This window comes from Ferrimicrobium sp., from assembly GCF_027319265.1.
Lineage (GTDB): Bacteria > Actinomycetota > Acidimicrobiia > Acidimicrobiales > Acidimicrobiaceae > Ferrimicrobium.
The window spans coordinates 1-57,671 of sequence record NZ_DAHVNP010000059.1 but is presented as its reverse complement, the minus strand read 5'-3'; the positions used below and the strand labels follow the sequence as shown (position 1 = coordinate 57,671).

53 protein-coding genes (1 of these 53 running past the window's edge) are annotated in these 57,671 nt (G+C 58.7%); 10 read left to right on the top strand and 43 right to left on the bottom strand.

The genetic code is table 11. The annotated features are described in order from the left end of the window. The 16 genes from M7439_RS08810 to M7439_RS08735 all read right to left on the bottom strand — a co-directional run. Positions 1 to 48, bottom strand: partial view of a KH domain-containing protein gene (locus M7439_RS08810; protein WP_298341534.1) — the 5' portion only. The gene continues 438 nt to the left of window position 1, outside the view; only the first 48 of its 486 coding nucleotides appear in the window; the start codon lies at positions 46 to 48; the stop codon falls past the left edge of the window. Next, positions 48 to 296, bottom strand: a complete 249-nt coding sequence (gene rpsP / locus M7439_RS08805; protein ID WP_298341531.1) for a 30S ribosomal protein S16 — start codon at positions 294 to 296, stop codon at positions 48 to 50. Before rpsP ends, M7439_RS08810 begins: the two co-directional genes overlap by 1 nt. 72 nt (positions 297 to 368) lie before the next feature. After that, positions 369 to 1,703 carry a signal recognition particle protein gene (gene ffh, locus M7439_RS08800; RefSeq protein WP_298341528.1) on the bottom strand — a complete coding sequence of 445 codons (1,335 nt, stop codon included), beginning with the start codon at positions 1,701 to 1,703 and terminating at the stop codon, positions 369 to 371. Then, complete coding sequence (gene ftsY / locus M7439_RS08795) at positions 1,696 to 2,898, bottom strand: signal recognition particle-docking protein FtsY (protein ID WP_298341524.1); 1,203 nt, start codon at positions 2,896 to 2,898, stop codon at positions 1,696 to 1,698. The genes ffh and ftsY overlap by 8 nt, the downstream gene beginning before the upstream one ends. Positions 2,899 to 3,112: 214 nt before the next feature. Continuing rightward, complete coding sequence (locus tag M7439_RS08790) at positions 3,113 to 6,481, bottom strand: AAA family ATPase (RefSeq protein WP_298341522.1); 3,369 nt, start codon at positions 6,479 to 6,481, stop codon at positions 3,113 to 3,115. Continuing rightward, a complete protein-coding gene (gene mutM, locus M7439_RS08785) occupies positions 6,481 to 7,317 on the bottom strand; it encodes a bifunctional DNA-formamidopyrimidine glycosylase/DNA-(apurinic or apyrimidinic site) lyase (RefSeq protein ID WP_298341520.1) in 837 nt (278 codons plus the stop codon). The genes M7439_RS08790 and mutM overlap by 1 nt, the downstream gene beginning before the upstream one ends. After that, positions 7,310 to 8,080, bottom strand: a complete 771-nt coding sequence (gene rnc / locus M7439_RS08780; protein WP_298341516.1) for a ribonuclease III — start codon at positions 8,078 to 8,080, stop codon at positions 7,310 to 7,312. The genes mutM and rnc overlap by 8 nt, the downstream gene beginning before the upstream one ends. A gap of 2 nt (positions 8,081 to 8,082) precedes the next feature. Beyond that, a complete protein-coding gene (locus M7439_RS08775) occupies positions 8,083 to 8,361 on the bottom strand; it encodes an acyl carrier protein (protein WP_298341513.1) in 279 nt (92 codons plus the stop codon). Next, the gene (gene plsX / locus M7439_RS08770; RefSeq protein WP_298341510.1) at positions 8,354 to 9,337 is read right to left on the bottom strand and encodes a phosphate acyltransferase PlsX; all 984 of its coding nucleotides are present in this window, start codon (positions 9,335 to 9,337) and stop codon (positions 8,354 to 8,356) included. The genes M7439_RS08775 and plsX overlap by 8 nt, the downstream gene beginning before the upstream one ends. A gap of 4 nt (positions 9,338 to 9,341) precedes the next feature. Beyond that, complete coding sequence (rpmF, locus tag M7439_RS08765) at positions 9,342 to 9,524, bottom strand: 50S ribosomal protein L32 (RefSeq protein ID WP_131493653.1); 183 nt, start codon at positions 9,522 to 9,524, stop codon at positions 9,342 to 9,344. 242 nt (positions 9,525 to 9,766) lie between these two features. Continuing rightward, positions 9,767 to 10,258, bottom strand: coding sequence for a DUF177 domain-containing protein (locus tag M7439_RS08760; RefSeq protein ID WP_298341507.1), 492 nt, complete (start codon positions 10,256 to 10,258; stop codon positions 9,767 to 9,769). After that, positions 10,251 to 10,835: a hypothetical protein gene (locus M7439_RS08755; RefSeq protein ID WP_298341504.1), complete on the bottom strand. Its 585-nt coding sequence runs from the start codon at positions 10,833 to 10,835 to the stop codon at positions 10,251 to 10,253. Before M7439_RS08755 ends, M7439_RS08760 begins: the two co-directional genes overlap by 8 nt. Continuing rightward, a complete protein-coding gene (gene coaD, locus M7439_RS08750; protein ID WP_298335531.1) occupies positions 10,832 to 11,314 on the bottom strand; it encodes a pantetheine-phosphate adenylyltransferase in 483 nt (160 codons plus the stop codon). Before coaD ends, M7439_RS08755 begins: the two co-directional genes overlap by 4 nt. 310 nt (positions 11,315 to 11,624) lie before the next feature. Then, complete coding sequence (locus tag M7439_RS08745) at positions 11,625 to 12,176, bottom strand: RsmD family RNA methyltransferase (protein WP_298341501.1); 552 nt, start codon at positions 12,174 to 12,176, stop codon at positions 11,625 to 11,627. A 663-nt stretch (positions 12,177 to 12,839) separates the two neighbouring features. Then, the gene (gene recG / locus M7439_RS08740) at positions 12,840 to 15,020 is read right to left on the bottom strand and encodes an ATP-dependent DNA helicase RecG (RefSeq protein ID WP_298341499.1); all 2,181 of its coding nucleotides are present in this window, start codon (positions 15,018 to 15,020) and stop codon (positions 12,840 to 12,842) included. Between the two features lie 252 nt (positions 15,021 to 15,272). Beyond that, positions 15,273 to 16,904, bottom strand: a complete 1,632-nt coding sequence (locus M7439_RS08735; protein ID WP_298341496.1) for a DAK2 domain-containing protein — start codon at positions 16,902 to 16,904, stop codon at positions 15,273 to 15,275. 73 nt (positions 16,905 to 16,977) lie between these two features. Here M7439_RS08735 and rpmB point away from each other — a divergent pair, with 73 nt between their 5' ends. Together rpmB and hemH are read left to right on the top strand one after the other, a co-directional pair. After that, positions 16,978 to 17,166 (top strand): 50S ribosomal protein L28, encoded by a 189-nt coding sequence (rpmB, locus tag M7439_RS08730; protein ID WP_308464465.1) that lies wholly within the window; start codon positions 16,978 to 16,980, stop codon positions 17,164 to 17,166. Between the two features lie 7 nt (positions 17,167 to 17,173). Beyond that, a complete protein-coding gene (gene hemH / locus M7439_RS08725; RefSeq protein ID WP_298341493.1) occupies positions 17,174 to 18,166 on the top strand; it encodes a ferrochelatase in 993 nt (330 codons plus the stop codon). Between the two features lie 332 nt (positions 18,167 to 18,498). Here hemH and M7439_RS08720 read toward each other — a convergent pair whose 3' ends face one another. Continuing rightward, positions 18,499 to 20,346, bottom strand: coding sequence for a phosphoenolpyruvate carboxykinase (GTP) (locus tag M7439_RS08720; RefSeq protein WP_298341490.1), 1,848 nt, complete (start codon positions 20,344 to 20,346; stop codon positions 18,499 to 18,501). Positions 20,347 to 20,433: 87 nt separating this feature from the next. Here M7439_RS08720 and thiL point away from each other — a divergent pair, with 87 nt between their 5' ends. The 3 genes from thiL to M7439_RS08705 all read left to right on the top strand — a co-directional run bounded on the left by thiL (position 20,434) and on the right by M7439_RS08705 (position 22,481). Then, positions 20,434 to 21,339 carry a thiamine-phosphate kinase gene (gene thiL, locus M7439_RS08715; protein ID WP_298341487.1) on the top strand — a complete coding sequence of 302 codons (906 nt, stop codon included), beginning with the start codon at positions 20,434 to 20,436 and terminating at the stop codon, positions 21,337 to 21,339. A 106-nt stretch (positions 21,340 to 21,445) separates the two neighbouring features. After that, positions 21,446 to 21,757 (top strand): hypothetical protein, encoded by a 312-nt coding sequence (locus M7439_RS08710; protein WP_298341484.1) that lies wholly within the window; start codon positions 21,446 to 21,448, stop codon positions 21,755 to 21,757. Between the two features lie 172 nt (positions 21,758 to 21,929). Continuing rightward, on the top strand, positions 21,930 to 22,481 hold the full coding sequence (locus tag M7439_RS08705; protein WP_298341481.1) for a hypothetical protein: 552 nt from the start codon (positions 21,930 to 21,932) through the stop codon (positions 22,479 to 22,481). Between the two features lie 129 nt (positions 22,482 to 22,610). Here the strand turns inward: M7439_RS08705 and M7439_RS08700 are convergent, their stop codons facing one another. From M7439_RS08700 to M7439_RS08670, 7 genes are all read right to left on the bottom strand, one after another. Next, positions 22,611 to 23,144, bottom strand: a complete 534-nt coding sequence (locus tag M7439_RS08700; protein WP_366525277.1) for an HNH endonuclease — start codon at positions 23,142 to 23,144, stop codon at positions 22,611 to 22,613. A gap of 201 nt (positions 23,145 to 23,345) precedes the next feature. Continuing rightward, positions 23,346 to 23,549: a hypothetical protein gene (locus tag M7439_RS08695; protein WP_298341478.1), complete on the bottom strand. Its 204-nt coding sequence runs from the start codon at positions 23,547 to 23,549 to the stop codon at positions 23,346 to 23,348. Continuing rightward, a complete protein-coding gene (locus tag M7439_RS08690) occupies positions 23,546 to 24,808 on the bottom strand; it encodes an acyl-CoA dehydrogenase family protein (protein WP_298341475.1) in 1,263 nt (420 codons plus the stop codon). Before M7439_RS08690 ends, M7439_RS08695 begins: the two co-directional genes overlap by 4 nt. Before the next feature lie 66 nt (positions 24,809 to 24,874). Further along, on the bottom strand, positions 24,875 to 25,231 hold the full coding sequence (locus tag M7439_RS08685; RefSeq protein WP_298341472.1) for a DUF3040 domain-containing protein: 357 nt from the start codon (positions 25,229 to 25,231) through the stop codon (positions 24,875 to 24,877). A gap of 138 nt (positions 25,232 to 25,369) precedes the next feature. Beyond that, complete coding sequence (locus tag M7439_RS08680; RefSeq protein WP_298341469.1) at positions 25,370 to 25,729, bottom strand: hypothetical protein; 360 nt, start codon at positions 25,727 to 25,729, stop codon at positions 25,370 to 25,372. Then, positions 25,730 to 26,434, bottom strand: a complete 705-nt coding sequence (locus M7439_RS08675; RefSeq protein WP_298341466.1) for a PIG-L deacetylase family protein — start codon at positions 26,432 to 26,434, stop codon at positions 25,730 to 25,732. A 14-nt stretch (positions 26,435 to 26,448) separates the two neighbouring features. Beyond that, the gene (locus tag M7439_RS08670) at positions 26,449 to 27,462 is read right to left on the bottom strand and encodes a low specificity L-threonine aldolase (RefSeq protein WP_298341461.1); all 1,014 of its coding nucleotides are present in this window, start codon (positions 27,460 to 27,462) and stop codon (positions 26,449 to 26,451) included. A 59-nt stretch (positions 27,463 to 27,521) separates the two neighbouring features. Between M7439_RS08670 and M7439_RS08665 the strand changes: the two genes are divergently transcribed. Then, positions 27,522 to 28,307, top strand: coding sequence for an inositol monophosphatase family protein (locus M7439_RS08665; protein WP_298341458.1), 786 nt, complete (start codon positions 27,522 to 27,524; stop codon positions 28,305 to 28,307). A gap of 240 nt (positions 28,308 to 28,547) precedes the next feature. Here the strand turns inward: M7439_RS08665 and M7439_RS08660 are convergent, their stop codons facing one another. After that, positions 28,548 to 28,991 (bottom strand): SRPBCC family protein, encoded by a 444-nt coding sequence (locus M7439_RS08660; protein ID WP_298341455.1) that lies wholly within the window; start codon positions 28,989 to 28,991, stop codon positions 28,548 to 28,550. Further along, positions 28,988 to 29,476 carry a transcriptional regulator NrdR gene (gene nrdR / locus M7439_RS08655; RefSeq protein WP_298341452.1) on the bottom strand — a complete coding sequence of 163 codons (489 nt, stop codon included), beginning with the start codon at positions 29,474 to 29,476 and terminating at the stop codon, positions 28,988 to 28,990. Before nrdR ends, M7439_RS08660 begins: the two co-directional genes overlap by 4 nt. 145 nt (positions 29,477 to 29,621) lie before the next feature. Here nrdR and lexA point away from each other — a divergent pair, with 145 nt between their 5' ends. Next, positions 29,622 to 30,215 carry a transcriptional repressor LexA gene (gene lexA, locus M7439_RS08650; RefSeq protein ID WP_298341447.1) on the top strand — a complete coding sequence of 198 codons (594 nt, stop codon included), beginning with the start codon at positions 29,622 to 29,624 and terminating at the stop codon, positions 30,213 to 30,215. A 153-nt stretch (positions 30,216 to 30,368) separates the two neighbouring features. Here lexA and dapE read toward each other — a convergent pair whose 3' ends face one another. The 5 genes from dapE to miaA are packed head-to-tail and all read right to left on the bottom strand — an operon-like array spanning position 30,369 to position 36,831. Then, positions 30,369 to 31,421, bottom strand: coding sequence for a succinyl-diaminopimelate desuccinylase (gene dapE / locus M7439_RS08645; protein ID WP_298341444.1), 1,053 nt, complete (start codon positions 31,419 to 31,421; stop codon positions 30,369 to 30,371). Continuing rightward, positions 31,418 to 32,242 (bottom strand): 2,3,4,5-tetrahydropyridine-2,6-dicarboxylate N-succinyltransferase, encoded by an 825-nt coding sequence (locus tag M7439_RS08640; protein WP_298341441.1) that lies wholly within the window; start codon positions 32,240 to 32,242, stop codon positions 31,418 to 31,420. The genes dapE and M7439_RS08640 overlap by 4 nt, the downstream gene beginning before the upstream one ends. Positions 32,243 to 32,262: 20 nt before the next feature. Continuing rightward, positions 32,263 to 33,366, bottom strand: coding sequence for an aminotransferase class I/II-fold pyridoxal phosphate-dependent enzyme (locus tag M7439_RS08635; RefSeq protein WP_298341439.1), 1,104 nt, complete (start codon positions 33,364 to 33,366; stop codon positions 32,263 to 32,265). A 58-nt stretch (positions 33,367 to 33,424) separates the two neighbouring features. Beyond that, positions 33,425 to 34,744: a GTPase HflX gene (gene hflX / locus M7439_RS08630; protein WP_298341434.1), complete on the bottom strand. Its 1,320-nt coding sequence runs from the start codon at positions 34,742 to 34,744 to the stop codon at positions 33,425 to 33,427. Continuing rightward, complete coding sequence (miaA, locus tag M7439_RS08625) at positions 34,741 to 36,831, bottom strand: tRNA (adenosine(37)-N6)-dimethylallyltransferase MiaA (RefSeq protein WP_298341431.1); 2,091 nt, start codon at positions 36,829 to 36,831, stop codon at positions 34,741 to 34,743. The genes hflX and miaA overlap by 4 nt, the downstream gene beginning before the upstream one ends. Positions 36,832 to 37,010: 179 nt before the next feature. On the opposite strand from miaA, the gene M7439_RS08620 reads away from it, so the two are divergent. Continuing rightward, complete coding sequence (locus M7439_RS08620; RefSeq protein ID WP_298341428.1) at positions 37,011 to 38,549, top strand: aldehyde dehydrogenase family protein; 1,539 nt, start codon at positions 37,011 to 37,013, stop codon at positions 38,547 to 38,549. Beyond that, positions 38,546 to 39,658 (top strand): o-succinylbenzoate synthase, encoded by a 1,113-nt coding sequence (menC, locus tag M7439_RS08615; RefSeq protein ID WP_298341424.1) that lies wholly within the window; start codon positions 38,546 to 38,548, stop codon positions 39,656 to 39,658. The genes M7439_RS08620 and menC overlap by 4 nt, the downstream gene beginning before the upstream one ends. A gap of 117 nt (positions 39,659 to 39,775) precedes the next feature. Here the strand turns inward: menC and M7439_RS08610 are convergent, their stop codons facing one another. Further along, positions 39,776 to 40,210 (bottom strand): 4a-hydroxytetrahydrobiopterin dehydratase, encoded by a 435-nt coding sequence (locus M7439_RS08610; protein WP_298341421.1) that lies wholly within the window; start codon positions 40,208 to 40,210, stop codon positions 39,776 to 39,778. A gap of 263 nt (positions 40,211 to 40,473) precedes the next feature. Here M7439_RS08610 and M7439_RS08605 point away from each other — a divergent pair, with 263 nt between their 5' ends. After that, positions 40,474 to 42,030 carry a methyl-accepting chemotaxis protein gene (locus tag M7439_RS08605; RefSeq protein ID WP_298341418.1) on the top strand — a complete coding sequence of 519 codons (1,557 nt, stop codon included), beginning with the start codon at positions 40,474 to 40,476 and terminating at the stop codon, positions 42,028 to 42,030. 60 nt (positions 42,031 to 42,090) lie between these two features. On the opposite strand, the gene M7439_RS08600 is transcribed toward M7439_RS08605, so the two are convergent. The 11 genes from M7439_RS08600 to M7439_RS08550 form a co-directional block, all read right to left on the bottom strand. Next, complete coding sequence (locus M7439_RS08600) at positions 42,091 to 43,509, bottom strand: MiaB/RimO family radical SAM methylthiotransferase (RefSeq protein WP_308464464.1); 1,419 nt, start codon at positions 43,507 to 43,509, stop codon at positions 42,091 to 42,093. A gap of 402 nt (positions 43,510 to 43,911) precedes the next feature. Further along, positions 43,912 to 44,964: a recombinase RecA gene (recA, locus tag M7439_RS08595; protein ID WP_298334808.1), complete on the bottom strand. Its 1,053-nt coding sequence runs from the start codon at positions 44,962 to 44,964 to the stop codon at positions 43,912 to 43,914. Positions 44,965 to 45,084: 120 nt separating this feature from the next. Beyond that, complete coding sequence (locus tag M7439_RS08590) at positions 45,085 to 46,356, bottom strand: competence/damage-inducible protein A (protein WP_298341413.1); 1,272 nt, start codon at positions 46,354 to 46,356, stop codon at positions 45,085 to 45,087. A gap of 6 nt (positions 46,357 to 46,362) precedes the next feature. Next, positions 46,363 to 46,923 carry a CDP-alcohol phosphatidyltransferase family protein gene (locus tag M7439_RS08585; protein ID WP_298334812.1) on the bottom strand — a complete coding sequence of 187 codons (561 nt, stop codon included), beginning with the start codon at positions 46,921 to 46,923 and terminating at the stop codon, positions 46,363 to 46,365. A gap of 50 nt (positions 46,924 to 46,973) precedes the next feature. Continuing rightward, positions 46,974 to 47,846 (bottom strand): homoserine kinase, encoded by an 873-nt coding sequence (locus tag M7439_RS08580; RefSeq protein WP_298341410.1) that lies wholly within the window; start codon positions 47,844 to 47,846, stop codon positions 46,974 to 46,976. Between the two features lie 18 nt (positions 47,847 to 47,864). Next, positions 47,865 to 49,130: a hypothetical protein gene (locus M7439_RS08575; protein WP_298341408.1), complete on the bottom strand. Its 1,266-nt coding sequence runs from the start codon at positions 49,128 to 49,130 to the stop codon at positions 47,865 to 47,867. A 168-nt stretch (positions 49,131 to 49,298) separates the two neighbouring features. Next, complete coding sequence (locus M7439_RS08570; protein WP_298341405.1) at positions 49,299 to 51,575, bottom strand: DNA translocase FtsK; 2,277 nt, start codon at positions 51,573 to 51,575, stop codon at positions 49,299 to 49,301. Further along, on the bottom strand, positions 51,576 to 53,243 hold the full coding sequence (locus tag M7439_RS08565; protein ID WP_298341402.1) for a ribonuclease J: 1,668 nt from the start codon (positions 53,241 to 53,243) through the stop codon (positions 51,576 to 51,578). It abuts the gene before it with no gap. Further along, on the bottom strand, positions 53,236 to 54,165 hold the full coding sequence (dapA, locus tag M7439_RS08560) for a 4-hydroxy-tetrahydrodipicolinate synthase (protein WP_374045751.1): 930 nt from the start codon (positions 54,163 to 54,165) through the stop codon (positions 53,236 to 53,238). Before dapA ends, M7439_RS08565 begins: the two co-directional genes overlap by 8 nt. 60 nt (positions 54,166 to 54,225) lie before the next feature. After that, positions 54,226 to 55,029: a 4-hydroxy-tetrahydrodipicolinate reductase gene (gene dapB, locus M7439_RS08555; RefSeq protein ID WP_298341395.1), complete on the bottom strand. Its 804-nt coding sequence runs from the start codon at positions 55,027 to 55,029 to the stop codon at positions 54,226 to 54,228. Between the two features lie 256 nt (positions 55,030 to 55,285). Then, positions 55,286 to 57,589 carry a polyribonucleotide nucleotidyltransferase gene (locus M7439_RS08550; protein WP_298341392.1) on the bottom strand — a complete coding sequence of 768 codons (2,304 nt, stop codon included), beginning with the start codon at positions 57,587 to 57,589 and terminating at the stop codon, positions 55,286 to 55,288. Between the last annotated feature and the right edge of the window lie 82 nt (positions 57,590 to 57,671).

Below are 57,671 nucleotides of genomic sequence, written 5' to 3'. Positions count from 1 at the left end.
GCTCGTCGCCATCGGTTCTTCATTCATGACCTCTTCATGCTCGGTCATTATTCACCCTCTTTGCTTGCTAGCGCTAGAATCTTCGAGACACGCTCGGTCGGAGTGGCACCCTTATCGATCCAGCGCTGTGCCGCATCGACGTCGACGTTGAACTTGGATGGCTCATTGCGCGGAGAGTACCAACCGATGATCTCGAGAAATCGGCCATCGCGAGCGACGCGCGAGTCGGCGACGACGATCCGATAGTGCGGTTGCTTCTTCTTACCGGTGCGAGCTAGGCGCAACTTGACTGCCACAGAACTTCTCCTCAACAAACTTAGTCAACGTTGGAAACGATCAACCTCTAAAGTGTAGGCGCTCGCCGACATCTACCTGCGCTTCTTGCGCTTGCTCTTGGCGCGGCTACGTGTCGCCGATGGTGGACCTACCCCCATCTGGCGCATCATCTTGTTCATATCACGAAACTGTTTGAGCAACGTGTTGACCTGCAATTGGGTCGTCCCAGAACCCGCCGCAATGCGCGCTCGGCGGGAGGTGTCGATCATCGCCGGGTTCTTACGCTCAGCCTTGGTCATCGAGGAGACGATGGCCTCGATGCGACTGATCTCACCCTCATCGATCTCCTGGTTCTTGAGCTCCTTTGGCACCCCTGGCAGCATAGAAAGCACTCCCTTTAGGGGGCCCATCCTCCGGACTTGGCGGAGTTGTTCGAGGAAGTCCTCGAGATCGAAGTTGCCAGAGCGAAGACGGTCGGCGCCCTTCTTGGCAACCTCCTCATCCATGGTGTCCTGAGCCCGTTCGATCAGGCTGAGTACGTCACCCATCCCAAGGATACGGGAGGCCATCCGGTCGGGATAGAAGGGCTCAAAATCCTCAAGCTTCTCTCCGACAGAGGCAAACGCAATCGGCTTACCCACGACCTCCTTGACTGAGAGGGCGGCACCACCACGTGCATCCCCATCGAGCTTGGTGAGTATGACCGCCGAGAGTTCAAGTCGCTCATCAAAGGCCCGCGCCGTCACTACCGCATCCTGGCCGATCATCGCATCAACTACCAGAAAGCGCAGATGCGCCTGGGTAGCCTTCTGAATCTCGCTCACCTCGTTCATCAGCGCATCGTCGATCGCGAGTCGACCAGCGGTGTCAATGATCACAACATCACGGGCGAGGCGCTTGGCCTCAGCGACACCCTTCGTAGCGACCTCCACAGGGGTGCTTGGTTCGCTAAAGACGGGGACACCCGCCTGCTCGCCGAGGATCTCCAACTGACGCACCGCACCAGGTCGAGCCAGGTCGGCGGCGATCAGGTAGGGAGAGCGTCCCTGGCGCCGGAGCAAGAGGGCTAGCTTGGCCGCAGCAGTGGTCTTTCCGGATCCCTGCAGACCCGCGAGAAGCAGAATCGTGGGGGGTGTCGAGGCGAAACGAATACGGTAGGTGTCCTGTCCGAGCACGTCGATCAACTCGTTATGTACGGCCTTGACCACCTGTTGACCAGGGGTTAACGAAGGCGAACTCATGGCACCAACGGCTGCCTGGCCGACCCGTTCGCTGATGCGGTTCACGACGCCGATGTTGACGTCAGCCTCGAGAAGGGCTCGGCGGATCTCGGCGAGCGCCTCGTCGACATCGGCTTGCGTGAGCCTGGTCTTCCCGCGAATACGCGATAACGCCCCCTCGAGGCGTTCTCCGAGTGTCTCAAACATCCGAATCTTCTCCTAGCAGCGCAGCAACAAAGGCCTTCGGGTCAAAGGGTGCGAGGTCCGCCAACCCCTCTCCAAGTCCCACCAGTTTAATTGGGAGGCCAAACTGGGACTCGATAGCGAGTGCTACTCCCCCTTTCGCACTCCCATCGAGCTTGGTCAGCACGATCCCAGTCACCTCGGCGGCACCGTGAAAAACTTCGGCCTGGCGTAAGCCATTCTGCCCAGTGGTAGCGTCGATCACCAACAGCACTTCAGTGACCTCGCCAGAGGACTTTGCCGCCACACGACGAATCTTCTTCAACTCCTCCATCAGATTGGTCTTTGTCTGTAGACGTCCGGCGGTATCGCACAGCACCACGTCGCTACCGACGGCCCTGGCATGCTCAATGGCATCGAAGATAACTGAGGCAGGGTCCGCTCCCGGCTGGCCCGAGACCACCTCGACACCGGTTAGGGCTGCCCATACACCGACCTGTTCGGTAGCCGCCGCTCGAAAGGTGTCACCTGCAGCGATCATGACCGAACGCCCCGCTACGGTCAACAAGCTCGCAATTTTGCCGATCGTGGTGGTCTTACCGGTACCGTTCACTCCCACCACCAGTATGACGCTCGGTTTTGTCTCCTTGGAGAACTCGAGCTCCCTCGTCGTTTCCAAGAACTTCGACTCCAGCAGTTCGGTCAGTGCTTGGCGGAGCACGCTTGGCGATGGGCTCTTCCCGAGCTGGGATCTCAACTCGGCGACGATCTCAGCGGCCAATGACGGTCCCATATCAGAGAGGATCAGCGTCTCCTCAAGACGGGTCCATTCGGCAGCATCGATGCCAGCATCACTTGAACGCAATCGGGAAAACAGCGAGGCGAACGGGCCGCGGGAACGAGTGAGTGAGGCGCTGATCGAGGCGGGTGCTGGTGGTGGCGGCATCGTGGAAGACGAACCGTCGCCTGTTTCAGCGTCATCAGGCGCTGCATCCTTCCCATCCGGGACGAGGGACTCCGGTGGGGCACCCCGAGAGGATACACGAGTGGGGTCCTGGTCATCGCCAGTCTGGCTATCGATCTCGGGAGTCTTGGTCTCAACCGCTGTTGCGGCAGTGCCATCAACCTGGCGCCGACCCGAATGCGAACGGGTCCGAACGAGCGCCAACCCGAACGCAAGGATGACAAAGAGTGAGACAAGGATAAGCAGTGATTCCATTGCTACTCATCGTAGACCCCAAGGCATGGCATCTTGGCCCTTTACCTTCGCCACACTCGTGAGCGCCGAAGCGAAACCGGCGTCCTCAGCTCGTTCAGCCGATTGACAAGGGCCGAGATGCCCATGGTGAGCGCACGCCGAGCAGTCATAGCTTCGACCTCGCAATGGTGAAATCCGTCAGTGTCGGACCGGCCATTGTCGGACGGGTCAACTCTCACCCAACGTCGGGAAACTCGCCCTCGATATAGTCTTGCGGAGCATCGGTGAGCACATGGCGAACGACCGTAGAGGACCCCCGAGGTGACATCGATATTCCAATCAACACCGCCGCGACCTCCATTGTCCTGCGTTGGTGGGTCACTACGATCACCTGGCAGTCGCGGCTCACATCCTCGATCAACGTTGCAAAGGCAGAGAGATTTTTGTCATCAAGCGCAGCCTCAACCTCATCGAGGACCACAAAAGGGACTGGCCGTACTTTGAGCACGGCAAAGAGGAACGCCAACGACACCAGCGATCGTTCCCCGCCTGAGAGCAGTCCGAGCCGACGCACTCGCTTGGCCGGTATCTTGATGTCGAGGCTGATCGGACTCGTCAAGGGGGCCCCTGGGTCATCGAGGAGCACCGCTCCGCTACCCCCGCGAAACAACCGCTCCATCAGTCGATCGAACTCGACCGTGACCTCAGCGATCATCGCGCCAATGCGAGCCGACATCTCACCTTCGAGCAAAACGAACGCCCGCTGTGCCTGCTCATGGGCCTCGCGTACGTCAGTGGTCTCCACACGAAACCGCTCCAACTCCTCCTCAAGTTCGGCTAGCTCCAACGCTGCCAATGGATTCACCTGGCCCACCTGGGTGATCTGACCCTCGAGCTCCACCAGCATCGCCTCAGCGACCGTTGGTGCGATACCCTCGGGCAAGACCGCTTGGCGGATATGTGCCAGTGGCATACCTGTCGCTCGCTGCGCCGCCTCCTCCTCAGTGAGGAGTCGGCTTCGCAACCGACTCTCCTCGGTGGCATAGTGCAGCCGTTGATTAGCGAGGTTTTCACGCTCGAGCGCCCTGGCTGCCTGCCGCTCCTTTACAAGCGCGTACTCTCGCTCCTCTTCGGCCCGCGCCGTGGTCACTCGATCCTCGAGCGGACGAAGAAGGTTGCCCTGCTCGTGGAGTTGGTCAGCGAGCGAACCGAGCTGGCTAAGGAGCGAGCGCACTCGCACTAATGGTGCCACCTGGTGCCGGCCAACACGCTCGACCCGCTGCTGGAGAGCCGTCTCTCGTGCTTCGAACTCCATGAGCCGCTCGCTTGCAGCCTTGGATTGGGCGGCGAGATCCGCTGCTTTGAGACGAATGCTCACATCGCGACGCTCAAGCTCTCCTCGCTTTTTCTCGTACTCTTGTGTTGCCTGTCGGCGTTCTTCGAGTTGCTCGGTGGCGGCTCCGAGTTGTGCATCGATTTGGGCGAGTTCTGCATCGACATCCAAGAACTCCTCTTCGGCAACCTGGGGGCTAGCCTGCAAGAACTCCAGTTCGACGGCGAGTGTTCCGGCCTCCGAAGCCAAGCTCGCCAGACGGCTCGCGATCTGCGCTTCCCGTCGGGCAAGCGTATCCACTTGGGCTTCAGCGGCCGCCAATGACTCCTGAAGTGTCTTGACTCGTGATCGGGTCGTGCTCACCTGTGCTACCATCGCTTGGCTCTCCTGCGTGAGCTCGGCAAGTTCGCGTTGATGGGTAGCCAGCTGCAACTGCGCAACTGCGCGCTGGGAGGCACCTACGCGGAGCAGACCCTCGCGATAGATGGTCCCACTCCGATCGACCATGGTCCCCTCGTAATCGCCCTGGCGAAGGTGCGCAAGCACGCTCTCCACCAGGCGAACCCCATGAAACCGCGGACCGAGCCAGCTCGGTGCCTGTTCGAGAAAGATCGACGCATCATCGGAACCGTCGCTCACGGGTACGTAACCCACGAAGGAATCCTTTTGCCCAGCGTCCAAGGCAGCGAGTAGCTCATCGATGGTGTCATACACATGAGCATCACTGAGCTCCCCAAGTACCCCCGCGACGGCCTGTGCGAGTCCATCGCGAGGCACGAGAGTCTGACCTAACGAGGTGGCCGCATCGCTCCCTGCAAGCTTGACCAACGAATTGACCTGGGATTCAAGCGCACGGAGCTGACCCTGTAATTCTCGTTCGCGACCACTCGCCTCTGTCAGCTCCTCTCGCGCTTTGGCGAGTTCGAGTCGTTGAGGATCCAAACCCGAGGCGAGATCTTGCCGCACAAGCGCTACCTTGGCGAGTTCAGCCTCCCGCTCCCTCCGTTCTGCCTCGATCGCATCGAAGCGGGCACTCGCTCGTGCCCAACGTTGTTGGCGCGACTCCTCTTCGGCACGACGGCGCTGCTCTTCTGCGGATCGTCGACGCTGCTCCGCCAGCAGATGCGATCGCCGACCACGCAAGTCGGCCACCTGGGCCTCAAGCTCAACGGGCCGGGTGGGGGCCTCGTCATCGAATTGATGTCGTTCAACTCCGAGCTTTACTCGTTGCGCTTGGAGCGCCTCGCCTTCCTGTTCAAGCTCATCGATTCGTCGGATCACTTCCCGTTTCGACGCCTCAATCCGACCGATCTCATCGCTCATCATGGTCAGTTCCGCATCGCTGCGAACGATCCTGGCCTCGAGCTCCGTGAGCGGCGACATCGCCGCGAGCACCTCCCCACGTAGGTCAGCCGCCTCCTGTCGGGTCGCCCGCAGGCGAAGGAGTAGCGGCTCCAGCATCGAAGGGCGCTCTTGGGCGTCACCTTGAGGCTCTTGGAGTTCGCTCAGGCGCGTGGTGACCTTGGCAAGCGCCTCCTCGGCCTGTTGTGCCTGTTCGCGATAGTCCTCGAGCCGTCGCCTTAGCACCCATAGTGCGACCGCATCCCGTCGTTTGGTCAGTTCGGCTCGTTGTTCATAGAGCGAGACCTGGGCACGTAGTGGCTTGATCCGACGACGCAACTCCCTCTCCTTGACCGACACCTCATGGAGACTCTGGGTCACACTCTCGACATGGCGCTGTGACTGGTTCAATCGCCGACGGAGCGTGGTCACCTGCGCCGCATCCTCAAGAACTCCGCGGAGCTCGTCCCCCTTTGCGTTAGCGAGTGACTCGATCTCCCCCTGAGAGATAATCACGTGCTGGGTCTTACCTAGATTCGCCTCGCTTAGCGTGTCAACCAGATCCACCAGACGGCACTGCGCGCCATTGAGCCGATATTGGGTGTCACCGGCGCGAGTGATTGCGCGGCCCATCGCGATCTCAGCCATCGGCAACGCTACCTGATGGTCCCCATTGTCAAATTCGATGGTGACCTCAGCACGTCCCAGCGGCTGGCGACCATCACCACCGGCGTAGATCAGCTCCTCCATCTTTGCTAGCCGCAACAATCGTGGGCTCTGCGCTCCAAGAACCCACGCCAATGCATCAACAACATTGGACTTGCCAGAACCATTCGGCCCCACAATCGCAGTCACCCCTGCATCAAACTCGATCGTGACCGAGTCAGCAAAGGATTTAAAACCCATCATCTTGAGTCGCTGTAGCCTCACTACAACCTCCGTTGGCACTTTGGGCAAAAATGCGAATACCTGCCTTGATATCGCAGACGTTCGATCACGGCGTAGCACAAGAGACAGCGCCGCTGCTGGCGCTGATAGACAAGAAGCGAGGGATAGTAGCGACCCACCCCCTCAAGGTTGCGATAGCTACGATCCATGAAGGTCGATCCCTCAGCGTCAATCGCCTCCTCGAACACCTGGTGAATCGCGCTGATCAACGACCACAATCGGTCGTCCCCCATCGGGGCGCAACGCTCTTCAGGGTGGATGCCCACTCGGTAGAGCACCTCGTCTGCGTACATATTGCCAAGTCCCGCCATCACCTTCTGGTCCATGATAAAGGTCTTCACCGCGCGTTGGGTGTGGTGGAAGCGATCTGTGACGTATTGGGCCACCCGATGGGGATCCTCGAGCAGATCGATTCCCAGCCCATTCAGCTCCGGAGCATACGGCCACTGTGGGAGCCACTCTTGAACCAGGAACACCTCACCAAAGGTTCTCGGGTCGACAAGAGCGAGCGTACGCCCACTCGCGAGCGTCAGCGCAAACTGGGTGTGGTGCCCTAGCTCACCGTCACAGGCGAGGCGCAGGTAACCCGACATGCCCAAATGAACCACGAGGGCGGATCCATTCTCCAGACAGATTGCGAGAAACTTTCCCGCTCGGTCGACTCGTGTCACCCGCTCGGGGGGCATCCGCGCTAGGCTCATCGCGTCCCCACGACGTAGGACCCTTGGTCCGAGGAGTGCAACCGTCTCGGCCACATCACCGACTATCCTGGCCGCGAGCTGGCGCCGGATAGTCTCGACCTCGGGCAGTTCAGGCACCGGGTGGTGACCCCTTTGCCTCATGGGATTGTACGCTCGCGGCCTCCGCCGCCTCCTCATCGACGCCTGCGCGAACGAAAGAGCCAACCACCTCCAGCTGCTCGAGCGCCGCTCGACAGGCAGCCTGTTCGGCCTCCTTGCGGGAGTGGCCGACCCCTTCGAAACTCCCCAGATCTGGGACAGATAGACGTACACGAAAGAGACGCTCGTGGTCTGGGCCACTCCAGTCAACGTCATAGTGCGGCGCGCTCCGTCGAAGTTGAGCCAGTAGTTCATGGAGATGCGACTTATAGTCGCCCAGAATCTCATCATCGCTGGCTAGAGCGACCAACGGTTCAAGAAGAGCTCCAACAAAACGACGCGCACTATCGAGTCCCTTGACCTCATAGACCGCCCCGACGATGGCCTCAAGGGCGTTCGAGAGGGCGTTGGCGCTCTTGGCATCCGTCTGACCGACGACTAAGAGTTCTCCAAGACCTAGCTCCTTGGCGCGCTCCCCAAGGGCGACCCGACTCACGAGTGCGGCTCGAAGTTTTGTCAACCTTCCCTCGGTGGCCACGGGGAAACGATGATAGAGCTGATCGGTGACCACCAGCTCTAAGACTGCATCGCCGAGCAACTCAAGTCGTTCATTCGAATCGAGCGTGTCGCTCGCTCCGGATCGGTGGGTGAGTGCCTGGGCAAAGAGCGGATGATCGACAAAATCAGCCGGTAACAGCGAAAGAATCCTCGCTTGAGGACCCCGAGCACGCCGGTCGGTCAACGTTACTGGCTTACTCCGAGTACCTGGACAACATAGTCGACCGCATCACGCATGGTTCGAAGATCCTCAAGATCATCGTCCTCGATGCGGAACTGATGTTCCCCTTTGGAGAACTCACCCTCAATCGCTTCGACTAGCTCAATCAAAGCGAGCGAGTCGGCATCGAGATCATCGACAAAAGACGAACCCTCGCTGATACGATCCTCATTGATCTCCAGTATCTCCGCTAGTTGATGACGAATGATTTGGAAAATATCTTCCCTCGTTGGCGGATTATTCACCTGCACTCCCCTCTAATCTTCGAATCGTCCCGACCACATCGGCCTGGGCGAGTTGACGTGCGTTACGGATACCACTGGCGACAGCACGGGCGTTGGAGGCGCCGTGACCGATCAAGAATAATCCATTCACCCCTAGCAATGCCGCAGCTCCCGTGTCATCAGGAGTCATCTGATTCCAAAGGGGCAACAACTTGGGCAGTGCGAGATCGAGCACGCCGTCATCGCCCAAGGAGAGCGCAGCCAGGATCGCTTGGGCGAAGAGGTGCGCAGCACCCTCTAACGACTTCAGCACAATATTTCCAGTAAATCCATCGGTGACGACGACATCGACCCGGTCACTCATGATATCCCGGCCCTCGACGTTACCCAGGAAGTTAATCGATGGTTCATCGACAAGGAGCTTATAGGTCTCCTTCACTAACGCGTTCCCCTTCCCTGGCTCCTCACCGATGGAGAGCAGTCCGACACGGGGTCGATCGATATTGAGGCGAGCTGCACAGAACACCGAACCCATGACCGCGAATTGATGGAGCCAGGCCGGTGTAACCTCGGTGTTTGCGCCAGCATCCAACATAATCGTGGAGGTAGTTCCTGGCACCGGGAGCTCGACCGTAATCGCTGGGCGGGCTACTCCGCGAATGCGGCCAACCTTGACGAGGGCGGTTGCCATTGCAGCCCCCGAGTTACCAAAGGTAATCAAGGCACTCACTTGTTGCTCCTTGAGCAGAGTCGCACCAACCACCATGGAAGCATCTCGCTTGCGCCGAGGTGCAGTAGCCGGGTCATCGCTCATGAGGATCTCCTCGCTAGCGTGGACCACACGCACACGAGCATCCCCTGCCAACGGGTGGCATGCCTCTTCAGTTCCGACGACGACGATCTCGCCACCAGTGGAGTCAAGCGCCTCAAGGACACCCTCAACGATCACTGCTGGGCCGCTATCGCCCCCCATGAGGTCGACGGCAACAGGATTCACGTGGTTACGCTTCTACCTCGAGCGCCTGGCGGCCCTTATAGTAACCACAGCTTGGGCAGACGTAGTGCGGTCGCTTAGGACTCGAGCAGGTTGGGCAAAGGCTGGCAGCTGGCGCCATCAGCTTCCACGAGGAAGCTCTACGACTCCTCGTCTTTGCCTTCGACGTAGATCGCTTAGGAACCGCCATGACCACTCACTCCTCTGTTGCTCTGATATGCACCGCCTGGGCAATTTCGCCCAATTGCGCGTACCCTCCGGAATTCAAATTGACCAAGTAACTCTAATCGCTCTGACTACGAACCATGTCAGCGACCCGGTCAACTGCGACGCGAGCGATCAGCGCCGTATCACCTCATCCGACCCACCTGCGCGCTGCGCACGAACAAAGCATCCTGACACTCTCGGCATCCATCAGAACGTCGCGCTCGACTAGAGCTGGTCGAGTGCAGCCCAGCGTGGGTCACCACTATCGCCAGAGCATCCACAGGGCCCCTCGTTCAGATCAGCTCCACAGAACTGGCACAGGCCCTTGCAATCGTCTCGACAGAGTGGGACCGGCGGCAAACCTAGTACACAGAGATCGCTCACCGCAGCCCGGAGATCAAGGGTCTCTCCTCGAAAGCCGTAGTGTTCTTCAGCATCATCACCCTCTACAAAGAGTTCTCGCGACTGACCAACCACCTCGCCAGTCACCCCTCCAAGACAGCGTACGCACTCTCCCACATATCTCGTATGGACCTCGAGGGAGACGAAGACGCCCTCTCCCACCGCCTCAGCGCGTCCATCGACGCGAATCAACGCATCATCGGGGATCCGTGATGAGGTAACAAAGAGATCGGGAATGCTTCCTTGCAGTACGAAATCGTAGACACGCTCACTGCCCTTGAGCAGATTCGAAACCGAGATCTCAAAATCATGCACCGTTCTCCTCGCCTCCCTCGCGCTTGTCGGGAGCAGATCCCGACTCAACAGGTTGGAAAAAATCACCAGCCGACTCGGACTCTGTGACCCTAGACTCGGTGGCCCTGGGTTCTGAGCTGTCCGCGAGTCGTTGCCGTCCACGTCGCGTCTGGTCCAAGAGGTCCGAGAGCACGATCTCAAAATTGGCCAGACGACGATCAATGTAGTCCTCAGTCTGGCGCTTCAGATGATTTGCCTGTTCACTTGCTTGTGTACGAATACTGTGCGCTCCGGCCTGCGCGGCCTGAATGAGCTCACTCTGTTCAATCATCGCCTCCGCTCGCCGACGTGCCTCGGCCAAGAGCTGCTCGGCCTCAAGCCTCGTTCTCTCCAGCACTTGGGTCCGCTCCGCAAGAACCTCGCGAGCCTCGGCGACCTCCCGAGGGGATGCATCGAGGCAACGATCGATGAGCTCAAGTGCCTGATCACGGGGGATCATGACCGACGCCGAAAGTGGCACCCCTTTCCCATCGGCCACCATTGCTCGTAGCTTCCGGAGCAGCTCAGTTATCGACTCTGGCTCGGCTGCTGCGGTCACGATCGTTGGTTCCGTTCGCGAAGAGCTGCATCAACCGGCTTTGGCACCAAGGACGCAACATTACCCCCATAGGCCGCCACCTCCCTGATCAGTTTCGATGAGAGGTACGAATACTCTGAGGAGGTTGGCACAAACAAGGTGTCGATGCCGGAGAGTTCCCGGTTCATCTGGGCCATCTGGAGCTCGATCTCGAAATCTGAGACGGCCCGCAATCCTCGGACAATCACCGTTGCTTCGACTTCCCGAGCAAGATTGACGACTAACGATGCCAGTGCAACAACGGTAACGTTCTCCATGCCCTCAACAGCGAGTCGCACGAGCTCCATCCGTTCTTCAAGCGAAAAAAGAGGACCCGCCTTCTGGGGGTTGCGCATCGCGGCCACCACCACCTCATCAAAGAGTCGGCTGGCCCGTTCGACGACCTCAAGATGACCGTTGTGGAAAGGGTCAAAGGACCCAGGAAACAGCGCGCGCCTCATGACGACGTCACCACCCTCTCTTCTCTACGTAGATTCTTAGCTGCTACCAAATTCAAAGGTCGCGCCCCGTTCTGAGCTTGCTCCCCGTTATGAGTTCGAGCGGGTTTATCGACAAATAGCTTGCCACTGGCTTGTCGCCCGGTCACGCTTTGCAAGACCTTCCCTGGGATCCAGGTAGCTTGAACCATCGTCACTTGCACCATCGTCACTTGCACGCCCCAGCCATGCACCTCTGCATCACGAGCACTCTGGCCAGCCCCGCACCCCGTCATTTTGTCCCCTTTGCGACTCGCGCACAACCATCCTGCGATCATCGGACCTCTTGCCCCTCATGCTCAACTGGCTCAAAGAGCCCCAGACGCGTGTCTCCGTAGCGACGCCACCAACACACCCTCCAACGTGGACCAAGCGTCACCTCGCTAGTAGACTCTACCACTACGAACCGAGCAGATGGCAACCTCCGGCCAAGCTCTTCAAACCCTGTGTAACGATAGGGTGGATCGAGGAAAACGATCGTAAACTCATCGTCGCGCAGACGATCGAGGCACCCGAGGGCCTCCACCGCATGCCATCGCATTCGATCAGTGATGCCCAGAACAAGCGCTTGTTTACGTACCTGGTCTGCCAGACTGGCATTGCAGTCGTTATAGACGACCGAGGAGGCACCCCGCGAGATGGCCTCAAAGCCAACGGCCCCTGATCCTCCGAAAAGGTCAAGCCAGCTCGTCCCCTCGAGGGCCATCATGCTCTCGAGGATGGAAAACAGTGCTTCTCGCAAGCGCTCCGTCGTTGGACGAACCCCCGCGGGAACACGCAGCTTCAATCTTCGCCCGCCTAGGGTACCTGCGACAATCCTCACCACACCATCACCTCTCACCTCTATCGACCATAGCCACCCACACGTGAGGGCAGCCAGGATCGACGCATCGCATCGCTTCGACGGCGATCATGATCACTTCGGTGTCGAACCCACCGCCAACACCGACCATTGTGATCGATGCCCTCCTGCACCGACGTGCTAGCACCAAACCCCACCCGACCTAGGCGCTCTGACCGAAGTGACACCACGCCATCTAAGGGGTTAATACCGTGCATTGATTCTTCAAGAAATGTCCTTCACCATACTTATTATGGTGAAGATGTTAACCATCCGTGAGACCGCACAAGCTCTTGGGGTAGCAATGCAGACGCTGCGATCACGAGGGGCTGTTGAAGCCCGCTGAAATCACCACCTGTGGTCACCGACGTTACGATCTTACTACAATCCAGGCTATGAGGTTTCGACCGGTTGGTCAACCAGACCGCAAACAGTTGCCCATGCGCGAGCAGCCCCCTAGGTCTCAGCCCCTAGGTCTCAGTATCAGCGTGTGTGCAGCAGTCGGTTGGGGTGCAGTTCACCTGCGCACTCCACCGTCTCACAGTCTCGGCACTACGACCGATCCTTTTGGCGAACTCCCCCGCGCTAAAGGTTTCGGCCATCGAGTATGCGTATAACAGGTCTTGGTCGATAACCTGTCTTCAGTTACTAGCTCCTGAGTAGAAAATCAGCCTCGTCCTCTCCAAAGAGCGCCTGCATCATCGCGCGTAGCCGTGGGTGTCTTTCAAGTGTTCGATCCTCGGCGATGATCGCCCGGGCATGCTGACGCGCCTCGAGCACCAGCTCCCGGTCCTGGCTTAGCGAGGCTACCTTCAGATCGGTCCGGCCGGCCTGTCGCCCACCCAACACCGTCCCCTCTCCTCGCAACGCAAGATCGACCTCCGCGAGGGCGAAGCCATCCTCGCTTGCCACCAACGCACCAATCCTTGCTCGTGCCACCTCACTATCGGCCTCCGACAAGAGACAACAATACGACTGCTCGGCTCCGCGTCCAACGCGACCTCGGAGCTGGTGAAGTTGGGCTATCCCAAACCGATCCGCATCCTCGATGATCATGACCGTAGCATTCGGGATATCCACACCTACCTCGATCACCGTTGTCGCCACCAACACATCGATCTCCTGGCCCCGGAAAGCGGTCATCACCTCCTCCTTGGCCTTGGAGGGCATCTTGCCGTGGATCAACCCCAGCCGTAGGCCTGCAAGTTCCGCCGCTTGGAGGCGTTCAAATTCGTCAGTTACGGCTCTGACCTGTAGCTTGGTACTCTCATCAACCACTGGACACACAACGTACCCCTGGTGACCGAGAGCCACCTGTTGTCGCAGGAGTGCGAAGGTCTCAGCCACCTCAAGCGGCGATCGCGCCCACTGTGTCTCGATCGGACGGCGCCCCGGAGGCAGTCCTTCGATGATGGAGACATCCAAGTCGCCATAGACGGTCATGGCGGCGGTACGAGGAATTGGTGTCGCCGTCATCACCAGGGTGTCGGGTGAGCTACCCTGTTGGGCGGTCACCCGATCAGTCAACGCTGAACGCTGCTCAACGCCGAAACGATGTTGTTCATCAACGACCACAAGCCCCAATGAAGCGAACTGGAGCTCATCGTTAAAAAGAGCGTGCGTGCCGATGACGATATCGAGGCTGCCATCACGAAGTTCACCAAGAAGTTTGCGACGACGAGCGGCAGGCGTGGATCCGGTCAACAAGTCAATCGAAACTGGCCGAGGCATCCCCGCAAAGAGGCGACCGGTCGAGGCGTCTGGAGTCTTGGTCTCGGCAATTAGCGACGTGATCGAACGGTAGTGTTGCTCAGCGAGCACCTCAGTCGGCGCAACGAGCACCGCCTGGTGGCCACTCTGGACCGCAAAGAGCATCGCCACCACTGAAACTAGTGTCTTTCCTGAACCCACATCTCCTTGCAACAGGCGGTGCATCGCCCGATCAGAGCTCATGTCCTTAGCAATCTCGCCAATAGCGCTCAACTGGCCCACGGTGAGCTCGTAGGGAAGACCGGCGAGGAACTCCTCAACGAGGCGAGCCTTGCCTGGCACCAATGGATGCGCATCATGCACCGTCGCAACCGCAGCCGCTTCACGCTCCGCACGCAACTGCGCTAACTTGAGCTGCAGCAGGAAGAGTTCGTCAAAAGCCACGCGTCGGCGTGCTGCTTGTCGGGCGGCCTCGTTGGCGGGAAAGTGCAACTGCCAAAAGGCTTGATAGACGTCATACATACCGAGGAAGCCACGCAACGAAGGAGGGAGCACATCCACGAACTCTGAATAGGTCGAGAATACCTGTGCTATGGCGCGGGCGATATCGGCCGAGGTCAGACCGGAGGCCTCTCGGAGCGAATACAGCCCAACAATCGCACCAGTCTTATCCCCGATAGGATCGACCAGCGGGTTTGTCATCTGTCGACGACGCCGAAACAGCTCAACCCGCCCAAATACGGCAACCTCACCGTCGATCGATGCAAGCTGTTTAGCACGGTAGGGTTGGCCAAAAAAGGTGAGGGTGACTTTGCCCGACGCATCCACCAACTGCGCCTCCACCAGCACGCGACCACCTCGTGTAGGAATCCGGCGGGCGTCCATAATACGCCCGACCAAAAGCACCTGTTCACCAGGGACTGCCTCACCAATCGCGACCTGGCGCGAGCGATCGATGTACCGGCGTGGAAAGTAGGTGACGAGATCATAGACGCTCTGGACCCCAAGCGCCTCCAAGGCGCGAGCACGGCTAGGACCGATGCCCGAGAGTTCCTGCACGCTTAGCCGAGTCAACTCATCTAGCCGAACTACCGCACTCACGAGGGACTTAACCTCCACTTCTCTCGTTGATCACAGGCTAGTACGGACACCATTCCAAAGAGAGAGCGGTCGCAGTCGCGCATCGGAGGGACGAATCACCTCACGCCACGCCCGAACGCGCTAGGAACTGAGCGTAGGCCAACGTCATGAGCCGCATCCCACCGTGGATCTATCCCGCCACGCCCTTGGTCCCACCATGGCTGTTACGAAACGTTGCTCCCACCGACCCGTGACTCACGGTCACCACGCAAGCTCAGTCATGTCCCCGCGTCACTCGACACCGACCAAAAAGGGGTACAGGGGTTGATCGCCATGGAGTACCTCCACCGTCAGTTCGTGATAGATCTCCTCAACCTTCCTCACGATCGTAGTAGCACGGCCAGAGTCCACACCCTCCCCGATCAGTACGGTAACGATCTCAGATCCTTCGTGCACCAGCGACGCAATCAACGCTAACACGACCTGCTCAAGGTCGTCAGCTGCGGCGACAATTCCCTCCGCGCTGAGAGCAATGAAGCAGCCCACCGAGAAGGTCCCATGTTCGTACGTTCCAGCTCTCACCGCGGTCGTGACCTCTCCCCACGAGACTCGGCGCGCGGCTTGGGTCATACGTTCGAGATTGACGGCACTCTCCGACTCAGGATCAAAGGCCATCAATGCGGCAAAGCCCTCGAGCACATTCACGGTAGGGATGATCAAGACCTCTTTTTTATCGACCAACGAAACCACCGACTGGGCCGCCGCCTGAATGTTGGAGTTGTTAGGGAGTAGCAACACCGAGTGCGAATTTGCTGATTGCACCGCGTCTAAGAGCTCCTTGATGGACGGATTCCTACCTTGCCCTCCCATCACCACCGACTGAACGCCGAACGACTTAAAGAGTCTCGCCACGCCAGCGCCAGCCGCAACCGCAACCACAGCGGTGCGTTGGTCAAGTTGAGCAGCGGCCGGTGCGGCGAGACCCTCGCGTACCCACGTGAGCTCATCAACTTGGTGGACAAGGTCGGTGACGCTGATATCGGAGACCGTACCTGCCTGGATGCCTGCCTCGATCGCAGGGCCAATCTCGTTGGTGTGTACGTGGCACCGATAGATGCCCTCGGCGCCAACCACCACAATAGAGTCACCAATCCCTGACCAAACCGTCTTCATGGCCGTAACTCGCTGATCGCTAGACTCGAGCGAGAACATCACTTCAAAGCGCATCTCAGATTCTCCAGCACTGTCGAGTTCAACCGACGAGAGGTCAGGCAGAACGGGAGCGGTGAGATCGGCGGCGTGTTCAAGCCACGGATAGGTCCCAGCATCGGCAACCTCGACACCGAGCGCATCGGCGAACGCCTCAAGAACCACGATCAGTCCCGCGCCGCCAGAGTCAACAACCCCAGCGCGCTTGAGCACCTCCAGCTGTTCGGGTGTCTTGATCAACGCTTCTCGCATGCGCACCAGACTCTCACCTATCGGCTCAATAGGCGACGCTGCGCCGGCAGCGATGACGCTCAAGATGGTACCCTGCTTCGGATTCAAGACCGCACTGGTGGCCGCCTCAGAACCTTCAACGAGCGCTGCATGCCAGGCCTCCGCAAGGGGAAGGTCATCCGGCAACCTCCGCAGCATCGCCTGGAGAATCTGGGAGAGAATCACCCCGGAGTTTCCGCGAGCGCCAAGCAGGCTCGCCTTGGCAACCACTCGATACCAGTCGGCATCCAGTTGATCTCCTAATTCATCGAGGGCTTTGACACCAGCGGCCAACGTAGCGAGCATATTCGAACCGGTATCGCCGTCAGGAACGGGGAACACATTCAACCGGTCAACAGCGGCGTAATGCCGTTGTAAACCGACACGCGCCGCGCGCAAACCCTCTGCAACCTGATTGGAACGCCGAAACTGCCCTGACTCCACTCAGGGCATGATAGCCTAGAGGGTCGACTCTTGAGTCCAGTTGTTTAAAACCGTTTCCGAAGGGAGCCCCATCGTGGCAAGCGTGTGCGAAATTTGTGGCAAGAAGCCCGGCTTTGGAATGAGTCTGTCGCACTCTCACAAGCGTAACAAGCGTCGTTTCAATCCGAACATCCAACGCATCCGCGTGCTCGAGAACGGAACCTCTCGACGGAGGAACGTCTGCACCTCTTGCATCCGGACAAACAGATTGGTAAAGCCCTAACTCGACGATGGCTACAGGCAAGCGAGCCATTCTCTGGCAATCCTTCGGATCACCCGAAGCACCTGATGACATCTGGCCCTTCCTGGAGAACGTCACTCGTGGACGCGGCGTACCAGAGGATCGCCTGCGGATCGTTGCCCAACAGTACCTCGAGACCGGCGGTTCAAGTCCGCTCAATGCACTGAATCGTGAGTTGATAGAACGTCTGGGTGCAGCGCTCAGCGAACGCGCAGTGGATCTCCCCATCTATTTTGGAAACCGGAACTGGCATCCGTACCTCGCTGATACCATCGAACAGATGGCGCAAGCCGGTGTCGATGAAGCGCTCATCATTCCGACCTCGGCCTACAGCTCGTATTCGGGCTGCCGCCAGTATCGCGAGGATCTCGAGGGTTGTGAGGTCGCATTTCAAACCCACACCATCAAGCCCTTCTCGCAACACCCGCTCTTCCTTGCCGCGGAGACCTCAATCCTGGCTGATTACTTAGCCACTCACCCGTTGCCGGAGCCCGGCGTGACCAAGATTTTTGCGACCGCCCATTCGATCCCGACCGCAATGGCGCAGACATGTGATTACCAACAGCAGCTCACCAACGTCTGTCAGCATCTCGAATCCCTCCTCCCGGATGCGATCACCATCGAACTCGCCTATCAGAGTCGGTCCGGTAGCCCCCGGACCCCCTGGCTAGTCCCCGATATCGGAGATGCCATTGCTGATGCCTACACCAACAACCCAAAGCTTCGCCAGATCATCGTCATCCCCATTGGATTCATAAGCGATCACCAAGAGGTGCTCTATGACCTTGACATCCTCGCTCGTGATGGGGCAGCTCGCCACGGTCTCAGCTTTGATCGGCTACCGACCGTTGGCACCGCGCCAGCATTCATCGAGATGCTGACCCAGCTGGTGATGGCTTGGCTCGATGGAGGCGACCCTAACGACGAGATCCCCGGTGCCGAACTCCTGTGCCACCAAACCTGCTGCCTCCCTGGAGTCTGACTGATCGGGTTCCCCAGCGCACTCCCACCGGAACGCTGGCTCACCATGCCGAACCGCAAGGGTAGCGACTGGGAACAACACCTCCAAATGTCATGTGGTAATGGCACGTCCCGATAGGCAACATCAGTTGACCCGAACGATTATCTCCCTCTGATATGAACGGTGCTGTGCGCTCACCGGACACAAGTGGCCTGTTGCACAGACCGGCACGACACCTGCCGCCTCACACGCCAGCATCACTTGGCATTCGAGGCTTAGCGTGCGAGGCTTAGCATCGGCGCCGGTCCGCAAGCTCGCCTCCGCCAGCAGCCCAGCTGATACGCGCTAGCCTCCTACCCCTTCGACTGAGCCTGGACGGCTTGGTCGAACTCCTCGAGTTGGATGGCGAGCTCCTTGGGCAAGTGATCCCCAAAGCGGGCGTAGTGCTCCCGGATCAGCTCCACCTCCATCTCCAACTCCTCCGCGTTCATCGCGAAGAGCTGATCGTAGCCTTCTGGTCCAAGTTCCAACCCTTCGACATCGAGGTCTCCCTCCGAAGGGATCGTGCCCAATGGGCTATCGACACCATCAACTCGTCCCTCGAGACGATCGATGATCCAGGCTAGAACACGAACATTGTCTCCATAACCCGGCCAGACAAAGCCTCCGTCAGCATCACGACGGAACCAGTTCACCAAGTAGATTTTTGGCAACGCCTGCGCATCCGTCTCGGCCATGCTGAGCCAGTGCCCAAAGTAATCACCCATGTGATAACCACAGAATGGCAGCATGGCAAACGGATCACGCCGAACCCTACCGACGGCCCCTTCAGCTGCCGCCGTCGTCTCGGAGGCCATAATGGAACCCAAGAACACCCCGTGCTCCCAGGTACGCGCCTCAGTCACGAGTGGGACCAGGCTGGAGCGTCGCCCCCCAAAGAGCATCGCCGATATCGGCACCCCATCACGCTCGCTCGCGAGGTTGGGTGCTTCGTGGATCGAGACCGTGAAGCGCGCATTCGGGTGGGCAGCGGGACCCTCACCGGTATAGGGTTTGCCCTGCCAGTCGATCAACCCCTCAGGTGGCTCCTTGGTCATGCCCTCCCACCACACATCGCCGTCTGCGGTACGAGCGCAGTTGGTGAAGATGGTGTTCTTGGACACCGTCTCCATTGCAACCGGATTGGTCTTCACCGAGGTACCTGGAGCGACACCAAAGAAGCCCATCTCAGGGTTGATCGCCCAGAGTCGCCCGTCCTCGCCACGGCGCAGCCAGGCGATATCATCGCCCACCGTCTCGGCTCGCCAGCCAGGCCGTGTCGGAACGAGCATCGCAAGATTGGTCTTGCCACACGCACTGGGAAAGGCTCCGGTTACATAATAAACTTCGTCCCTCGGCGATGTCAGCTTGAGGATCAGCATGTGTTCGGCCAGCCACCCCTCATCGCGCGCTGCCACAGAGGCGATCCGCAGCGCGAGACACTTCTTCCCGAGCAGAGCGTTGCCACCATAGCCTGAGCCATAGGACCAAATCTCTCGGGTCTCTGGGAAATGGGCGATATAGGTGTCTTCGGGGTTGCACGGCCAGGCGACGTCGTCCCGCCCCGCCAGCGGATAACCAACCGAGTGCACCGCAGGGACAAATGCGCCAGCGGCATCGATCGCAGACAAGACCCGATCATCAACGGTGGCCATCGTCATCATCGAAAGAGCAACATAGGCAGAGTCGGTAATCTCAATCCCATAGAGCGTGAAGGGTGAACCCACCTCACCCATGGAGAATGGGATGATATACATCGTTCGTCCTCGCATCGCTCCTGCGTAGAGGGTGCGCATCATCTCCTTCATCTCACCAGGCTCACGCCAGTTGTTGGTCGGACCAGCGTCCTCTTCGCGCTCCGAGCAGATGAGGGTTCGGCTCTCAAGACGAGCCACATCTCGGGGATCGGAGCGAGCCAGATAACTCCCAGGTCGCAGCTGCGGGTTAAGCGGCTCAATGGTACCAAGCTCTACCAGTGTAGAGACGAGCATCTCTTTCGTCTCGGGATCTGCGTTCAACACTACGCTGCGTTCGGGTTGCATCAATGCGATCCAATCGTCGAGCCAGTTCACCACCTTTGGATTCGTAAACTCCATCAGTTCCTCACTCCTCCCTCGTTGTACCTGACCGAGCCATCCACACGGGCAAGGCAAACGATGCACCAACTTTATAGTGTGCTCAACACAGTAGATTGATTATGCCAAATTTATTGCGTCCAGAACAAGTTTTCATTCAATGATCGGAGTACGGTGACGGGTCAAGAGTGGGATGAACTCGCTCTCATCGCGGGTATCGCCCAACGAGCCAAATGGGATCCGACCAAGGAAGTTCTCGGCGATGATGCGGCCGTTATGCCGGTTCAGGGTACCTCGCTTACCCTTTGTGCCGATGCTTTGGTCCAAGGAATCCATTTCGATCTCGCCTATTGGACTCCGGCCCAGATCGGGGCCAAAGCAGTGACGGTCAATATCTCTGATCTTGCAGCGATGGCTGCCGCGCCACTCTGGATCCTCTCAACCATCGCGGCACCCAAAAACTTTGATGTCGAGGCACTCCTGCTCGGCATCGAGAGTCGGGCCCAAAGCTACGGAGCGCAACTCATCGGAGGCGACCTCACGCGGTCCGACAACGTGGTGGTCTCAGTCACCGCCATCGGGGCCCAACTTCTACCACCGCTGCGCCGTGGAGGCGCGCATGCAGGGGACACAATTTTTGTCACTGGACCCCTTGGCCTGGCATCGGTCGCTCTCTCACACCTCTCACAGGCCAGCCACCTAGATGATCGCACCCGGAGGGCACTCCTAGATCCTAGCGCACGCATCGAGGAGGGCTTTGCCGCTGCTCGAGCTGGGGCAAACGCCGCCATCGACATCTCTGATGGGTTGGCCCTCGATCTTCACCGACTTGCCAACGCCTCAGGTGTTGGCTTCCACTTGCACACGGTGCCAATCGCCCCAGGCGCAGGTATCGCCGATGCTCTTGGCGGAGGTGAGGACTTTGAGTTGCTCTTCACGGCACCTCAGCCCAATCTCGTCTATGGCGAGTTTGCCAAGGCGCGACTCACACGGCCACTTGCCATTGGCACCATCGTCCCCAATTCCGCGGATCGTACGCTCCACGACGCCCCACTGGATCCGATGGGCTATCGACACTGAGTGGATACAACGCATCCGTACTATCGGCTCTACCGGCAATACAACTGGCAGGCTAGGCTGGATCTCGCTACACTGGAGAGATCCTACACTCATGAGGAGGAAGACGATGGGACTATTCGACAAGGTCAAGGAGCAGGCACAAACGCTCAGCCAAACCGCTACCGAAGCTGCCCAAAAAGGTCAGGTGAAGCTCGATCAGCTCCAAGTGAAGCGTCAACTCGATGCGTTGTATCGCGAACTCGGCACCATCACCTATCGTGGTGCGAACGAAGAGATCACCCCAGAAGTGCAAAAATCTGAGACCGAACGTCTCGTCAGTGCCATTCATGCACAGGAGGACCAGATCAAGCCGACAGCTGGTGACTCTGCAACTGGTGACTCTGCAACTGGTGAAGACCAGACTGCACCGGAGGCCTAAGCTGTCCCCTCGTTCCTCGGACGACCAACATGAGTCACGGGGTCGGCAATAGTCGTAGCACCGGCAACAAAAGTTCCCCCTCCGCCACTTCGGCACATCGGAGTTGCGTCGCGGCGGAGGAGATAATCCTGTTGAGCGAACCGAGTTCGCCTTCGGTCCAATGAGGAGTCACATGACGGCCTATCGCCCCCCCTATCGACGCGCATTCACTATCCCCGTCGTCTTAGCAGTACTGTTCATCCTCGTTGGGCTCGTACTCGGGCAGACACTCGGCAGTCACGAACGGCTCGTCAATCAACGCAACGAATGTCGCGCTCAACAGGTAAGTGTCACCGAAACGACCGTCGTCCCGGCCACTAGCCAACATGCATCCTTTGCAATCCTTACCATCACTCCCCGAAGGGGTGTCGCATGTACGCTGGCGGGCTACCCAACGCTCGTGACACCTCGCTTGAGTGACATCGTCGTGACACATCTCGGGCCACAATTTGGTCTGACCCCGGTCACGCTCACGGCAACGTCGAGCGCCCCCGACCGGATCCTGATATCCCCGGCGACGACACCGTACGGACTTCGACTCCCCAATACCGATGGTCTCGTCATCGTCGACCATCATGCCAAGCCCACGATCACGCACTACTCGATGACCCCTATCTTCGCGAGCAAGGACACGACAACCATCCGTGCACTCGCCACCACGGACCTCAAGCCATCCCACTCGTAGGCGACGCTGGATCCATCGGTTTGTGATGCGTCGGCATCGAAGGTCGGTCAACCCAACGACTCCACCAGACACCGTCCAAGCCACCAGACACCGTCCAAGCCACCAGCGTTCTCTCTCGTCGCGAATCCGCTAACCGCTGAGCTCCTGGAACGGGCGCTCAGCTGCGGCAAATTCGTAGTCGAGATAGGGAATCCACTCGTCTCGAACGAGGCCGAGCAGTATGATGGCCGAGGTGCGGCCGCGCGGAACCTGAGGCGGTCGGTGCAGCACGAAGTTTGTCTCAGACAACAGGCGATCACGTTTCCGCGAGTTGCAGGACCGGCATGAAGCCACCACGTTATCCCACCGGTGTGGTCCACCACGGCTGCGGGGAATCACGTGGTCGACGTTCTCGGCTGGTGCCCCGCAATACTGACACCGATACTGGTCACGGGCGAAGATAGCTCGTTTCGTGGGTGCGACTCTTCGCAGATGGGGAACACGCACAAAGTAGCGAAGCCGGATCACCGACGGCTCGGGGATCACCATACGAGCCGAATGCAAAAGCGTGGAGGTCCCTAGCTCCACATCGGCCTTACCAACGACGACCAAGCCAATAGCCCGATGGGTCGAAACAACACAGAGAGCCTCGTAGCTCGCATTCAGAACGAGGACCCCTGCCATGGCGTTACCTGACCAGCCTCGTCCCATCACCACAACAGCGATACTCAAAAGCGTATCCTCGGAGGGCGGGGGTCTTAGGCTCGAAGGAGACATAGCAACCATCAACGCGACACCGACCTAGCTTGTGGGGGAAGACGTCCCCAACCAAGCGGCTATCGGCACTCGACCGCCTATCACGCATGGACTCTACTCTCCATAGCGCTAGTCTAACCGCCTCCAACTGGCACGCTCCCTTGCAGACCAACGAAGAAAACGCAGCACCTCGCCATAGTCCATGGATCCTTCGGGACCAGCGTAGGTCTCCATCCGAAACTTCAACCAGAGAAGCTGTCGTTTCACCGACCACGGCCGACCACGCGAACCTACCGTCAATGCCCAAAGCTGACGAAACGCCTCAAGAATCATCCCCGTGGCTCCCGCGGAAGACCGAGCAGACGCTCTCCGATGATTGAGCGCTGGATCTCAGAGGTCCCCGCATAGATCGTGCCTGCTCGCGCATGGAGAAAGACTTCATCCCATGATCGTGTGGAGTTCGGAGCACCCACATCATCCGTCCGAAACGCGGAGGAGCTTGGACGCCCTGTGGGCAGGAGGGCCTCACCACCCAGCGCATCGACCGCGAGCTCGGTCACAAGTTGATGGTATTCGGACCAAAAGAGCTTAAAGACAGAGGATTGCGCCCCTTGCTCCGTTCCGGCAAGGACATTTGAGAGCCACCCGTAACCCATGCTCCGAAGCGCGAAGAGTCGGGTCTGGCAAAGGACAAACCGATCTAGGAGATCCGCATCATCGAACGCACCACGAGCCGCGAGTAACTCGCCCAGACGATCAAGCTCGGATTGGAATCGAATCGGTAGGGTTGCTGCAGCCTCACCCCGTTCGAACCCCAGAAGGGTCATGGCGACGCCCCAGCCCTGATGAAGTCCGCCAACTACATGATCGAGCTTTGCGCGCGACCCAGTGAAGAACACCTCGTTGAACTCAGACTTACCGGAGATCATCCGGATCGGGCGGACCTCGACTCCGTTGGCTTGGTGCCCTACCGAGTTTGGAAGATCCCCCGTTCCCCCATCGTCCTCGATCGGTACCAGCACAAAGGAGATACCGCGGTGTTTTGGTGCCTCGGGGTCGGTTCGAGCCAAGACAAACATCCAGTTAGCCAAGTGCGCCTCGGAGGTCCAGATCTTTTGACCATCAAGGATGACCTCATCTCCATCCACACGCCCACGCAGGGTAAGTGCGGCCAGATCTGACCCAGCGTTGGGTTCCGAATACCCCTGCGCAAAACGGTAACTGCCATCGATAATCCGAGGTAGAAAGTGCCTCCGTTGCTCCTCGGAACCATGAACGAGCAGCGTATTGCCCAACATCTGGATACCAAAGTGGTCGTTAGGCCCCCCAGTCGGAACCCCAACGGCGGCGCTCTCCTGAGCGATCACAATCTCGCTCTCCACCGTCAGTCCACGACCACCGTACTCTTTTGGCCACGATACGGCGAGAAAGCCTCCCTCGTACAGGCGGAGCCTCCACCACCTCACAAAGTCGGACACTGATGCAATGGCGAGTGCGCCAACACCAGCGAAACCGGCGGGGAGTTCCTCGGCGAGGAAGGAGCGAAACTGAAGACGAAACTCCTCCGCAACCTCAGAGAGGGAGAGATCCACCGCTACGCACCCGGAATCGCCAACTCATACCACAGCGGTCCTCGGTCGCGATGGTGAAGCAGCAATCTATTGATCCTCACCCCGAAGCTTCTTGCCCATCGATTTGAACCCACCCTGTTTGAATTGGCGCGACGAGAGATCTTGAAGCGAGGCTCTGCCAACCCTTCGAAGGTTGCGCTCGAAGTAGACCGCTGACCCCAACATCACAAGAAAGCCAACGGCACCAAGGATAACGGATATCGTGAACGTAAGGATGGTAAAGGCAAGGCCGACGACAAAACCAAGCGTTGCCCATTTAAGGTTTCTGCCCGAGTGCTTGTAGACCGTCTCCGAGCGAACCCGATCAGCGAACTCCGGGTCGTTCTCGTAGAAGGTCTTCTCAATCTCCTGGAGAATCCGCTGCTCGTCCTCATTTAGCGGCATGACTCCTCCTCTCCTAACATCCAACCTTCGTACGAAGTAGCGCTTATTATTGTAGTCGTTTGGACTCTCACGAACTCTAAAACCATCATCGCTTCACGAGAATTCCATTATCTGTCCGTCCATCATCTTGCCGATCCTTCAGGAAACTCCATCGACCAGTACTCCCTCACGTCGGAGCACATCCACCTCTCCGGTGGATAGCTCTCCGTAAGGGTCATACAGACCGAGGAGATCTCCAGTAGCGCGGAGCTCAAGCAGCACCGCCCCTTTAGGTACTTCGTTGTCGAAGTCCTCGCGGGATGCGATGCCATACATCCCCTCGCCAACGAGCAATACTCGCGACGCCCCCTCGTCGAGGACACCGGCGATATCAGCAGCGAGACGAGGCCGAAGATCCATGCGCACCCATACCTCGCGTCCTTGCGCCGACAAGACCCGTGCCACAAGGGCAGCGAGCTGACTCCGCTCATGATGACCCGGGCCCCGGATTTCGAGCATTCAAGCACCTCCCCGGACCATGCGAAATAGCTCCGCCTCCCCAGAGAAGCCGGCTTGCCGCGCCGCCTGCCGCGCCCGCTCCGCCACCACACGATCAAGCGCGTCCTGATATCTCGCCAACTGCGCTCGATGCGCCCTCATGGCTGCAACCTTCTTCTCCACCAGTCCATCGATCGAGACCGATGTGTTGGGCTCCAGCGACGCCGCCAGGAGCACCTCAAGCTCCTCGACCGGATCCCCCGCCTCAGGAAAGTAAGCGCGCTGACGAGCCGCCGGAAACACCGCATCGAGTACCGCCCAACCGAGTTGCCGATGATCACGATGGTTGTAGTAGAGATCCCCAAAAAAGACGGCAGTCGGATCTCCGGTGAGTACTACTTCCGGGCGGAAACTTCTGATGAGCGTCACCAATCGGCGGCGCAGCTCCAACGAGTTCTCAAGCTCTCCGTCCAAATAGGCAAGTTGAATGACATCGTTAACCCCGAGTAGTCTTCCTGCTTCGAGCAGTTCGCGCGTGCGTTCCTCAGAGAGTCGACCTGGATCACCGCCATCACCGCCTTTGTCTCCTTGGGTCGCTACCGCGAGGATAACGTGACAACGCTCAGCGGCCCATCGAGCAAGGGTGCCGCCACAGGCGATCTCTGCATCATCAGGATGGGCAAAGATAGCCAACGCCGTGTGGGGAATTTTTGTATAGGTGTGCATCGCGGATCTAGCGGCTACAGGCTCGCAACGATGCGACTCGCGGCGAGTTCAATCGCGCGATCGTCGAGATCGCGATGGGTGACAAGGCGTAGTTCGCCAGCGGGTAGAACGTTACAGAGGACGCCTTGGTCGGCCAAGCGCTGTTGGCTCTCCGTCGGATCCTTGACCTTCACAAGTACGATATTGGTAGCCACGGATTGAACATCGGCAGTCGTGGCTGGCAATTGAGTGCTGATCAACGAGGCTAGACGCTGGGCGCGTCGATGGTCCTCCGCGAGGCGGGTCATATGATGGTCTAGCGCGTAGAGGCCACCGGCCGCCATGATACCCGCTTGACGAAGACGTCCGCCGAGTCGTGCACGCTCCACTCGAGCACGGCTGATGAACTCAGTCGAACCGGACAGAACCGAGCCCATCGGAGCTGCCAACCCCTTTGACAGACAGGTACTCACCGCAACGGATCCCTGACAGAGAAGCGCTGGCGCGACATCGAGAGCAACCGCTGCATTCCACAGACGTGCTCCATCGATATACACAGGGGTGCCGTCAGCGGCTGCAAGGAGCGTCACGAGCGCATCGCGATCGATCGGCCTTCCACCACTTGGCATATGGGTGTTCTCGATGGCGATGAGACGAATCGGATTGTGCAGCCGACGATACTGGCGTACCAGATCAGCGACCTGTGATGGGTCAGGATAACCCAATCCATCGTCCACCGTAAGCAACTGAATACTCGCATTCTTGGCCGAGGCCCCCGCCTCAAACTGTAAGAGGTGTGCACGAGCTGCTACGATGACTGGATCACCCGGTTGGGCCAGCGTGCGCAGTGCGACCTGGTTGCCCATGGTACCGGAGGCGACAAAGAGGCCAGCTTCAAAGCCAGTCAGCTCAGCGACCCGACGCTCCAGTGCTGCAACGCTTGGATCCTCCCCATAGCCGTCATCACCCACCTCAGCCTCCATCATGAACGCTCGCATCGCCGTCGAAGGCTTGGTAACGGTATCAGAGCGGAGGTCGATCACTTCCATCTCTCTCACTTTAGGGCCTCCGGTCCCGACCAAGGTGACCTACACACTAACTTGGAGGGGTGAACCACGAACTCTTGCCCACTGCCCTCGATGCCCTTGCCAAGGCTCGCGCCTCCCTGCCGCAGCAATCTCGTCAGGTCATTGATACCAAATCCTCTGACACCGATCCCGTCACCGCGGCCGATCGAGCCCTCGAACGAGCCATCCGCGACACCATTGCCGAGCAACGGCCCAACGATACCTTTATCGGCGAGGAGTACGGCGCCACCGATCATGCGGCTGGCACCACTCGTTGGATTGTCGACCCAATCGATGGGACCGTCAACTACAGCTACTCGATCCCCTCCTATGCGATCTCCATCGCGGCGGAGATCAATGGCCGGGTTGAGGTTGGATTAGTCTTTGACGTCGGTCACAACGAACTCTTTCAAGCCGTCCGGGGCCAGGGAGCCACCTGCAACGGCGTACCCCTGCAGGCGAGCCAGGAGACTGAATTGGCCAGGGCGCTCTGTGGCACCGGCTTTGGCTACAGTGCCACCACTCGTAAACTCCAGGCGCAGGTCCTCCACGAAGTCATCGACGAGATACGCGACATTCGGCGCTTTGGAGCGGCAGCCATCGACATCTGTTGGACTGGTGCGGGTAGAGTCGATGGGTACTTCGAGACAGGGCTGAAGGTTTGGGACTATGCAGCTGCATCCCTCGTCGCTACGGAGGCAGGAGCCAGATTCGCAACCGATCTGCCGGGGATTGGCGATGATGGGCTTACCGTCGCCGCAGGATCGGGCCTTTTTGACGCTCTTAGCGACCGCATCGTCGGGCTCTACCAAGGGCTAGCGCGTTAAGGCCACCACGGGTCAACGGCCTAGCCTCGAACGAGTAGGCCAGGCGAGTTAGCTACTCCCTCTCAGCCCTCTTCGCGAAAAGGGATCCAACCGATCCTTCGTTGCCGACACCACCATGTCAGCTCTGCCTCACCAATGCGACGCCAACACGGCCGGCGTACAGGTTTCCACCATACCGGTGGGTAGCAGTGAGAAGTAAGCGTGCCGCGTGCGCCGATCGAACGCGTGAGCACCCTCAGATCACTTTTGTACGTCGACCTCAAAGTGCTTCTTTAGGTTGGTCAACGTGTTGACCATGGCGGTGAGGTTACGGCTGGGAACGCCAGTCAGTTCATAGACCAAGCGCAAAGGAGCCTTACCCCACTCAAAGGACTCTGTCACCTTGGTAGTACCATCGCCAAGATCCTGTAGCTGGTACCGCCAGATATGTCGCCCCGAATGGCGCCAAGCAATCTCCGAGTTCTCTGCGAAGGTCACGACCGTATTCGTGATGGTGTAGGGCACAAACATATGCATCTTCATACGAAACTTCGCGCCGGGGTAGAGCCGCTCCGGCCCAACGAGGGCTTGGCGGACTGTATCTGACCCATCGACCGCGACATGATTCTCCGGCCGAGCGAGATAGTCAAAAATCTCCTCTGCCGGAGCGTGAATCGTTATTTCCGTACTTTTGACCCGATTCACTCGCGTCCTCCTTCATCCTCTTTCTTACGCAACGTAAAACTCCGATCATCAATTTCCAAAACCTCGCGTCGAAAATCATCCACCCCATCGAAGTTCTTATACACGCTGGCAAAGCGGAGATAGCCGACCTCGTCTAACGTACGCAGTTGCTCCAGTATCCGCAGACCAATCTCCGTCGAGGTGACCTCGGTAAGGGATCGAAGTTGTTCCTCAAGGTCGAAGACGATCCGGTCAACCTCCGCTGGGGCCACCGGTCGATTCTTCAATGCGGCCAGCATACCGCGAACAATCTTCTCGCGATCGAACTCCTCGTGTTCGCCAGTACGTTTGATCACCATGGTCTTCGCACCGGCGTAGCGCTCAAAGGTAGTAAATCGCCTCGAACAGCTACCACATTCACGGCGGCGACGAATCGCCTCACCATCTTCCACCACACGAGACTCGATGACTCGCGTGTCATCCGCATTGCAATAGGGGCATCGCACCTAATTTGGTTTCCTTTACTGGGGCTACGATGCCTAGCATAACCGCCAACGCGATAGTACGGCTGGTGGTAAACATCTGTACGAGAACCTCTGCTATACTAGTGGCAACGAAAGGGGTCTCGCCGTGCCAAGAACCAACAACGATGTGAGAACCGAAATCGTAAGTTTCCTGAAAGAGACCCTCGACCAGCGTGGCTACCCACCCTCGATTCGAGAGATCGGCGTTCATGTTGGACTCTCCTCTCCTGCCTCCGTGCAGCACCATCTTCGGCGACTTGAATCCGATGGGTTGATCCATCGCGACCCTACACGCTCGCGGGCGATCTCGCTTGCCAACGAACCACCGCGAGCTATCGAGCTGCCGCTGCTGGCTGATGTTGGCGCTGGTTACTCGGTGGTCGCAGAGGCAACCACCACCGAGACGCTTGCGGTCCCAGCATCGATGATCGGGAGCGGTGATCACTTTGCCCTGCGAGTCCGCGGTGATTCCATGGTCGACGTCGGGATCTTTGACGGTGATTACGCCATCGTGCATCAGCAAGCCGATGCTCACGACGGTGAGATCGTGATCGCGACAATCGACGATCAATTCGGAACGATCAAGGTGTTACGAAAGGTGGGCAATCGCGTGTTGCTAGAGGCTCGCAATCGGCGGGACCCAAACCTACAGCTCCCAACAGAGATCACCAACCGAGGGCGAGTCCAAGGAAAGGTGATCGCCATCTGGCGCACTCTCTAGTTCCAAGGGTAGTTCAGCACCTGAGTGGTATCGCTAGCAACCAGACCATACCGATGGACGACCTTACCGATGTACACAACGTCGGCCTTGCCTGACCCCAGCCTGATGAGCCGGGCCCGATTGCTTCAGCCTGATTGATTCAGCCTGATTGATTCAGCCTGCTTGGCTCAAGATCCACTCAGAGAGCGTCTCGAGCGTCGTCGCTAACGCCGACTTGACCAATCGTTCATGTCCACTGTGCGCCAGGAGCGGTTCCCCTGGTCCATAGTTCACCGAAGGAAGGCCCAGGGAGGCGAGAAAACTCACATCTGTCCAACCAAGTTTCGCTTTGGGCTGGCCTGCAGCATCGATCAGTCCCTCAAAGCCACTCGATACGGGCCTGGCTCCGGCCGCGCCATCCTCAAGAACGACGATATCGTTCTCACCGAGCACTGGTTTGAACCAAGCAAGAAGTCGTGCCTGGGCCTCGGCAGTGGTGAGATCCGGCGCAAAACGGTAGTTGATCCATAACTTTGCCTCGTCTGGCACCACGTTGTTGGCGACAAAACTCTCGACACGTACTGGCGATAATGACTCTTGGAAGCTCACCCGCCCAAGGACAGGACTCCGTCGTTCAAACTCCGATGCCCGCTCCAGAACCACCCCCAGGCGATCGATCGCGTTCTGACCCATCCATGGTCGAGAGGTGTGTGCGCGCGCACCCATCAGCTCAAAACGCATTCTCAGAGTCCCTTGGCACCCGAGTTCCACGACCCCATCGGTGGGTTCCAGCAAGACCGCTAGATCGTGGTCAGCCACCATCGCCTCCCAGGAGGGACTAAGGGAATGCAGACCATTCCGGTCGAAGGCAACCTCCTCGCAAGGGTAAAAGACCAAGGTCAGCGCGCTGGCATACTCCCGATCGGCAAGGGCTAGCATCACCGCCAAACCACCCTTCATGTCGCAGGAACCCAGACCGTAGAACGCCTCATCGTCCTCATCAATATGTGGATCGCCAGGGACGGTATCGAGGTGCCCACAGAGAAGGATTCTCGCACCGACCTTCCCGTCGCGTTGAGCGATGATCGTGTCGCCAACCCGATCCACTCGCCAGTTCGCCTTACTGCTCAGTTGCGCTACCACGTAATCGGCGATAGCCTTCTCCTCCCCCGAGACCGAGGGGATTGCCAGCAGCTCTCGAGCGTACGTGACCAGGAGGTCACTCACAGACCCGCACCGTGATCTCGCAGAATCGCGTTGAGTTCCGTCTTCTCGTGCCGCCGCCCCGGGTCAAGCCGAGAGATGATCAGAATGCAGCTCATGCCGAAGGTGGCCCCCACACTCTCACGCAGTCTCGTCCCTGTCACCGCGACCGACCATGCAGGAATCACTCCTCGTTCAAGCTCCTGACCGGTAGCAAGATCAAAAATCGGGATCGTAGGGGTTACAATTGTCCCAGCGCCAATCACGGCGCCATCCCCCACGCGCGCACCCTCCACCACCATGGCACGAGAGCCCACAAAGGCATCGTCACCGACAATGACCGGTACCGCCTGAGGGGGTTCAAGCACGCCACCGATTCCGACCCCCCCTGATAGGTGGACACGTTCGCCGATCTGCGCACAGGAGCCGACAGTAGCCCACGTGTCTACCATCGTCTCAGCTCCAACCCAAGCCCCGATATTAACATAGCTCGGCATGAGGGTAACTCCTGGGCCGAGGTAGGATCCAAAACGCGCCGAAGCCCCAGGGACGACACGTACACCGGCCTTGGCGTAATCGCGTTTCAGTGGCAGTCGATCCACAAATTCAAAAGGACCAACCGTATGCGTCGATAGTCCACGGAGGCGGAAGGAGAGCAGAATCGCCTTCTTCAGCCACTCGTGAACGATGACCGTCCCAGTGGACTCATCGAACTCTGCGACACGTAACCTGCCCTGGTCGAGTTCGGTAAGTACCTCAAACACCTGTCGCCTTGCATGCACGTCATCGGGTGACAACGAGTTGCGTCGCTCATAGAGAGCCTCGATCTCGGCAGAAACAACCATACCGGTCTAACCTACCCGGGTCACCCAAGCCGCGACGCTAATGTCTCCATCTGTTTGGTAGATATCGTCATGGAGACGCGTAGAAAACGAGCATCACCATAGTCGGCACCTGGCGCCGTGACCAATCCAAACTTTCTGGCCAGCATTACACCGAGCGTTGCGCCGTCTTGATTGAACTCCTCGGGCGCGCGCACCCAGAGATAGATCCCGCCATCGGGAAGCCGCACCGGAACACCAAGCAGGTTCTCTAGCCAGCCGGAGACCAAACGCAGCCGTTCAGCGTACCGACGACGCTGTTCAACGACATGCTCTCGATCTCCCAGGACTCCAGCAGCGACCGCCTGCACCGGACCTGGAGGCATGAGTCCAAGTTCGCGTCTCGCGAGGGCGATCTCTTGGACGAGATCGCCATCACCAGCGTACATACCGATGCGAAGCCCAGCAAGATTTGAGCGTTTGGACAACGAATAGAGCGCAAGGTGCCCCGAAACACCGAATCCAAGCAACGACTCAGGTTCGCGAGTCCAACCGAAGTCGTGATAGCACTCATCGGAGGCAATGATCACGCCATGTCGATCTCCAAAGTGTGCCACCGGGGCAAGACTCTCGATCATCCCGGTCGGATTGTTTGGTGAATTGACCCAGAACAGCAACGCCCGTCTTGCGACCTCCTCCGGAATCGCATCGAGATCCAGCGTCCCGTCTGTCTTCGCCGGAACACGGTAGGTCTCGAGTCCTGCCCACTTGGCACCTACTGCATAACTCGGATAGGCGATCGGTGGGATCAGCACGACATCACGATCTGGGCGCCCCCTGGCCAGGAGCAGTGGCAGGGAGGAGATAAATTCCTTCGATCCGATCGTAGCGCCCACTTGATGGGCGTCGAGATCCACACCGACTTCACTGGTCAGCCAGCCTAAGACTGCCTCTTTGAAGGCGGTCGACCCATCAGATCGCGGATAGTGTCGCTCGGTTCCTGAAGAAGCGAGCAGACGCGGAACGACCGCCGGCGGAGGATCGACGGGTGAACCAACGGCAGCATCGACCACCTCAAGCCCACTCTCATAGGCAATCTCCCGTAGCATCGCGACCGTAGAAATTCCAGTTGTTGCAAACTCCTTCACAGCCCCACCTTAACCGTCACCACGCACCAATGTCTCTCGACGATCTCTGAGAACCTCACTATCGGCCTTCCGAATCGTTGGCAACCTCTTCCTGAATGCCGTCAATGGCACTATCACTGGCGCCACCATCGGCACCATCAATATGACGGCGCAGGAGTGCACGCGCCGCATCGTCGGCTCGCACCTTCAGCTCGACATAACCATCGAGACTCTCCTCCGAAAGCACCTCAGCCTCTCGATGGATCTCCGCCAGAATGTCACCCCGATCAAAGGGGACACGAAAGATCTCGATCCGGTTCAACGCCCGCAAGCGGTCTCCAATCACCCCGAGCAGTTCGGAAATGCCCTCTCCAGACGCCACCGAGATGGGGAATCCCGCTGGCAGATCACTCGTGGCATACCCAAGGTCGATCTTGTTCAACACCACCAGTTCGGGCACCTGGTTCGCTCCGATCTCGGCCAATGTCGCCCGCACCTCACGCATCTGGTCCAGTGCGTGCGCACTTGATGCATCAACGACATGGACTAGAAGGTCAGCCTCTGCCACCGCATCGAGGGTTGATCGGAAGGCTTCGATTAACTGATGCGGGAGCTTGCGAATGAATCCAACGGTGTCGGCGAGGAGGATCGTCTCTCCCCCTGGAAGCTTCAAACGTCTGGTCCGAGGGTCGAGCGTAGCAAAGAGACGATCCTCGACCACGACATCGGCACCGGTGAGCGCGTTGAGTAGGGATGACTTACCTACGTTGGTGTAACCAACCAACGCCACCTGTAAGTTGCGACCGTACAGACGTGACTTACGCTGCAGCCGCCGCTGTCGCTCAAGCGCTGCTAACTCACGACGCAGCTGGCCGATGCGCTCTTGAATGCGTCGACGATCCTCCTCGAGCTTTGTCTCACCAGGGCCCCGTGTACCAATGCGCCCAACCTGCTGAGAGAGGTTCGTTCGTCGACCCACCAATCGAGGTAATCGGTAGCGCAATAACGCGAGCTCAACCTGCGCCTTACCCTCTTGACTCCTCGCATTTTGAGCGAACACATCGAGAATTACGGCGGTACGGTCGATGGCTGTCCGGCCTAAAACCTTCTCAAGGTTGCGCTGCTGTCCAGGGGTCAGCTCATCGTCAAAGACCACTGTATCGACGTCGAAGCTCTCAGAAAGCGCCGCTAACTCGTCAACCTTACCTTTACCGATATAGGTTGCCGGATCGGGACGTTCGCGAACCTGTATCTCTCGATGCACCACCAGTGCACCGGCGGTATCGACCAGACTGGCCAGCTCGTCGAGCTGGTCGTTGACCATCTGCCGCTCACGGCCACTCGCCGCTACCCCAACAAGTAGTATGCGTTCCTGAAAGCTCCGTTCAATGAGGGTCATGAGGAGAACAACCACCGAGCCGGGGTGATATCAGCGATCAGCAGTGACGGGCCCCGCAGCCATACCTCCGGTGCTGCTTGAACGACACCAGATGACTCGCCACGATCGACAGCTCCACTCAATCGCGTCGGCGCACCATGCTCGTCGCCGTTATCGGCGGCAAGTCCGTTCGTCGATGGCGCCCCAAAGTGGACGGAAAGCTCACCTCCCGGGTTCTCAACGACCGCCCGCTCTCGAATCCATCCAAGAGAGCGAGCTACCCAGGCGGCGGCCACCGAACCAGTTCCACATGCCATCGTCGGTCCGACACCGCGTTCAAAAACCCTCATCACGCAGCCGTCCTCACTGCGCACAATCCACTCCACGTTGATACCATCGGTTGCAAGAGCGAGCCCCTGCTGCTTAGCTCCTTCGGCAGCGATATCGAGACCCTCGAGCTCGGCGAGCCCACCCATCACGATCACCCGATGAGGGTTCCCAACATCGACGAGAAAGCTCCCGTCAGGCTCAATAGTCATCTCCACCACACCCATGGTCGTCTCACCAATCCATGCCCAGTTACCCTGCTCGACAAGACGATAGTAGCGAAGCCCTGCATCGGTCATGATCGAGAGTGAGGGTCCCAATCCATGCCGTTCCACAAGATAATGACCGAGACAGCGTAGGCCATTCCCACTCATCTCAGCGCGCGATCCATCTTGGTTATAGAGGTGCATCCGTGGCTGAGCCCCTTGAGCTACCTCAACGAGGATCAGTCCGTCAGCGCCCACCCCATGGCTCCGATCGAGCAACGCCGAGATCATGACACCATCAGGCAGCTGGCTCGGCATCTCCCCAATCAGAAAATCATTGCCTGCTCCCGTATATTTCACTACTTGCAACTCGTCATCTCTCCTCTCGATAATCTGTGGCCGGAACACCCCTCGGAGTGTTTCCCCCTCCCCAATGCTGTGATCCTGAGCGAGCGCCGACTCCACTCGCTGCATATCGCGGCCATTGTAGGGCGCTCCTGCGGCGGGAGTGACAAACGCTGGATCGATCTCCCCCAGATCGTTCTCGATCCAATTCTCTTTGGCTGGGCTCTCTGCGAAAGGCCCGGCGGCCCTGCGAGGACCATGGATTGTGTCTGGGCTCCAATGTCCGCTCACTATCTGGTCGAGAAGCCGATCAGCCTGGTGTAATCCTTCGTCGATACTCGACACCCACACGATCCGAGGATCTCGTCGCAGCCAACTCAACTGACGCTTGACGAGGCGGCGGGTTCGTCGCGCGATGCGTTCAATCGCCTCATCAAGGGAGGATTTGCCTGCGAGGTAGTCGCTGAGCTCTGTGACACCGATCGCGGCACGCGCTGTTCGTGATGGGTCCATGGTGAGCACCCGTGCTATCTCATCAACCCATCCGCGGGCGATCTGGTGTTCGATGCGCAGCGAGATTCGGCGGGTAAGCACCTCTGGTTCGAGCGCGAGTCCAATCTGCGGGTATCGTTGAGGACCGTCGACACCCAACCGGTCACCGGCTACCGACTCAGTCGCACCGCTGGCGAGCGCTACCTCGAGCGCGCGCAGAAGACGCCGACGGTTACGGGGGTCGATCAACTCCCCCGCCCGTGGGTCGAGTTGAGTGAGAAGATGATAAGCAGATTGATCGTCAGCGTCGTCACACAGACGAGTCTCCAACCAATGCCGCAGGCCAGGTGCCCCTTTGGGCGGGACGAAACCATTCACTACCGCACGGATCCAGAGTGCCGTTCCTCCCACAAAAAGTGGCCGTTGTCCCCCTTCGCTGAGTCGACACAGCTCACGATCAAGGTCCTGAAGGAACTGACCGAGGGAGTACTCCTCATCAACAGGCACATGCGCTACACATCGATAGTCGAGTTCAGCAATGGCCGTCGGTTCTGGCATCGCTGTGGTGATGGGTAGCGCCTTATAGACCGTCAGCGCATCAACAGCGACCGGCACAAGATCACGCCGTCTATGGGCAAGCACATGGGCAAACTCGGTCTTGCCCGACGCCGTCGGTCCTACGATCGCTACACCCGTTAACTTTCGCGTTCGTCCTCCCTCACCAGCCCAATCGATCATGCACCTACCCTGTCCAGCCTAGCCACTAGGATGGAGGCAACGACGAAGACCCGATCCCGTAGCTCAATCCGTGCGTCCCATCCGCTGTGGCGGTGCATTGACACCAAGGTGCGTTGATACCAAGGTACATCGACACCAAGGGGAGAGACTATTGAGATCGCTGGCCCTGGAAGGAACCTATGCAACTCAAGCCCGGAACAAGTTGGGAAGAACTCTACGCGCAGGCAGCTGCGATCGCCCCACAAGCCTTTACGAAATCAGGAGTAGCAAACTATTGGGGTGGTCAATGGCGGGAAGAGGGCGAGGTTCACCCCGCCACTTCCCCCATCGACCAGACACGCATTCACGGCCCCCTTCTCCTTGAGACCCATCAGGCGGCAGCTGCCCTCGATAGCTGCGTCGCCGAGCACTTCCAGTGGATCAAGGTTCCACTAGCCGAGCGCAAGGCCCGGACAGAACGCGCCATCGCCAAGATCGTGCAACATCGCGAGCTCCTCGCACTCCTCCTCACCTGGGAGATCGGCAAACCCTATCGTCAGGCACTGGTCTCGGTCGATCGGACTACCTCGGGCGTCGAATGGTATCTCGCTGAGATCGACCGCATGCTTGACGGACGCGGCCCACTACCTGGCCCGGTATCCAACATCGCCTCATGGAACTACCCTTTGTCAGTACTCGCACACGCCCTCTATGTCCAGATGCTCTCTGGCAACGCCGTCATCGCGAAGGCACCAACCGATGGTGGCGTCGTAGCACTCACGCTTGCCATGTCCTTCGCCATCGAGGAGGGTCTGCCTGTTACCCTCGTCAGTGGCCTCGGGGGTAAGCTCTCTTCCGTGCTGGTACGCTCGCCCGAGATCGGTGCACTCGCCTTCGTCGGTGGGCGAGATACTGGTGGCAAGATCGCCTCCGACTTGGTTCGTACCGACAAGCGCCACATGCTTGAGCAGGAAGGACTCAACGCCTGGGGAATCTGGAACTTCTCCCAGTGGGATCTACTCGCCCCAATGATCAAAAAGGGCTTTGAGTACGCCAAACAACGATGCACCGCCTATCCTCGCTACGTCATCCAACGACAGCTCTTTGACGACTTCCTCGCCATGTATATCCCCGTCGTCTCCTCACTGACCGTCGGCCACCCACTCGCGGTCGCCGATCCCAGCGACCCGATCCCCGATGTGGACTTTGGACCCGTGATCAACGCTGCCAAGGCGGCCGACCTGCGGACCAACATCGCTGATGCGATCGACCGTGGAGGCGTGCCCATCTATCGCGGCAAGCTTGATCCAGGGCGCTTCATCGAAGGTCAAGACTTGAGTGCCTACGTGGCCCCCGTCGCTATTCTTGACCCTCCACGCTCGTCACCTCTCTACCATGCCGAGCCATTTGGACCAGTCGATACCTTGGTCATCGTCGATACGACCGCTGAACTCCTCGCCAAGATGAACGTCTCCAACGGCGCTCTCGTCTCCTCGATTGCCAGCGACGACCTTGAACTGGCGGGAACTCTTGCCACAGAGGTCAATGCCTTCAAGGTGGGTATCAATCAGCCCAAGTCTCGAGGGGATAAAGCGGAGCCCTTTGGAGGACGAGGAGCCTCGTGGAAGGGTGCCTTCGTCGGAGGTGAATATCTGGTGCAGGCCGTCACCGAGGGGCCACCGGAGTCCCGGCTCTATGGCAACTTCCCGGAGTATCAACGGTATCCTGACCTGACGTGATCCGGCTAGCGAGCCTCCGCCTGTACCCCGTTACTCTCGATCTGGTGGCGCCCTTTCGGTCAGCCGAAGGTATCCAACAAGCGAAGCGCACCTACCTGCTTGAACTGCTCTCCGATGAGGGAACAAGCGGTTGGTCTGAGATCAGTGCGCAAAATGATCCGAGTTACTGGCCAGAGACGGTCACTACCTGCCTTGAGATCATCGAACACCATTTGGCTCCTCTCCTGGCTCGCAACTTCTCCTCGCACGTTGAGATCGCCACCAGGATGGCAACGGTCAAGGGCAATCAGATGGCTCGGGCAAGTGTCGAGATGGCCTTCTTTGACCTCTGGGCCCAGCATGAGGGGGTGAGCCTCTCCGAGCTCCTCGGCATTCCGACCAGCCGCACTCACGTCCCCGCCGGCGTCACACTATCGCTCAGCACCGACATCGAGGCTCTCGTTGGAGAACTCACCGATCTCCGGCGGCAAGGGTATCGCTTCTTCAAAGCCAAAGTCGCACCCGATGCCGATTCGGCCATTCTGGAACTAGCGAGCACCTCCTTCCCGATGGAACATTTAGTTCTCGATGCCAACGAGAGCTATGCGGGCGCCAGTGGAACCCAACTCGACCGCATTGACGCCACCGGCGCCGCGCTCATCGAGCAACCCCTCTTAGAGCGGGACTTTGTCGGTCATGTGGAGCTCGCCAAACGACTGACCACCCCTATCGGTCTTGATGAAACGATCAGCGGTGTCGACGACATCATCACCGCGCTACGGCTGGGGATGGCGCCTACGATCAATCTCAAACCGAGCCGTGTGGGTGGATACGTGGAGTCACTCAAGATCATTGACCGCTGTCAACACGAGGGGTTGCACCTCAGAATCGGTGGTATGCTCGAGACCGGCATCGGTCGGGCCCACAATCTCGCCCTCGCCTCCCACCCTGCCTTCGACCGCGTTGGCGACCTCGCCGCTAGCGATCACTATTTTGCGCGTGACATCACCGAGCCCTTTGTTCTCTCTGACGATGGGAGCATCGAGTGCCCGAGGGGGCTTGGTCTTGGAAGAACGCCCGATCCCAACTGGCTCCTGGATACACCCTTCTTAGAGCTACACATCAACTAGACGGGCGTAAGATCTCGCGGCTCTGCCGGCACTGGCTCGTCTCGGACGCGGGCTCCACACAACGGACTCGCTCGCCTTGAAGCGTTGACTGAACCGGCTGGATCAATAGCGGCTGGATCAAAATTGAGCAGTGCGAGGTGGCCCAACGGGCTCCTCGCCAACTTGCCCGTCCTGGCCCATTGCACGCGGCGGAATCACCCCGTTGATCAAACGCGCCAGCTCAAGGTCGCGGTCGGTGATCGCACCGACGTCGTGGCTGAAGAGTTCAACCACGAGACTTCGAAACTCCACGATAAGCGTTGGATGATGATCACGCCAGATCGCCAACAACGAGATCGCCAAGCTTGCAACGACGACTTTCCAGTAGTCATCGAGTTCAATGCGACGAACGAGCTTTGCTCCTTCAACGCTCCAACCTCTAGGAACTTGCTCCACGCTAGCGAGGCTAGTCGATTCCACGCAAAACAAAAGTGCACCTGCCACGGCATCCAAGTGCGTACTCCCCCATCCCGCATCGTTCAGGCTCACTGGGTTGTTGGATGAACGTGCCACGATCGCAACGAACAAGTATCACCAGAGGGCTGTGTATGCGATATTGTGGACGCGATATTGTTGATGCGACACGATGCCATCCCTCCCGCCTCAACAGCTCCACCGGGACGCATGGCCCGGCGATACGACGAGCAGGCGCAAGTCAGGCAGACAACCAAGAACACTCGCTAGCGAGCAACGGTGCCGGGCAGATGACAAAACCTCAAGCGATGCCCTGGTCGTGACGAAACCAGCTAACGAGAGCTGGTTTGAGGAGGAGACGGATGATTCGTGGTAGACGCAGGCATTCCTCTTCGCGCCCCGCCTCGCCCGAAGTCAAACAGATCACGACGGCACAGGCGGCCACGATCGAGCAGATGGCCGATGAGATCGGAGAAACCGGTCTGCTCGTCGTCGAGGCAGCCACCAAGGTGGAGTCAATCGCCACCAACATCACCGATCAGGTCGAATTGTTCAAAGAGCTGACCTTGGCCGCCCGCGATCTGCGTGATGGCAATCGTTCCCTCTCTGATGATGCCGAAGCCGCCGCCGATGCTACCCGGAAAATGAACCTTGAGCTTGAACAATCCAGCAACGAGATGGCGGCATCACTCGCAGAGGTCAACTACATGATCCAATGGGTGGCCGACACCAGTACCCAACTTGAGACCCTCCAACAGGAGATGGAAGATGTCGGGCGTATCGCCCACCACCTCGACTCCATCGCGCAGCAAACCCACGTGTTGGCCCTTAATGCCCACATCGAGGCCGCTCGCGCAGGCACTGGTGCGACCGGTTTCACCGTCATCGCCAACGCGATACGAGATTTGGCTGACCAAGCGATCGATGCAGCCGCGTCGATCTCAACCACGCTTGATCCACTGATCGAATCGGTCAATGAGTTGGGAGGCACAACCAAGGGTGCGCGTCGCGGTGCTGAACGTGCCCGCAGTGCGATCGACATCGTCGCCACATCCATCAAGCGCTCTCAAGAGGAAAGTCAGATCCTCGATCATCGAGTTGAGGCGATCGCGACCTTCTCAAGGACGATCAATGAGAAGGTCGGCCTCTTTTCGAACTCACTACTCTCGCTCTTCGATGGCGTTGAGCACTCCGAAAACGACCTCAACGCCGCGACGGCAAGCCTTGAACACCTGATGCGGAGGACGAACTCGCTCGTTCAACTCAGCGCGAAGGTTGGAGTGGAAACAAGCGATACGCCCTTGGTGATGGAGGTTGTACGCTGTGCTCACGTCATCGAGGAACGGATGGAGCGTGCTCTTGCCGCAGGTGAAGTGAGCATCGAGACACTCTTTGACGAGGAGTACGAGGAGGTTCCGGGCACCAATCCCCAACAACACCTCACCCGTTTCACTGAATTCGTCGATCGTACTGTCCAAGATCTCCTTGAAGACTTCCTCGACTACTCACCAGCAGTAGTCTTTGCGGCTGTCGTCGATCGCAACGGCTACCTCTCAACCCATAACCTTAAGTACTCGCTCCCTCCCACGCCTGGGGACCCCGTTTGGAACGCCGCCCACTGTCGTAACCATCGATTCTTCGCCGACCCGACAGGGATCCACGCTGCACGCAGCCGTGACGAGTTTCTCCTCCAGACCTACCGAAGAGACATGGGAGGAGGCAACTTCCTCTTGATGAAGGATGCCTCCGCACCCATCTACGTAGCAGGGCTCCATTGGGGAGCACTGCGCTTGGGCTATGCACCCCTTGCGAGCGCATCCGAAGAGACGAGGCAGGTACAGCGATCGAATCGACCCGCCTCACCCCACGAACCCACGTCGGAGCGCAAGGAACTTAACGAACTTCTGTCCCCTTGGTGATCGCGCCTGCAGCAACCTAGACCCGGCCTGAGAACGTGGCCACAGCGGAAGGCTCACTACTCAGCGGGGCGCCTCCAAGATCTCTCCATGGAGAAAATGGGCACCAGCGTCGACAATACGGGCCTGCACGTAACGTCCCCGATTGCGTTCGCCATCAAACCCAGTCAAATGGACCAACTTGTTTTGCCGCGTCCGCCCCGAGGCGACTAAGGCATCCCGCTTCGAAGGACCATCGATGAGGATCTCCTCGACACGACCGACACGATCCCGATGTTTAGCCGAGGCACTTCGTTCAGTCACGAGCTTGAGCTGCGCGAATCGTTGCGCGATTACCTCCGGGTCGACGAAACGATCCGTCCAAGCACCGGCCTCGGTGCCAGGACGCGGCGAATAGATAAAGGTGAAGGCGGAATCAAACTCACACCGGGCCACCAACTCCAGTGTGGCCTCGAAATCCTCATCGGTCTCACCAGGAAAACCGACAATGATATCAGTGGTCACGGCAAGGTCAGGTACGATCTCCCTTGCCTGGGTAAGCTTTTCGAAAAACCGTGCGCCACGATACCCTCGATGCATCGCCGCGAGCACGCGGTCACTGCCAGACTGTAACGGGAAGTGTAGGCTCTCACACACCGCTGGTGAATCCGCCATCGCGCGAAACGTCTCCTCGCGCATATCCTTGGGATGCGGTGAGGTAAACCGCACACGACGTATCCCGTCAACTGCACCAACGGCTCGCAAGAGATCGGCGAAGAGAGGGCGAATCCTTGCGATGGAGCCGCTGACATAGACTTGTCCTGTCAAGTAACCTCGGTCATGCGAACCTTCCTGCTCGGTGCGCAACCGTCGAGTAAGGTCGCGTCCGTAGGAATTGACATTCTGCCCCAGAAGCGTGACCTCGGTCACCCCTTGCGATGCAAGGCTGCGCACCTCATCCACGACTGCCTGGAAAGGACGGCTGACCTCACCCCCTCGCACCTGGGGAACGATGCAAAAGGCACAGTTGTTGTCGCATCCGGTTTGAATGGTCACCCAAGCCTTGTGTCCCTCCGTCGGCTCGGCACCAAGATCAGCCAGCGGATCAGGTCCTTGGGCTATCTCTCTCACGTCGATCACCCGGCGCTCTTGATCGCTACGTTCGAGCAACTCCACGATCGACGCCAACGCATGCGTACCGACGACGACATCGACATGGGGAGCCCGATCAAAGATCGCCTCTTGTTCACCCTGCGCCAAACATCCTGCCACCACAATCCGTAGATGCGAATCGGCCGCACGTCGCTCCCTCAACTTATTGACCTGCCCAAAGAACCTATTATCAGCGTTCTCCCGTATGGTGCAGGTGTTAAAGACCACCACATCAGCAATCTCTTCTGAGGTCGCTGGCGTCATGCCCTGACGGCGCAACAACGCCACAATACGCTCAGAATCATTCTCATTCATCTGGCATCCAAATGTCTTGACGTAAAAGCTCTTCATCTACCAAAGGAGTCTAGTGGCCCGCGCAACGCCACCTGAGAAAGGGCAACCACTCACGATCGGCTCATCAACACTCGAAGTTGCCCGCATGGCACCGCCGGTCAATCATATTGGGCTTCACTCGTCCGCAGGCAGCCGATCTATGTGCACGGCGTGCTGTGTGCATCGAGGTGCGGTGCATCGAGGTGCGGTCACGCAATCCCTGCCCCTCCCCTCATCTGCCCCAACCCGCACCGCCATTGGCACACAACACCGGCTACCCGCCGCGTACAACCTCTGACCGATGTGACCATGGCGAGAAGAGAGATCGCCACCAAACACAAGTGGTCGACGACCCGGCGGACACCGAATCCGTCGACCACTCTCACCGTTAGCGAATGCAGTCCGCTGCTGAGCCGCAAACTAGTTTGCCGTCTCTGAAAATGCCTCCTCATCATCGGCTGGGAGCATCCCATGGGTCAAACCCTCAACAACCGTCCCACTGACCTTTTCACGAATCTTCTGATCCAACTCCGCCATGAGCTGTGGGTTAGCAGCGAGAAACGTCTTTACATTCTCTCGTCCTTGGCCAAGTTGCTCACCCTCATAGGTGTACCACGAACCCGACTTTTTGATCAGACCCAGCTCCACTCCCACATCGAGGATCGAGCCCTCTCGCGAGATGCCATGGCCATACATGATATCGAACTCCGCCTGACGAAATGGCGGTGCACACTTATTCTTGACGACCTTCACCCTGGTGCGCGATCCGACCATCTCTGTGCCGTCTTTGATGATCTCAACTTTTCGAATATCGAGCCTGACCGACGAGTAGAACTTGAGTGCGCGGCCGCCTGGGGTTACCTCTGGCGAACCATACATCACCCCAATCTTCTCCCGCAGCTGATTGATGAAGATAGCGAGTGTATTGGTGTGATTCAAGTTTGCCGTCAGTCGACGCATCGCCTGCGACATCAGCCGAGCCTGGAGCCCCACATGGGCATCCCCAATATCCCCTTCGATCTCCGCACGAGGGGTGAGCGCCGCCACCGAGTCGATAACGACCACATCGATCGAACCGGACCTGATCAGAACGTCACAGATCTCCAACGCCTGCTCGCCGTAGTCTGGCTGTGAGATCAAAAGACCATCGATATCCACACCGATCGCCTGTGCATACACAGGGTCGAGCGCATGCTCTGCATCGATATAGGCACAATTACCGCCAATACGTTGCGCCTCAGCGACCACGTGAAGAGCAAGGGTGGACTTCCCTGAACTCTCTGGACCGAATATCTCGACAACACGCCCACGAGGGAGTCCGCCGACACCGAGAGCGAGATCAAGTGCCATCGCTCCAGTCGAGACCGACTCGATCGTCATCTGCGGAGCCTCGCCCATGCGCATGATCGAACCCTTGCCAAATTGCTTTTCGATCTGGGCGATCGCTATATCAAGTGCCTTATCCCGTTCCACCGTTCCTCCTCGTCAACTCTTACCATAGACTAGATCGAAGCTCGGACAATTCGTACATCTGATCGAATATAATCGCCACATTCGCCACAGAGCGACTCACTCCGGTGGCAACCGATCATCTCAGCGTCTCACATCCGTCTCCGCAAGCTCGAATCCGCGTGCCGACCCACTCAGGGTCAATCGCACCAGATCGAGCGCGGTCGCGGTGGCATACGTGCGGATTCGCTCGCGATCTCCTAGGAGCTGCACCCTACGTGCCGAAGAATGACCACGCAGGCTCATCCCAATCCACACCGTGCCGACAGCCTGGCCCTCCATCATCTCGGGTCCGGCGACTCCGGTGGTCGCGACTCCGAGTTCACTCCCTAACAGCCGAGCCACACCTTCAGCCATCGAACAGGCAGCCTCCTCGGATACCACCGCAGCCGTCTTGACACCAAGCAGCTCCTCTTTGACGGCCGTGGCGTAGCTAACGACTCCACCACGGAACCACCGAGAGGCTCCAGGAACACGTACCAGTTGCGAGGCCACCATGCCTCCGGTGAGCGACTCCGCAACCGCGATCGAGATACCCTGCGTGAGAGCGAGCTGGGCCACTACGGATTCAAGGGTATCGTCGTCTACTCCAAAGATGGCATCCCCGAGAAGCCCACGCGCTTGGGCCTCCTCACGATCAAGTAGGATAGCGGCCTCCTCCTCGCTCGTGGTGTTGACCGTAAAGCGTACCTTTACCCCTTCGATCCCCGATGCGAGAAAAGCAATGGTGACATTCGAACCCTCAAGTTCCTCGAAACGCGGTGCCATCAACTCAGCAAGGCGTGACTCACCAAGCCCCCAGGTTCTCAACACCCTGGATCGAATCACGGTAGCGTCTTTACGCCGTGCATGCAACTCGGCGAGCACCTCATGAGCGAGCATATCGTCGAGTTCATACGGGACGCCAGGCAAAGCGAAGATAACCTTCTCTCCAACCGGAACGATCAACCCAGGCGCCGTACCCTTGCGCTGAGCGATAATCGTTGCCCCATCGGGCACCAGAGCCTGTCGATAGTTATTGGCCGACATCGGCCGACCTCGCTGGGCAAAGAGTTCCTCGATGACCACACGGACCTCGGCATCCTCACGTAGCGGTCGCCGAGCGAACTCCGCAATCGCCTCTCGCGTGATATCGTCCTGGGTCGGCCCGAGACCCCCACTGGTGATCACCGCATCCGCATCTCGAAGCGCTAGCTCCAACGCGGCAACGATGCGCTCGTGATTATCACCAACCTTGAGCTGAAGGTGAGAGGAGAAGCCATTGGCCGCCAACATCTGTCCAATGCGCGCCGAGTTCGAGTCGACAATCTGCCCGAGCAACAGCTCGGTCCCGATGGCGACGACGGCTACCTCCAACGAACGTTAGGCCTTGATGCTCTTGGAGTCAAAGAAGTACTGCACCGCGCTCACCAACGCCAGCACCACCGCAATCCACACTCCGACGTTAATCAGCGAATGGTCGTGTTGGCCGACAAACGGAATCAGGGCGAAGCCAATCACCAAAATTTGCACCAGCATCTTGAGCTTGCCGGGCAGTCGCGCGGGCAGACTCTTACCCGAAGCGAGCACCTGTGTGCGATAGACAGAGACCGCAACCTCCCGAAGCCCCATAATCAGCACAGGAAGACCATCAATACGGTGCAGAACAAATAAGGCACCAAACGCTGCGAAAACAAGAATTTTGTCGGCAAGGGGGTCAAGGAAGGCACCCGAGCGCGTGACACCCTGGCGTCGTGCGATGTAACCATCTGCCTTGTCGGAGAGCGCAAGCCCCGCCCAGAGCCAAAATGGAACGATCGAGGTGGGCGATGACAGCAACAACAGTACAAACACCGGCGCAAAGCAGATGCGCAACACCGTGATAGCGTTTGCTGGTGTAGCTATGGCGGAGGGGCCATAGATGAGGCGCTGTGGAGTAGACATCTGCGACCAGTTTACTCCATTTACGGTGCCGCGATTACACAATCCGCGCTTCAGCTCTCGCTTGGCTCCTTCAGAGTGGTCAATCCGTCAAGATCAACGGCGAGAGGGCGCACCTCGTAGCCCAAGCCACTCGCACGCATCGCCTGATCGACGTGCTGATGCACCCGTTCAACTCCATCGACATCGGTAAACCCGACACAGATCGTGCCAGCACCTGACCAGGAGGCCCCCAAACAGCCCGCCTCCAAGAGCATATCGAGCAGTCGCTTTGCCGCAGGGAAGGCCGCCGTGCGCGCCTCCTGATGCAGGCGGTCCTCAAAAAGCTCAGGTACCAGATCTTCGACATGGCCGAGCGAAGCGGCCAATACCACCGCGTGAGAGAGGTTAAAGACTGCATCGCCAAAGGGTACCGTCGGCGGGAGCAGCCGCCTCGCCACCTCCGTCACCAATCGATCAGGAGGAATAATGACCACCAACCGCAACAAAGGATCCACGGGGATTCGTCGAATGACAGGACCGCCGGGAGCGACCAACGCCGCAACACCACCGCCGTAATAGGAGGCGGCGACGTTCTCCGGGTGACTCTCAAAGTCAAGCGCGACCCCAAGAGGATCTGGATGCCCGAGAGCACCGGCAACACCCAGAGCTACCGCCGCCGATGAGCCAAGGCCCCTCGCCAAGGGAATCTCTGAGTCGATGACCAACCCGACATGATCATGGCCAAGAACCTCGATTACCAGCTGATGAATCAGGTGGTTCCCGGTTACCACCTCGGCAGCACCCTCTCCATGCAGCTCGACCGCAAAGGAGTCCGACGGGTAGGCGGTGGCGGTGAGAAACAGTGGCACAGCGAGCGCCAACGTATCAAACCCGGGTCCCAGGTTCGCCGAGGAGCCTGGGACCCGGACACTCTTGAAACCCATCACTTCACATCCTCTGTCCTAGAAGTGGGTCAACCTCCACACAATCGACGGGTGCACGACGGCGTTAGCGACCTTTAACGGAACTATCTTAAGCTGCTCACCAACGGTCAGCGTCGCCGTGCCAACTTTAGCACCAGCCGGGAGGCCATAGACCGACTTGTCGATCGTCGGCGTAAAGGACTCGGTTAGTCCCGGCCACCCGATCTCCGTTACAGACTCAGTAGCCACCACTGGGTCCGGATTGGCCCCGGGTACATCGAGGTAGCCAACCACCTGCCCCTTATGTAAGACCGTCAACTCTCGCGGGATCGTCTGCAGCGACTTTGCCATCGCCTCGCCATCGTGGAGTGCGTTGATCAGTGGTTCCACGCCACCGACATCGAGGATGGTACCAAGGCCGTAAAGATTGGACTGTCCTACCTTGATCTGTGTCGCCATCGCAAAGCTACCGGTCAAGATAGAGCCCGTCTTGGCACCGACGATGTTGTCGTGCCCAAGAGCATAGTTCACGTTGTAGACCGTGCCCGCGACTGGCAGCGTCGCCTGTGGCATCGCCGCAATGTTGGCGAGGACTGGGTTTGACATAAACAGCGCCTCGATCTTGAGCTGGTCACGCGGGATCGACAGTGTCGATGGGGTTACACCACTTGGATCACCGTAGTGGGTATGGTGGAGACCTAAGCTCTGCGCGTAACTGTTCATCTCGGCAACAAAGCGGCTAACCGAGCCGGCATCCCACTTGGCCAAGACACTAGCAATATTGTCAGCGGAGGGGATCAGCAGGAGCTCTAGGAGCTGTTCCTCTGAGAGCACCTCCCCTTCCCTGATCGCCCCGACTGAGTCATTGGCATTCTTATCGTTGACATAGATCTGGTAGTCCTGGGGAGTCATGGTGAGGCTCGGCCCACTCTCACCAAGCGAGATTGGATGAGCCTTGAGCGTCAGGAGCGCAGTGGTCATCTTGGTAACTGAAGCGATCTCCGTCTCATGCAGATCGCCGTGTTGACCAAGCAGACCAACGCCGAGAATCTCTGCCGCCGCCTCGGCGTGCGCTGGCCATGCAACGCTGGGTGGAGTTCCTGGGATCTTCGAAGAGGCCGCCAAGGATGCAGCGTAGCTCGGGCTCGGCACTCCGCGCACCAGCTGGATAATCGAGCCGAGTCCCAGGATGAGAATCAGCACCAATACGACGACGAGCAAACGCCTCGCCAGCATCGTGGAATTGCGCCCGGAATAACTCCGTCGACTGCCCTTTGCCGCCACCCACTGGTCACCGCGCGCCATTCACGCCCTCCATTTTCCACTACCTGTACGCGACTTGTCCGTACCTGTCAAGCCCATCATCATAACCGACGAGAGAGACAGTTTGGTGAGAGGAACATGAATCCGCCAAACCCGTCGTCGACAGAGTATCGCTGACCTTGCGCGCACCCAAGACGAGAGTCATGCTTCTCAGATATCGAGCTCCTCAAGTTCCTCTGGCGATACGAGAACCTGCCGTTGCTTTGAACCATCAGCTGGCCCAACGATCCCTCGGTCCTCAAGGAGGTCCATCAGTCGTCCTGCCCGTGCGAAACCAACTTTGAGACGCCGCTGCAACATCGACGTGGACCCCGCACCAGTCTCAACGATCAGTCGTGCCGCTGTCGCGAAAAGGGGATCTACCTCACTAGCCAAATCACTCTTAGGCTTGGCGGAATCCTCTACTTTGTCGAGTTCCTCGAGGTAGGAGGGGGTACCCTGACGGCGCCAATATCCAACCACCGCCGCCACCTCATGTTCCGAGACCCACGGCGCTTGCAACCGTCGAGGCTGGGAACTCGTAGCCGTGACCATCAAGAGATCACCTTTCCCCACAAGCTTCTCGGCCCCAAGCTGATCCAAAATCACCCTTGAGTCGGTCTGTGAGGCGACCGCAAAGGCGATTCTCGAGGGCACATTGGTCTTGATCACCCCAGTGATGACATCGACCGAGGGCCTTTGGGTCGCGATCACGAGATGGACCCCAACCGCACGTGCCTTCTGCGCGATCCGACAGATTGAGTCCTCAACATCGCGTGGTGCCGCCATCATGAGATCGTTCAGCTCATCAATGACCACCAAGATATAGGGCAGCTCCTCAGGTGGCCCCTCGTCTGGATCTTCCCTTCCCGCAGAGAGCGCAATCAGTTCGCGGTAACCGACAATGTCGCGTACTCCCCAATGGGCAAGAATATCATAGCGACGCTCCATCTCTACGACCGCCCAGTTGAGCGCGTGCGCTGCCTTTTTGGGGTCGACTACCACGCTCGTGAGTAGGTGAGGCAATGCATTGTACTGCGAGAGCTCAACCCGCTTGGGATCCACAAGGATGAGACGTAATTCTCTTGGCGTATTGCGCACTAACAGGCTGGTTAAAAGCGAGTTGATCAACGATGACTTCCCCGAGCCCGTCGAACCTGCCACCAGGACATGGGGCATCGCCGCGATGTCAAAAACAGCCGCTGTACCGGAGATATCTCGACCGAGTGGCACCTCAAGCACCTTGTTGGCTCGTTCCATCTGTGGACTCGCCAGCACGTCACCCAGGGTCACGACCTCACGAACCCGATTCGGAACCTCGACCCCAATCGCGCTCTTCCCAGGAATCGGAGCAAGGATGCGCACATCGGTCGCGGCCATCGCATACGCGATATCGCGCTGGAGCGCGAGAACGCGTGCAACCTTGACCCCCTCGGCCAACTCCAGTTCATAGCGTGTTACGGTCGGACCAACAGTCATGTTGACGACCTTGACGGTCACCCCATGTGAGCCTAAAGCACTCTCGAGCACCCGGCCTCTCCGCTCAAGGTCTGCTCGGTCGATCTTGGCGCGACTCCCCCGCTTCAACAACGATTGCGGTGGTAGCCGCCACGGGCTATCCTCCCGCGCGGGCGGCATCAGCGTCTCCACGAGTACCGGTTCCTCGAGGGGTGTCGGCTCCTCGAGGGGTGTCGGCTCCTCGAGAGGCATCGGCGTTCCAACAGCTGTCTCAGTGGCATCAGGGGTGGCTACTCGGACCTCCTCAGCGGCCTTCACCTCAGAGGACGCCAGACGCCGTCGTTTGCGGGTTCGCCCTGGGATAGCCTCCTCTTTGGCCTGTGACTCCCGTGCCTCGGGCGATGATGGTGCATGTGTCTTTGCGAGTCGTGCAACAAGCCAGTTCATCGACTCCCGGGGCCTAAGTCCAACCAAGCCAAGTAGACAAACCACCCCAATCAGCATGAGTATGATCGTTCCCCCGATCGATCCCGCTACGGTGGTTGCACCAAAACCAATCAGGTCGCCGACGACACCACCATTGTGTGCTCCAGGTAGTACAAGATTGGCTCTCGTCCCCAACGTGATCGCCGCATCGATCGCGGCGATCACCATTACGAGCACGCCCGCGATGATGGACGTATGCCGGGGTAAGCGTGCGTACCTCATCAAAACAGCGAAGCCAATGACGGCAGCGACCAGGTACAGTACCCATGCCGGATCTCCCAAGAGATCATGGCTCAGCCCTAACAGTACCCTTCCCAGGCCTCCAAACAGCCCCGAGTACGCCACGAGTCCGAGCAGCAGCGCTCCGACCATCCAGACAAGACCTGTCGCCTCGCGTGACCAGTGCACCGGTGTCGCCGCCGTAGCCGGTCGGCTGCCCGACTTGCGCTTGGTGGGTGTGGGCTTCCTTGGGGCACCTTGCTTTCCGCGAGAAGATGTCGCCACTTACACCTCGATCACGAGTGGGACGATCAGCGGTCGCCGTTTGGTCTGCTCTCGAATGTACTTACCGACCCTGCGCTTGAGTTGGTCCTTCAGATGGCTCACCCCCTGATCTGGATTCAAACTCATCACAGTAGCCGAGACTACATCACGGATCGCGAGCAGAAGCCCTTCTTCACGTTCGTCATGGACCCATCCGAACGAGAAAATCTCCGGTTCCCCAACGAGCCGCCGCCCTTCGGCCATCGTGAGTGCAGCCACGACAATACCATCTGCGGAGAGGCTGCGGCGATCCCTCAACACACTGGCGTTGATATCACCCACCTTGCCATCGACATAGAGATAATCACCGGACCGTGATACGCCAGCGGCCATTCCTGAGGAGGTGAGCAGCACCTCATCACCGTCGTTGCAGATACGCGCCGCTCCGCTGACCACACCAGTTTCGATGGCCAACTGATGATGCGCAGCCAAGTGACGATACTCGCCATGCACAGGTATAAAAAACTGCGGCCGCACTAAGGTGATGAGGAGCGAGAGTTCGTCCCGACGCGCGTGCCCAGAGGAGTGGACCCGCCGAACCGAGGGGTAGATCGCACGGACGCCTAGCCGTGCGAGTTGATTGATGACCCGGTAGACAGCAGATTCGTTGCCAGGTATCGTATCCGACGAGAAGATCACCGTGTCACGATCGCCCATCGTGAACCAAGGGTCCTTAGCGAACGCCAACCGGTGGAGCGCGGACGAGTGCTCGCCCTGGGAGCCAGTGGCGATGATACAGACTGACGCCGGATCGAGCTCGTCGATCTCCTCCACATCGATGAGTCCACTCAACGCACCCTCTGGAAAGAGGCCAAGCTGCTGGCCCAACTTCGTATTGCGTTGCAGCGAACGTCCCACGAGGCAAATGCGCCGGCCAGAGGCCTGGCATGCAGCAATAATTTGTTGGATACGGTGCAGATGTGACGCAAAACACACCACCGTCAACCTTCGATCGCGATTCTCGGCGAAGACCTCGGTGAGGACTCCTCCAACGGAACTCTCTGAATTCGACGAGCCCGGTTCGTCCGCATTCGTCGAATCCGAGAGCAACAACCGCACACCGTTGGCACCCAGGGTGGCCATACGATCGAGCCCAAAAGCTCGAGCGTCAACCGGGGTGCGATCGATCTTGAAGTCGCCAGTATGCAGAATCAAACCTTGGGCCGTCGAGACCGCGACCGCAGTCGCGCCTGGAATAGAGTGGGTGACTGGAATAAACTCCACCTGGAACGGGCCAACATTGACCGATTCATAATCAGCAATCTCCCGATAGTGGATACCCGAGACTCCCGATTGTTCGAGCCGTGAACGGGCAAACGCCATCGTCACCGCCGAACCATAGATGGGCATCGGAACCTCTCGCAGCAGGTGCGGCAGCGCTCCGATGTGATCCTCATGCCCATGGGTGACCAACACCCCGTGAAGATCAAGATCTGCCTCAACGAGATACCGATAGTCGGGCAGGACCACATCCACGCCAGGCATGTCTGCCTTGGGGAACATCACCCCACAGTCGATCACCACCGCATCACGGCCTTGGGAGATGACCAGCGAGTTCCGTCCAATCTCGCCCAACCCACCAAGAAATCGGACCGAAACGGTCTCCTCGGCGGCAACAACATTACTCATGGATGAGCTCCACTCCTTCATTCGCCAGGGCCATACGTAGTTGGGCGTAGAGTTTGACCGCCTCTTTACGCAGTTCCTCAGGGGGGTCAATCAATGGTGATCGAGTAAACCCTTGACACACCCCGAGCTCTGCCATCATCGCTTTGGTTGGGATCGGGTTCGGATACAACTCACTACTCTCGAAGTCATAACTCGGAATCAACACCCGGTTCAGCCTCGCCGCCCGCTCAAGATCTCCATGCAGGGCGGCATCGATCAGGGCCTGGAGACCCACCCCGGCCCAGTGGGAGGCTACGGAGACGATACCAACCGCTCCAAGGCTCAAGAAGGGCAACAACAATGCATCATCACCACAGTACACCTGGGCACGACCCTCCAGGGCAGCGGCAAGCTTCGCAAGGCGGGCCACATCTCCCGAAGCATCTTTGACCGCCACGATATTGGCGTGTCGTTCCATCAGTGCGAGGAACGTGGGCAACTCGATACGACGTCCGGTGCGCGCGGGGATGTCGTAGAGCATCACCGGCAGCTCAGTCGCCGCTGCAATCGTCGAGAAATGGCGGATGAGTCCGGCTTGCGGCGGACGATTGTAGTAGGGAGTCACTGCAAGGATCCCGTCAGCCCCCACCTCCTCGGCATCGTCAATCAGACGGAGCGAGTGAGCAGTATCATTGGTGGTCGCACCGGCCAACACCGGACAATCCACGGCCTCGCGAACCAACAACCATAACAATCGCCGCTCAGCGTCGGAGAGCGTACCCGATTCTCCAGTGGAGCCGGTCACCACCAGCGCATCGGAACCGTTAGCGACGAGCCAACGCGCAAGCGCAACGACCCCATCCTCATCGATACGTCCATCGGCCATAAATGGCGTGCCCATTGCGGTGACGACTGCTCCAAACATCGGTGTCATCGACGTCATCCTCCCCTCATCTGCTATGCCAACCACGGCCAACCTGCCTTCATCACGACTCTCGTCGTCTCAATCTCCCCCGAGTAACCTATCGATCCCGATCACGAGCCGGTCAAGACTCCTCACCCGATCCACCGCCAAGAGCACACCGGGCACAAAGGATGCACGATCATGTGAGTCATGCCGAATCGTCAACGTCTGACCCGCCGCACCAAAAACAACCTCGTGATGGGCAACCGCTCCGCGAAGCCGGAGCGAATGAATCCGTATCTCGTCATCGACGAGCCCACCACGTACCCCTTCAACCTTCAGGTTACTCGTTCGATCACCGAGAAAACCACCCTCACCCACTCCCTGACGGGCATGAGCAATCCACTTCGCCGTCTCAAGGGAGGTTCCCGATGGGGCATCCACCTTCTGGTCATGGTGCGTCTCCACGATCTCCACACTCTCAAAGTAAGGGGCACACAGCGCCGCACATCGCATCATCAAGATAGCGCCGATTGAGAAGTTCGAGGCGATCACACACCCCACTCCGACAAAGGCCTGCGCAAGCTCGTCAAGCTCCTCTTGAGTGTAACCAGTCGTGCCAACCACCGCAGGGATGCCGGCTTCGGCCAACTTGAGCAAGTTGCGGTAGGATCCACGGGCCTCAGTGAAGTCGATGACTACCTCCGGCCCCTCGGCGATCAACGACTCAACATCGCGACGCGCTATGAGGCCCGCCGCCTGACGTCCAAGCATCTGTCCGAGATCAATGCCCGCGAGTTTGGGGTCCACTGCGGCAACCAACTCATACGCCGGGTTCTCGAGAATCACTCGACACACGCTTGAGCCGACCTTGCCACCTGCACCCAGCACACCAATTCGCATGTGAGCCATGCTAGTGGGCGACATGCCGTTGGTCACGATTCGTTGCCTTCGTTCACTCCTGACCACACTACGACTGCAAGAGGCGGGCTTCACACATCCCATCACCACTCGCGCGCAGAGCCAAGGTTTGCTAACGCCTTACGTGGAGAGAGCTACGCGGGCGGGTATTACGTGACCAAGCCTCCCGCCAGATAACGTATGCTAGCCAACCAAGCTACGCGCTTGGTTGGCTAGGCTACGACTAACGATAGGGCGACTAGCCCAGGTCGCCGATCTCCCGTGCGAGCTCGGACTCGAACGAATCCTCGAACGAGACGCGATTCGTCGGTTCAGGCGCCGCCGCTTGGGCATGCTTCCTCTCCGAAGGCACGTGTTCGGACTCTCGAGGCTCGGACTGGGAACCTTCATCAACGAGTGACAGCGCCAACTTGCCGGAGGGATCGATCTCATCGACCCTCACCGAGATCTCCTGGTTGAGCTCGAGCACATCCTCGACCCGCTCGACGCGCTTACCGCGCCCCAACTTGGAGATATGCACCAATCCATCACGTCCAGGAAGGATATTAACGAATGCACCAAATTTCGTGATCCCAACGACCTTACCCAGGTACACAGCGCCAAGCGTGGCCTCTGGTGGGTTGAGAATCAACTCGATGCGACGTTGCACCTCTTTGACCATCTCGCCATCCTTCGAGCCGATAACGACTCGTCCGACCGTACCATCATCATCGACCGAAATGTCACAACCGGTGTCGAGTTGTAGTGCGTTGATATTCTTACCCTTTGGACCGATGATCTCGCCGATCTTGTCCATCGGAATCTGGATGGTCACAATACGCGGGGCTGTCGCCGCGACCTCAGACCGCGGAGCCGGAAGCGTCTCTTCGATGACATCGATGATCTGCATCCTCGCGGTATGGGCCTGCTTGAGCGCCGATGCCAACACCTCTGCTGGAATGCCATCGATCTTCGTGTCAAGCTGCAGGGCCGTGACAAACTCACGCGTACCCGCTACCTTGAAGTCCATATCACCAAAAGCATCCTCGGCACCCAGAATGTCGGTGAGCGTCACGTACTTGCCATCCTCGTAGATGAGCCCCATGGCAATGCCGCCGACTGGCGCCTTGATCGGCACCCCAGCGTCCATCAACGAGAGGGTCGATCCGCAGACCGAAGCCATCGAGGTAGATCCATTGGAGCTCAAGACCTCGGAGACGAGACGGAGTGCATAACTGAACTCCTCCTCGCTTGGCACCACCGGAAGAAGCGCTCGCTCAGCAAGCAAGCCATGGCCGATCTCTCGACGCTTGGGACCACGCATAAAGCCTGGCTCACCGGAGGCGAACGGGGGCATATTGTAGTGGTGCATATAGCGCTTGGTGTCTTCGACACCCAAGGTGTCGAGTAGCTGATTCATGCGTGGCATACCCAGCGTGCAGATATTGAGCACCTGGGTCTCACCTCGCTGGAAAAGACCAGAGCCGTGTGCCGTAGGAATCAGCCCCACCGCCGCAGAGAGGGGACGAATAGTGGAGGTATCGCGACCATCGATACGTACGCCCTCATGCACAATTCGATCGCGTACGACCGCCTTAAGGAGGGACCGCAGTGCTGCCTTGATGGCTCCACTTTGATCCTCGAAGCGGGAGGCGAGCTCCTCTTGGACCTGGGCGTTGACGGCTTCAATCGCGGCCGCTCGCTCCAGCTTGTCGGCGATGGCATTCGCAGCAACGAGCTTTGCTCGACCACTCGTAGCGACCGCTTCAGCGATCTCATCACTGTAGTCCTTGACGGGGGTCCAAACCATTGGCTCCCGTGGCGTCGACTTGGCGAGAAGCTCCTGCTGCAGTGCGATCGACTCAGCGATCCAACGCTTCGCCTCCACCAGACCAGCGGCGACGACCTCTTCGGTCGGTATCGCGGCCTTGGCTTCGTAGGCCTTCCAAGTGAACTCGGTACCACCAGCCTCGACCATCATCACAGCGACATCGGAGCCATCGCTCGTCATCCGTCCCGCAACGACCAGCTCGAAGGAGCTCTCGTCACCCTCTTGATAGGTCGGGAATGGTATCCACCGACCATCTGCTGCCAACGCAATGCGAACCGCACCGATAGGACCCTCGAAGGGGATACCCGACATCATCAACGCCGCCGACGACGCATTGATCGCGAGGACGTCATGCGGGTTGATCAGATCAGCACCAAGGATCGTGACCACTACATGGACATCATTGCGAAACCCATCGGGAAAGCACGGACGGAGTGGACGGTCGATCAACCGGCAGGTCAAGATGGCCTGATCACTTGCGCGGCCCTCACGCCGGAAGAACGAACCCGGAATCTTCCCGGCGGCATACATCCGCTCCTCGACGTCAACCGTCAACGGAAAGAAATCGATCCCGTCTTTTGGTTGCTTGTTGGTCGTGGCCGTCGCAAGCACCATCGTGCTGCCGAGTTGGGCCACCACTGCTCCATGAGCCTGCGGAGCAAGAAGTCCGGTTTCAAAACGAATCAGGGTATCCATACCCGTGAACTGACGCTCGACACTGATTGCCGACATATTTCTCCTTATTTACGATTGCTTGTTCTGGAGCAAACGCGACTAGCGTCGCAAACCAAGACGGGATATCAAAGTACGGTAG

Coding starts and splice junctions, on each gene's coding strand:
- ffh (WP_298341528.1), bottom strand. CDS start 1,703: ATGTTTGAGACACTCGGAGAACGCCTCGAGGGGGCGTTATCGCGTATT.
- ftsY (WP_298341524.1), bottom strand. CDS start 2,898: ATGGAATCACTGCTTATCCTTGTCTCACTCTTTGTCATCCTTGCGTTC.
- rpmF (WP_131493653.1), bottom strand. CDS start 9,524: ATGGCGGTTCCTAAGCGATCTACGTCGAAGGCAAAGACGAGGAGTCGT.
- coaD (WP_298335531.1), bottom strand. CDS start 11,314: ATGAGGCGCGCGCTGTTTCCTGGGTCCTTTGACCCTTTCCACAACGGT.
- hemH (WP_298341493.1), top strand. CDS start 17,174: ATGGCTACAGGCAAGCGAGCCATTCTCTGGCAATCCTTCGGATCACCC.
- M7439_RS08710 (WP_298341484.1), top strand. CDS start 21,446: ATGGGACTATTCGACAAGGTCAAGGAGCAGGCACAAACGCTCAGCCAA.
- M7439_RS08705 (WP_298341481.1), top strand. CDS start 21,930: ATGACGGCCTATCGCCCCCCCTATCGACGCGCATTCACTATCCCCGTC.
- M7439_RS08700 (WP_366525277.1), bottom strand. CDS start 23,144: ATGGCAGGGGTCCTCGTTCTGAATGCGAGCTACGAGGCTCTCTGTGTT.
- M7439_RS08695 (WP_298341478.1), bottom strand. CDS start 23,549: ATGATTCTTGAGGCGTTTCGTCAGCTTTGGGCATTGACGGTAGGTTCG.
- M7439_RS08685 (WP_298341472.1), bottom strand. CDS start 25,231: ATGCCGCTAAATGAGGACGAGCAGCGGATTCTCCAGGAGATTGAGAAG.
- M7439_RS08680 (WP_298341469.1), bottom strand. CDS start 25,729: ATGCTCGAAATCCGGGGCCCGGGTCATCATGAGCGGAGTCAGCTCGCT.
- M7439_RS08675 (WP_298341466.1), bottom strand. CDS start 26,434: ATGCACACCTATACAAAAATTCCCCACACGGCGTTGGCTATCTTTGCC.
- M7439_RS08670 (WP_298341461.1), bottom strand. CDS start 27,462: ATGGAAGTGATCGACCTCCGCTCTGATACCGTTACCAAGCCTTCGACG.
- M7439_RS08640 (WP_298341441.1), bottom strand. CDS start 32,242: ATGGTTGTTTCTGCCGAGATCGAGGCTCTCTATGAGCGACGCAACTCG.
- hflX (WP_298341434.1), bottom strand. CDS start 34,744: ATGACCCTCATTGAACGGAGCTTTCAGGAACGCATACTACTTGTTGGG.
- miaA (WP_298341431.1), bottom strand. CDS start 36,831: ATGATCGATTGGGCTGGTGAGGGAGGACGAACGCGAAAGTTAACGGGT.
- M7439_RS08620 (WP_298341428.1), top strand. CDS start 37,011: ATGCAACTCAAGCCCGGAACAAGTTGGGAAGAACTCTACGCGCAGGCA.
- M7439_RS08605 (WP_298341418.1), top strand. CDS start 40,474: ATGATTCGTGGTAGACGCAGGCATTCCTCTTCGCGCCCCGCCTCGCCC.
- M7439_RS08600 (WP_308464464.1), bottom strand. CDS start 43,509: ATGAAGAGCTTTTACGTCAAGACATTTGGATGCCAGATGAATGAGAAT.
- M7439_RS08585 (WP_298334812.1), bottom strand. CDS start 46,923: ATGTCTACTCCACAGCGCCTCATCTATGGCCCCTCCGCCATAGCTACA.
- M7439_RS08580 (WP_298341410.1), bottom strand. CDS start 47,846: ATGGGTTTCAAGAGTGTCCGGGTCCCAGGCTCCTCGGCGAACCTGGGA.
- M7439_RS08575 (WP_298341408.1), bottom strand. CDS start 49,130: ATGGCGCGCGGTGACCAGTGGGTGGCGGCAAAGGGCAGTCGACGGAGT.
- M7439_RS08565 (WP_298341402.1), bottom strand. CDS start 53,243: ATGAGTAATGTTGTTGCCGCCGAGGAGACCGTTTCGGTCCGATTTCTT.
- dapA (WP_374045751.1), bottom strand. CDS start 54,165: ATGACGTCGATGACACCGATGTTTGGAGCAGTCGTCACCGCAATGGGC.
- dapB (WP_298341395.1), bottom strand. CDS start 55,029: ATGCGAATTGGTGTGCTGGGTGCAGGTGGCAAGGTCGGCTCAAGCGTG.
- M7439_RS08550 (WP_298341392.1), bottom strand. CDS start 57,589: ATGTCGGCAATCAGTGTCGAGCGTCAGTTCACGGGTATGGATACCCTG.